Origin of the sequence: Candidatus Paraluminiphilus aquimaris, from assembly GCF_026230195.1 — a bacterium.
GTDB lineage: Bacteria > Pseudomonadota > Gammaproteobacteria > Pseudomonadales > Halieaceae > Luminiphilus > Luminiphilus aquimaris.
Map to the genome: position 1 here is coordinate 461,372 of NZ_CP036501.1, position 57,671 is coordinate 519,042.

Here is a 57,671-nt window from a genome sequence, read left to right on the forward strand (position 1 = left end):
ATAACTTGTGCCTCAGTGAGACCCCAAAGACAGTAACCCGCTGAACCTGAAGTCAAATGGACCTCAGTCGCTGAGGTTGACCCCGTTACAGGAAGCGACAACTCGTCACCCCGACTTTCAGTCGGTGCATCGACGCCCAAGGGGGCAAGCCGAACCGCATAAGTGAAAACGGACTCATCTGACTTTTCTGTGCTCAATACAACCGAGCCATCCGTATCAATGAGATTCGTTACATCAGTAATCACACCGTTTTTGTTCAGCTCAGAAGCGAAAGCTGACAACGCAGGAAACACCGTTTCCCGTTGAAACGTCAAAACCGAATTGTCAGAAGGTGTCCTCAGGAGCGAACCCAATCGCGACTGCCAGTCGACATCCGTATCGGTATCAAAGCTTGCGGGCGTACTACCAAAGCTTGCCTGTAAATCTGACTGGAGCGACCGCTGAAGCCCCCACAGGGCACCCAAGAGTATGAGCGAGAACGGAAGCGCACTCGCAATCGTTGCGGTTTGGAGCGCGGGCAACCCACCATTTATCAGAAGCGTAGCCGAGATTGCGGCAATGATTGCTGTCCAGAAAACACGTTGAACGACAGGCGTTTCATCCGTTCCTCCTGAGGCCATCATATTGAGAACCAAAGCACCGCTGTCCGCCGAGGTAACAAAAAAGATAACGATCATCACGAGGCTTAACAACGAGAGATAAAAAGTACCGGGCAGATAATCTAGGAAGAGAAAGAGGCCCAGCGGCTGGTTGTTGGCCACAGCCTCGCCAAAGGCTGTTTCGCCTGCATGAATTAAATCGATTGCGCTTCCGCCGAATACATCCATCCACAGCACGACAAACAGGGTAGGCGCCAACATGACGCCAATCAGGAACTCGCGAATCGTTCGCCCACGGGAGATGCGCGCAATGAAAATACCGACAAAAGGCGCCCAGCTAATCCACCATCCCCAGTAAAAAATTGTCCAACCCCCCAGCCATTCGGTTTCTTGGTAGGTAAAAAGGTTGGTTGAGGTGGTCATCAAGTTGGCAACGTAGAAGCCAAAGTTCTCCAGTGTTCCACCTAAAATCAGTGCTGTTGGACCCGCCAACAAGACAAAGCACAGCAGCCCAATCGCCAGGAAGGAATTTATCTCTGAGAGGCGCTTAATGCCGGTATCAAGACCCAGTGCTACCGAGACTGCAGCCATCGCCATAATAGCGATAGTGATGGCTAGCTTGATGCCGCCCGACTCCGGAACATCGAAAAGGTAATTAAGGCCGGTACTCAGTTGCTCAACACCCAAACCCAAACTGGTCGAAATACCAAAGGTTGTACAGACGATGGCAAAGACATCGATGGCGGCGCCTATGGGACCATAAATGCGGTCGCCTAAAATGGGGTAAAAAGCAGAGCGCAAGGTGAGCGGCAGACCGCGGCGAAAGGAAAAGTAGGCAAGGACTAGCGCCATCAATGCGTAGACAGACCATGCGTTAAATCCCCAGTGGAGCATCGTGAGATTAATCGCCTGATTCTCTCCGCCCGGCGCCAAACCCTCTCCCACGGGTGGGTTTAAAAAATGCACCACAGGCTCTGATACACCGTAAAACATAAGCCCGATACCAACACCGGCGGCGAATAACATGCTGAGCCATGAGAACAGACTATAGTCAGGGGATGAGTTGTCAGGGCCAAGACGAATGTTGCCGACCCGAGAAAATGCCAGTACCACGGATGTGACGAGAAGAATCGCCATCACTAAGCCGTAGAACCAACTGGCATTTTCTACAATGGCGCCTTGCATGGCCCCAAAGGCGGCGTCACTGGCCTCAGGGAAGGCGAGCACAATACCTACAGTACTCAGCAAAAAAACAATGGAAGGAATGAAAACAGCGCGGTCAATCACAAAGCCGCGATCTAGCAAACTCGACATGAATAAGCTCTTATTAGTATGAATCCAAAGTGTAACAGTATCTGAGCCTATGGACGCCACAGGGCAAATCAAATGAGCAAAAAGTAAATACGTTGTGAACTAATCACAAAAATATTAATAAAATAATTTAAAAACAATAGCTTATGTTCATTAGCTAGCGGGGTAGAGGATTAAAATACTTTGAGCTAGAATCTATCCACCACTCTAATAAATGGAAGTTCTCTATGTTTCGTATGAAGCCATCTGGTAAGCGACCTTTGTCGCTCGCCGTAGCCGCTGCCATCACCCCTGTTTTGGCATCGACAGCGTTAGCGCAAAACCCTCAGTTAGAAGAGGTTGTGGTAACCGCGACAAAGCGTGCTGAAAATCTTCAAGACGTACCGATTTCAGTCAATGCATTGACCGGCGATGCAATGCGTTCACAAAACATCCTGACATTCGACGATTACGTTGAGTTTTTACCCAACGTAGTGAGTGCAGGTATTGGCCCCGGCCAGAAAGAAATTTACATCCGTGGTTCGGCATCCGAGCAATCGTCGATTACCGTTGCACCCGCACAGGGCTCCGCCCCCGGTGTCGCGTTGTACTTCGATGAAATGCCCGTATCGTTCGGCGCACGGAACCTCGACGTTTATGCCGCTGACTTAGAGCGTATCGAAGTGCTGTCTGGCCCACAGGGCACGCTGTTCGGTGCGAGCTCACAGTCAGGTAATATGCGCTTGATCACCAACAAGCCAAACCAAGACGAGTTTGAAGCAAGTCTCGACTTTGGCATGAGCAACACGAAAGGTGGCGCAGCTAGCAACAACGTCGAAGCGATGATTAACCTGCCGCTAACAGACAAGTTGGCCGTACGCTTTGTTGGCTACAGCGACAACCAGGGCGGCTGGATTGACAATCAGCAGGCGACCTTTACCCCTAATGGTGAGGTCATCGATCGAAATAACTCAGCTGGATTCGGTCCTTTCTTCCGAGACTTCCCGCAGACCAATATCCGATCAACAACCAACACGGATATCGTAGCTGACGACTGGAACGAAGCCACTTACAACGGCTATCGTATCTCCGCAGCCTACGACTTTAACGATGACTGGAGTGGCCTGATCACGCGCATGTCGCAGGAGATCGATGTTGAAGGCTCCTTCCTCGTGGACCCAAGCTTAGGCGACTCAACCTCCGAGAAGTATGTACCTGAGAGCAACGTTGACGAGTTCGATATCACAACGTGGACCCTAGAAGGCCGCATCGCCAACCTCGATGTGGTTTATACCGGTGGTTACATTGACCGTGAGGTCGATGCATTGATCGACTACACCCACTACAACAACGGTGGTGGCTACATCACTTACTACCTCTGTAGTGGAAACATCTACTCAGGTGATAAGGCGAATGCGCCTAATAACTGCTTTGACCCAACCAAGCAGTATGCGGATGCATCGACTAATGAGCGAACAACGCACGAATTCCGTGTAAGTAGCGACCCTGACGAGCGTTTACGCTGGATGGCGGGTGTCTACACCAGTGACGTAGACACAACACACATTGGTGAATTCCAGTATTACTCAACCAATGATGCGTTCAGTGATCACATTGTTAACTACTTTGGCTCTGGTGACCCCTTCCAGGTTGGTAACACCACCATCCCAGACACTGCAGGCACCGTTTCAGAGGGTCCAAGAAGCCCACTGACGACCTTCTACAACGACTTCACTCGTACAGAGAGCGAAACGGCCTACTTCGGTGAGGTGCAGTTCGACCTCAATGACCGTTTGACAGCCGCTTTGAGTGCACGTCGCTACAGTCTCAAGTCGCAGCTACAGGGCGCGTCTAACTTCTCATTTGGCTGCCGGTATGGCGCGCCGTTTACTGACCGTGATACGCCCGCAGGTGCTGGCTTTGGCAACGCGGAAGTGACGCCAGACGGCCGTTGTAACTCAAACGCGTTTAGTAACAGCGTAACGGACCGCCTCCTCACTCTCGGTGACTACGCGGCAAACGGTAATGCTGACACCATCTTGCGAGCCACAAGCCCCAACGGTGCGCGTGACATGTTCCGAGGCGGTGGTAGCAACGCAGCGACACTTGCTGCAATCCAAAATGGTAACTTGGACATCAGTGCGATATCGGAAGACGGTTCGACGCGCGAAGAGGACACCATCGTTCGCTTCTCGCTGAACTTCAATCTTACCGACGACGTCATGCTCTACGGTATCTACTCAGAGGGATACCGTCCTGCGACGCAGAACCGTAACGCCGGTCAGCTTGCAGCGAACCAGAGCGGTGTTTACGACGGTTATGTTGTTCCCGCAGTGGCCGTTACCGATACGCTCGAGAACATCGAATTTGGTATGAAGGGTGAGTTCCTCGATCGCACGCTTCGACTGAACGCGAGCTTCTACATGACTGACATCACCGACCTTCAGGTTTCACGTTTTGACCCATCAAACGTTGCCTTCTTGGTCTTCATGGAGAACGTCGGTGACGCAGAGTCAAACGGTGTCGATCTTGACTTCCAGTGGGCGCCCACAAACAACCTGATCATCTCAGGTGCGGCGAGCTTCTTGGATACGAAGATCACTCGACTGAACCCTCAGCTTGAAGGTGTTGCGGTTCCTGTGGGTTCCGAGCTTCCACTTGCACCAAGTTTCGCGGGTAACATCCGTGCTCGCTATGACTTCGAGCTTCCCAACATGGGTGCTAACGGCTACTTCACGGGTGCGGTAACGTACCGCGGTGAGTCGGTAGCGGGCATCGTGGGTAGCGCAGCCTTTATGGATGACACCGGTGTTCTCGCCTACGGTCGAGAGTCTGGTCTTGGCCAACAGGACGAGGGCGGCACATTCGGAACTGTCGCAGACCGTAATGGTGAACTGCCATCGAACTCACGTTTCGTGAATGAGGCAGCTACCATGGTTAACATCGCAGCAGGTGTAGAGAAGGACAACTGGCTTGCAGAGCTCTACGTCCGCAACCTCACAAGTGAAGAAGGCGCCATCGTACAAACAGCGGGTAAGTTCTCGCCCGAGGCGACGGTTAATCGTCCTCGTACGGTAGGCCTACGACTCTCTTATCGCTTCTGATTAGACACCGAAGCGTAGTACCCTCAAAGGGCGGACATTGTCCGCCCTTTTTTATTTCCGAGAGAAAGACGTTACGAACGTGATTGCAGAATCGATACAAAAAGCCCGTGTGGCAATGAGTAAGCGTGCCTTTGGTGAATCAAAGGCTTTACTGGACGAGGTTTTATCCGCTGAACCCGATAACTTCGAGGGGCGGTATACCTTAGCTGTACTGCATCGCGCAGAAGGGCAACCCGCAAACGCCAAAGTCCTTCTTGAAACGCTGGTTGCGGAAAAGCCTGATTTCGGCCGGGGGTTTCAAGAACTCGGCTTATGCGAGTTGGCGCTTAAGAAGGAGCCAGCCGCTATCACCGCCTTCGAGCAAGCGGTTGAGCACGATGGCTCGCTAATAGACAGTTGGAAATTCTTAACAACAGCCTATCGTCGGCAGGGCGATACGCGCGCCGAGCAAGCGGCTATGCAGGTTGATTTTTTGGCGTCGCTGCCTACTGAGCTAAGAACCGTTATTAGTTATCTGGCAGCTAATCGAATGGCGGACGCGGAACGACTTTGTCGTTTCTTCCTGCAGCAAAACAAAACCCATGTCGAAGGTATGCGATTGATGGCCGAGATCGCAACGCGTACCGGAGTGTTCGATGATGCAGAGTTTCTGTTAGAAACGGTCATGGAGCTGGCGCCCGACCACATAGAGGCCGAAATCCAATTGGCTCACGTGCTTTTAAGAAGACAGCGTTTTCATAAAGCGCATAAGCGCGTCACATCAATTTACAACCGAAACAGCAACCCATCACCCCAAGTCAAAGCGCTTTACGCATCGGTATGCTTTGGCGTGGGGGAGAATGAAGAGGCTATTAAGACGTATCAAGACATGATTCGGGTATCGCCTAACGACCCACAGTTGCGCGTATCGCTGGCGCACATCTACAACGCTACGGGCGAGTCCGCCAAAGCGGTAGATCTTTTCAAACAAGCCTATTCGCTTAAATCCGACTTTGGTGATGCCTTTTGGAGTCTGGCTAATACGAAATCGTATCGTTTTACCGAGGCCGAATTGACTGCGATGACGGATCGTGTGGACAGCCCCTCTACTCCACAACTCGACAAAATACAGATGCACTTTGCGCTGGGTAAAGCCCACGAAGATAGTAAGGATTTCGACACCGCGTTTCGCCACTACCAAGAGGGCAATACGCTAAAACGTGAGACATCTACTCACAGTAAAGAGCAACTCGACATTCGAATTTCTTCTCAGCTTGAAGTCTGTAAATCCGACTTGTTCGAGCGCCTTAAAGGCGTAGGGCACGACGCACCCGACCCTATCTTTATCCTGGGATTACCGCGCGCTGGATCAACCCTGCTTGAGCAAATTCTCGCCTCACACTCGAAAGTCGATGGGACCATGGAGCTGCACGACATTCTTGACCTCGCTAAACGTCTACGAGGTCGAGACAAAAGCAGCGATCCGAGCCCTCGCTATCCTCGCATTTTGAGCGAGCTACCGACCGAACGATTTACACAATTTGGTCAACAATTTATCGAGGATACGCGCGCGTATCGCGGCAATGCACCCTTCTTTATCGACAAGATGCCTAATAACTTCTTTCATATTGGTCTTATCAAACTCATCCTGCCAAATGCAAAGGTCATCGACGCGAGACGCCACCCAATGGCGTGCTGTTTTAGTGGCTACAAGCAGTTATTTGGCGAGGGGCAGGAATTCTCTTACGGCCTTGAGGAAATCGGCAATTACTATCGACAGTATGTAGACTTGATGGATCATTGGAACGCCGTATTACCGGGCTTTGTTCTGCAGGTTCAACATGAAGATGTTATCGCTGACCTTGAAGGCCAAGTCCGTCGAATACTCGATTTTTGTGGATTAGAATTCGAGGAAGCCTGTGTTGAATTCCACAAGACAAAACGCACGGTTAGAACCCCAAGTGCCGAGCAGGTTCGGCAGCCGATTAACACCTCAGGCGTCGATCAGTGGTGCAACTTTGAGACGCATTTAGACCCGCTTAAGCGAGCGCTAGGACCTGATATTCTTGACGCCTATGGTGTAACACCGCCTGCATGATTTTTTCAGAAAGCAAAGGGTTCGTTTTTTTTGCGGTGCCCAAAACGGGAACACACTCGGTAAGAGAGCAACTTCGCCCCCTTTTGGCGACTGAAGATTGGGAACAACAGCTACTAACAGGCCGAATGTTGAGCCCCATTAAAGCCCTCGCTGAAATCGGGCACGGCCACATTTCCTATGCACAGTTAACCGCTGCGATGGGGCGAGAAACCGTTGCAACCATGCATCGTTTCGCCTTTGTTCGACATCCTATCGACCGATTTATGTCAGCCTGCGCCTTTTTGGCACGAACCGACCCGAGCTATAACCGTGACCCCGTCAGCTGGGCCCAGAGAGCTTTCTCACAACCCCAATTTCGACGACGCGTCCTTATTCGCCCACAAACTGAGATGCTGACAAATGAAGACGGCGAAATCGCTATGTCGTTTATAGGGCGATTCGAATCGTTGCAAGAGGACTTAAACAAGGTTCTCGGGCGCTTGGGAGAACCCGAGGTACTCCTGAAAAAAAAGAACGTGACGCAAAATCAGAAACCGCACCTTTTAGCGTCATCAGCATTTATCGACGAACTCAAAGATTTCTACGATGAGGACTTTAGGCTGTTGGGTTATAGCCCGGACTAAACTCAGCAACACGTCTTGGTCGCAAAGCGGCGGACAAAATACGTTGGTTAATAATAGGGTTTATCCCCACCTTGTTTGAGGCGGTGACCAACACCCGTGGGTTGGGTAAAAGCTGACTCGCGGTTCGTTCCAATAGCTTTCTAAATTGAGGAAAAGCGGGCTCTGTAAAACCATAAAGCCCCCAAACTTCACGCCAGTCATGCACGAGATCCAGCAGCAGATGGCGATAAGCTAGCATCGTATCCACGTCATTTTCGGGATTAGCCTCGCAGTCCTGAAGCACCTGCTCGACAATTGCGAGCATCTCGCCCGGAGCCATAACCGGGGCCACCGGAAACTGTTCGGTACGCAACAGATGTTGCTCACCGGCGCCTGGCAAGACCGTTATGGGTGGCGTTGTATCCGCACGCCGGACGATCTGCCAAAAGCGCGACGAACCCGCAAGGTCAATTACGAGATGCACGCGCCGCACCTTGCTCGAATTCACAACGCGGTGCCGCCGCCAAGAGTCGAACAGCCAGCTCTCACCCGCCTTCATGTGCACGGCCTCGTCACCACAATAAAAAACAACATCGGGATCAGTGATAATAGGTACATGGATACGTACCCGGCTCACCCAGTGGTAATTGAAGTCTACGTGCTCAGCGACCTTGGCACCGGGCTCTAAACGCATGAGGCGCGACCGCGCCACCACCTCGCCGAAAGAGGAGACAACTTGATTCAGATAGGGAGAGGACGTTAATGCCTTGGTCGCTTTCATCGAGCCATCGAATGCGTGGTTCATTTCTCCATTGACGGAGACAAGTGGCACGGCAGAATTCCCCGGCAGACCTGAGGGGTGTTCTAGCCAAAATGCGTCCGGCAGACTTGCTACCTCGCTGGACAGTGCATTCGCGTCAAAACGCCAGGGTAATTGCAAAAACGGCTGATCAAATTCCATTTGTGAATTACGCCACAAATAGGCCCAATATGACAGATTCCAAATAATTCCAATTGAGTACTTTGGACTCAAAGTATTATGATGCGCGCCCGCTTCATGACCGCAAGAGCACACCAGCATGTCCACGGCAGAACTTCCTGATCACGTACTCGTGGCGCTTCGCCGTATCATACGAGCAACGGACTTGCATTCACGCAAGCTGGGCAAGAAAACAGGGCTTACGACACCTCAACTGGTCATTATTCAAGCCATTGGCAGGCTCAAGGATCCGACAGTGTCGGACATCGCTAAGGCGGTCAGCCTTAGTCTTGCGACGGTGACTACGATACTGAATCGGCTCGAGCGGAACGGCGTAGTGAATCGTGCGCGCTCGTCGGTCGATAGGCGTCGAGTTATCGTGACACTGACCGAGGAAGGTCAAACGCTAAGAGGGTCCGCCCCAAAGCCCCTGCAAGACAGCTTTGTTGCTAAATTCAGTAAGCTCGAGACTTGGGAGCAACACTCGATCGTCGCTTCCCTCGAGCGCGTCGCGGCAATGATGGATGCCGATGACCTCGATGCAGCACCTCTGTTGGCCAGCGGTGATGAGGTCCTTTAACTTACGACAACGATGCCGCTAACGACTTCATCACTATCGAGAAATCGTCGCGGCCAAGGCCTTTTTCTTGGAGGGATCGATAAACATCCCCAGCGCGCTTACCAAACTCAGCATCGATGCCCGATTGCTCAGCAAGCTCATTGGCAAGCCCTAAATCCTTAGCCATCAGATCCACCATAAAACCTGGCTTGTAGTCGTTACCCGCGGGCGCGCCATTCATCACACCGGGCCAGGGGTTGTACACCTGAAGCGACCAGTTGTTCCCCGAGCTCGCTTTCATAATCTCTGATTGGACAGCCGGATCCAAACCGTTTGCAGCACCAATCGCTAACGCCTCGCAGGTGCCGATCATGTGAATAGCCAGCAGCATATTGTTTGCAGCTTTAGCAACCTGACCCGCCCCATCGGGACCTGCGTGGAATATTTTCTCAGGATTACCCATGGCCTTGAGTACGTCTTTGGCTCTGTCGAACGCTCGCACAGTGCCGCCGCACATGAACGCAAGACTGCCCGCTTGAGCGGCCGCAACACCGCCCGAAACCGGTGTATCCATAAAGGCAATATCGGCGGCACGCGCAGCATCATGAAGCTCACGCGCCGTCGCTGCATCAATGGTACTGGCGTCCAGCACGAGCGCCCCGGCCGGTAAGGCTGCGAAAATGCCGTCATCACCGAGCATGACTGACTTGACGTGTTTCCCCGCAGGAAGCATCGAAAAAACAACATCAACACCTGAGGTTGCGCTGGTAGCCGATGCAGCTGCTGTTGCACCCGCGGCGACAACCTCGGCTAAAGCCTGTTCTGACAAATCAAATGCCGTTACCGACCAACCTGCCTTAAGTAGATTTTTGGCCATCGGTCCGCCCATATTACCGAGACCGATAAAAGCTATGCTCGACATAACATCCCCTAGCGCCGTGAATTTAGTAAGTGCTTACTACCATGGGTAGTGCATTTCTGGAGCGCCCTCTGCTTCTTGGAAAAACGTTTCAAGTACAGCATCAGGGACGTCATGAACCGAGTCATATTGCCACTTAGGTTGCCTATCCTTATCAACAAGCAGGGCCCGAACACCCTCAGCAAACTCGGGGTCTCGCATAATATTGGCACCCAGTCTGAGCTCGGTATCAAACACCTCTTTTAAGGAGTAGTGCACTGATTCATTGAGCTGGCGGAAGATCCAGGCCGCAGCAAGCTTAGAGCCATGGGCAAATCCATCTCGTGCTTTTTGCAGCCATGCATTCTCGCCGTCATAGCTCAATAATCGGTCGGATATGGCGCCCAAATTGTCGCCAGCCATCAGCGCATCAATGTCAGACATTAACGGCTCCACAACGCCTACGGGCATTTCAGCTGCAGGTGTCATACCCAAAATAGCGTCAACCACTGCATGGTTGGTATGTGGATCCTCTGTCCACTCAGCGCTTGCGAGTGCGGCCATGACCTCGTGGCGCTGCTCATGGGCGAGGAAAACGTCGCCCAAATTGGCAAACAGCGCATCTGCGGCATTGATGTGAGCTGAAGTCAGCGACAGGAAACGACCGATCATGCCGGGCGTGCGGTTCAAGAAGTAACTACCGCCAACATCGGGGAATAACGCGATTGTAATTTCTGGCATTCCAATGCGGGTCCGCTCGCTCACCACTCGGTGGCTACAACCCGCCATCACGCCCATACCGCCACCCATGACGACACCATGGCCCCAGCAAATTACGGGCTTAGGATAAGTAAACAACACGTAATTCATCTGGTATTCACGGGCAAAAAAGTTCTCTGCGTACGTGCAGGGCCCACCAGGATTCTCAATCGAGGAACGACGCAGCTCATGAACATCGCCACCCGCACAGAAAGCTTTATCACCCTCACCATCGATATAAACCGCGGCAATAGAATCGTCCTCAGCCCATTCCAGCAATTTACCAAGCATGATTTCTATCATCTCGGCATCGAGTGAATTCAGTATGCGAGGTACATTCAGCGTCAAACGACCTACTCGACGATCACCCTCGCCCAGGGTTGAAACTATTACGACATCTTCGCTCATTGGTTTTTCCACTGTGGCGTTCGCTTCTCCAAAAAAGCGTTTACACCCTCTTTTTGATCCTCTGTTGAAAACAACGCGACGAACTCGTCACGCTCCGCGACCAAACCCGCACCAATTGTAATATCTCGCGCTGAATGGATAAGCCTTTTACAGGCGGCAATCGATGTTGGACTTTGATCTGAAGCACGTTTGGCTAAATCGATAGCTGCTGCCAGCGAAGTCCCTGACGCCACCACCTCTTCAACTAGCCCAAGCGTCATCGCTTTTTCGGCTGATACGCGCTCACCGCATAGCATGATACGTTTCGCCCAGCCTTCACCCACGAGCTGCGCAAGTCGTTGCGTGCCGCCAGCGCAGGGGAGTAACCCCACCTTGGCCTCTGGTAAGGCAAGCGCGGCATGCGACTCCGCGATGCGAATATCACAGGCCAAAGCGACCTCGAGACCACCACCCATGGCGTAGCCGTTGATCGCCGCTATTGATACGCCTCGGTAATCCGCAAGTGTCTCAAATGCCGCGCCAAAAGCCTCACCCATGGCACCCGCCGCAATCGGGTCGCCATCGGCAAACTGATTGAGGTCGGCGCCCGCGGAGAAAAACTTAGCTCCCTGGCCGGTGATCACCAAGGCTCGCACCTCAGCCATGCCGTTAAGATTATTAACGACCGCCTCCAAAGCGGGCAAACTCTCGAGGTCCCATGTGTTGGCCGCAGGATTGTTGATCCGCAGTGTGGCAATTCCGTCCTCGATTGAGACGAGCACTTTCTCGCTTGGGCTGATACTCATTGAATTACCTCCAGTGCACCATCTAACAGCGCTTGTCGTGAAATGATGACTCGCATAATTTCATTGGTGCCCTCGAGAATCTGGTGCACTCGCGTGTCTCTGACGTAGCGCTCCATCGGGTATTCCTTGATGTAGCCATACCCCCCAAACAATTGCAGCGCATCGTTACAGATCTTAAAGCCAGCGTCAGTGGCGAACCGCTTAGCCATCGCGCAGTAGGTTGTGGCGCTTGCGTCTTTGTTGTCGAGTTTACTGGCGGCAAGGCGAATCATCTGCCGCGCAGCGACTAGCTCCGTAAGCATATCTGCTACCTGGAATTGAGTATGCTGGAACGCGGCAATCGTCGAGTCGAACTGCTTTCGATCCTGCACGTAGGCCGTCGCATCAACAATTGCCTGCTGAGCCGTACCGACCGAGCAGGTCGCGATATTTATCCGTCCGCCATCAAGCCCTTCCATCGCGATAGAAAACCCTTGACCTTCCTCGCCCAAACGATTGACCGCAGGAACAGCCACATCATCGAAGCTGATTTGGCGGGTAGGCTGAGCATTCCAGCCCATCTTCTGCTCTTTTTTTCCGTAGCTGATACCTTCAAGGTCAGCAGGCACCAAGAATGCAGTGATTCCACGTGCACCTGAGTCACCGGTTCGCGCCATGACCACCAGTACATCTGTGTCGCCTGCGCCAGAGATGAAGACCTTGCTCCCTGAGAGTCTGTAAACATCGCCATCGCGTTTTGCCGAAGTGCTTAACGACGCGGCGTCAGAGCCGGCACCGGGCTCCGTCAAACAATACGATGCAAGTTTCTCGCCAGCCACCAGCTCAGGACACCAGGCATCTACTACTGATGGCTCACAGTACTTACCAATCATCGCTGTCGCCATGTTGTGAATGGTCAAAAACGCCGCTGTCGTGGTACATCCGCGCGCTAACTCTTCAACGATCAGACTGGCATCCAGACGGGACATTCCCAAACCGCCGGCGCGCTCCGGCGTGTACATACCCATAAACCCAAGGTCGCCAGCTGCTTTCAATGCACCTTTGGGAAAAATCGATTGCTCGTCCCATTCGCCCGCATACGGGCGAAACTCGGACTGCGCAAACTCTCTCGCGCTTGCCGCGTAGGCTCTTTGCTCTTCGCTTAACTCAAAATCCATATTTGCTCTCTATGCGCTTAACGAGCGACAGTCTAAACGATGTTTATAAGTGACAGGGATACCCCCTCTAGCTCCCTCGTGAGCGTCAATCGCTCGGTACAATCCGGAGGTGATGCAAGTTGGAAATTTTTCCTATCTTGCCTCAAGAGCTTCACGAGGGAGTTCGCGATTACAGCGCACGGTGTTATTGTCTGCCCAGAACGATATGCACAGTACAACAGACGATTTTTATTCATTAATAATTAAACAAAATGTCTAAACTCGAAGCCACCACAGTCGCGTTTGCCCACGCTATCGATAAGCTGGGAACGGATGATTTTATTCCTACACTTGCCGATACTCTGTGCGAGTTTGTAGGAGCCGATGATTCGACCGTCATTGTTTACGGTTATGAGGAATTACCTTCAATTAGCTTCGCGCGACCGCTCAGAGGTCGGTACGAGAGCACACTGAGCAACTACTTAACAGGACCGTTTCTACTCGACCCGTTTTACAGAGCTGCGGCATACGACGAGCACTTTGGTGTTTTCCGCTTGGCGGATCTTGCGCCGTCTAGCTTCCGAACGTCTGAGTATTACAAAAACTACTACAAGTCCTGTGGTTACGAAGATGAATGCGGACTTCTTATAAAACTGTCGAAAGACAACTTCCTAAATATTTCACTCGGCTTAACCGCAGAAGGCGCCCGATTTAAAAAGAAGCACGCAAAGGCCCTATCCAGTGTCTATGAACTGTCCGCGGCTCTGTGTCGAAAGCACTTTCACGATGTCCTTAAGGCCAATGTCCCCACACTTCGCGAGCGAATGCACCGCTCACTGGCGGCATTTGGTGCAAGTATGCTGACAAAGCGTGAGCGACAAACCGTAGAGCTCGTACTACTTGGCCACAATACGCGTTTGATCGCAGAGAAATTAGGTATCTCAATCGAAACAGTGAAACTGCATCGTAAGCACGCCTACGCAAAGCTTGATATTAGCTCGCAAGCAGAGCTCTTTTTCCTTTTCATGGAGGCGTTATCACACTGGTCAGGAGATCCTGACACCGACCCCCTGATTGCCTATCAGGGAAGTTCCTGAGCGTGACGAATCTCACCCTAGCCGATGGTTTTTCCGCCCTAAACCGGGGTGATTTAGCGACGGCTGGCGAAGCCTGCAAGCAAGCCCTAAGTCATGATCCGCAATTAGTGCCCGCGCATTTTTTGGTTGGCTTAGTAGCCCTTGAAGGGCAACAGCGACGGGTAGCGCACGAAGCGTTTAAGTCGGTAGTAAAACTCGACCGAAACCATGCAGCAGCGTGGGCGCACTTGGCTAAGTTGAATGTGGGAGAGGGTCGAATAGCGGCCGCAGAATCGGCGTTAAAAGAAGTCCGACGCATACAGCCAAACGATCCCGTCGTGATAGAGCTCACAGGCACAGTCCTGAATTCTCTGGGCGAATATGAAGCCGCAGAGCGCTTTTTTGAGCGGGCGCATCAAATGGTGCCAAGCAACTCATCTGCGCTGATGAACTTGGGAAACGTTCGTGTTTTTCTTGGGAAAATTGACGATGCGGTATCGCTGTTTAAACAAGCCATTTCACTAGAGCCCAATAGCGCCCAGTGTCATTGGGGACTTGCCAACTCTGAGCGAGCGAGCAACGACGACCACATCATGCAGATGCAGACATTGATTCAGTCCGGGCGACAGTCAAAGCGCGCCCAGGGCTTTCTTCACTATGCCATCGGCAAAGAAAGTGAGGACTTGGGTGACTGGCCCGCCGCCTTCAAGGCCTTCAGCGAGGGTGCTCGCGCGAGACGCGAAACTGTGGAATTCAGTGAAGCCGATGAAATTGCTATGTTTGACGCTATCAAAGCAACGTATACGGGCGACTGGCTGGCAGCGCGACCACCCGGGGTTGCGGATTCATCGCCGATTTTTGTGCTGGGTCAGCCGAGAACGGGCACAACGCTTATCGAGCGTGTCATCACCAGCCATTCGCAAGTCCTGTCTGCGGGCGAACTGCAACAATTCGGCCTCGCTGTGCGCCGCGCGACTCGACACAACGACCCCAAACGATTCTCACGCGACCTCTTTTTGGCAGCAGCTGAGATCGATCCTGCGAACATCGGTCAAATGTACTTAAAATCAACCGCTAAACAGCGTGCCAAAAAACCCTTCTTTGTCGACAAGCTGCCCGTCAATTATCTCAACCTACCACTGATTCTTGCGGCACTGCCCAACGCGAAGATCGTCCACCTTGTAAGGGGTCCAATGGACGCCTGCTTTGCCAGCTTCAAGCAACTGTTTGCCGATGCCTACCTTCACTCTTACGACCAAGGCGAAATGGCCCGGCATCACGCGCGGTACCGCGATCTTATGGCGCATTTTCACGCAGAGTTTCCTGGGAAAATCATCGATGTGAGTTACGAGGACACCGCCCGAGATCTCGAGCCCAATGCACGGAGATTAATTGCCGCGTTGGGACTCGAGTGGGAAGACGCCTGTCTGCACTTTCACGAAAGTAGCGCAGGTGTCGCCACGGCAAGCTCGGTGCAGGTAAGAGAGCCCGCGCACACACGATCAATTGGTCGCTGGCGTCGATATGAGACAGAGCTCGCACCCATGGCAAATGAGCTTAAGCGCTTAGGGGTTCCCTTAGATTAGTGCCGGAGTATACTTAGGGACGAACTAACTGAAGCGTCAGACTTCTTAACAAAAATAACGAGCAGACTTTGCGTGATGACTGCTCAGCACCACCCGAGGAAACCACTATGTCAAAGGTCTTTGGCACAAAACCCAACACCAAACTCCTGTTACCCTTGGCGGTATCAGCAGCGCTTATTAGTACAGGCCCAGCGGTCGCACAAACACTCGAAGAAGTTATCGTTGTGGCCACCAAGCGAGAGCAAGGCGTCATGGACGTTCCCCTTGCGATTACAGCGCTGTCTGGCAACTTCATTGAAGAGACGAATCTTAACGATGTAAAAGACCTTATTGCTTACACCCCCGGTGTCAGCGGTAACTCACAAGACTCTTACATCGACGCGGTCAGTATCCGTGGCGTACGAACACAGGACTTCGGTGTCGGGGGCGATCCCTCATCAGCCTTTTTTAAGAATGACCTCTACGAAGGCAGAAACGGCTCAGCTGTAACAAGCTTGTTTGACGTCGAGCGAGCGGAGATTCTTCGAGGGCCCCAGGGCTTCTTGTTCGGACGCAACTCCATCGGTGGCGCATTCAGTGTGCACACGCGCAAAGCGGAAATAGGCTCAAATGACGCGTTCATCGACTTTGATTTCGGACAGCGCGAGCACGCCGTATTTGAGGGCGCCGTTAACATCCCGGTGAGCGATAACTTTGCCATGCGTTTAGCCGGTTACAGTTCTCACGAAGAAGGCTTCGCCAAGAACGTATTCTCCGGTAATGACGAAATCGATCACAGTAAGAAGGCCATTCGCTGGTCGACGCGCTACGAGTCGGACGCGCTCTCTATCGACACAGTTGTTGACTGGGAAGACAGAAAGCAGTCAGGTTCGATGTATCGCGCAATCGATAGTGGCGATATCTGGGACGCACTCGACGGCTACATCGTTGACGACACAACGGTGAATGGAAACAACCAGCAAATTGACTCGGATCTTGAAGGTGGCGATGCCGATATCGGCGACCTTCTTACCATCGGAGTATTTGTCGAATACGACCTGGGTTTTGCAACGCTTAACTCGAACACAGGCTACAAGGACCACGACTACTACTACTCCGAGGATTACGACGGCACGTCGCTCAATATAAACAACTTCCAGTTCGAGCAGTCAGGGCAATACTTTCAGCAAGAACTGAGACTCACAAGCACCGGTGATGGTCCTCTCAACTGGTACACCGGTGTCTCGTATTACGACGAAGACCTCGATGCCGAGTTCAACGCAATAGGCTCCGAGGACCTGATGTGCCAGTACTACCTCAACTATTACGCCGAAACTTACGGCTATGAGTTCTACAGTGGGTGCTCTGATTACTACACCGATTTCTATCCCAGCTCTGATGGCAATCTTGTCGAAACCGGTATGCTCAAAGGCAAGTACACCGGTTGGGCGGCGTACGTAAACCTCGACTACCAAGTCACCGATGAGCTCATGGCTTCCGTTGGCGTGCGCTACACCAAGGATGACAAAGACTTTGGCATCTTAGTGCCAGAGCCCGATAGCTACCTCGGTCCTTATTTCACCTATGGCTTTGCCACAGATGAGTACATCGAAGACTCGAAGTCCTGGAGCGACACCACTACACGGTTTGCTCTCACCTGGACGCCTAATGACGACGCAATGTTTTTTGCAAACTACACCCAAGGGTTCAAATCCGGAGGCTTTGGTAGTTTCTGGATTGAAGACGCCCAAGGTGTACCACCTGAAGTCGCTCAAACAGGTATTACCCAAGCAGACGGCTTCCGTCCGGGAACGTTCAAGCCTGAACAAATGGACTCTTACGAGATTGGCTTTAAAACAAGCTATCTCGACGGTGCGGGTAACTTCGACCTAACGGCATTCATGTACGACTACACCGATGCCCAAGTTATCCAATATGTGGATGTTGGCGACACCTTCTCTGCCAGGGTTTTAAACGCCGGTAAGACCGACGGAATGGGCGTTGAGGCATCGACTACCGTAGCGATTAGCGAGTACACGACCCTCTACCTATCAATGGGTTATCTCAATACCGACGTAACAGGTCTTGGAGATCCTGACCTCGACGATGGTGTAAATGAATCGCTGTGCAGCATCGACGTCGATCAAGAAGGCGATGGACGAGGCTGCGAGGGAAGTCGAATCTTTTGGGCTCCCAAATTAACGGGTGCGGCCAAACTCGACATAGACGTGCCGGTTGACCATGGAACAATTGCAACCAGCTTCGAGGTTTCGTACGAAGGCGAGCGCGGCGGTGCATGGGAAGGCAATCGCGAGGGAATCATAGGATCCTACGCGGTAGCCAACCTCCGCGTGGGTTACGAGTCCGACAACAATTGGTACGTTCAGGCCTACGCTGAAAACTTGTTTAACGAGTTTACCTGGGACGGCTACAACGCCAATGGAGGCATCATACCCTCTCACTTCTTCGGTCCAATGCGTCCAAGAACGATCGGCATCCGCACAGGTATTAGCTGGGACTAAAACCCCGCTATCATTCCTATGAATCGGCCAGCAAACCGTCTCGGTGCGCTGGCCGAGACGTATCTGGAGACAGCCATATCGCAATAAATGATGGTGCGAAATCAGGATCGTTTATCGTACCTACCCACGCGCCATTAAAGTAAAAGCGACTGACGCCCTCTGCATCAACATCAAACGCGATGGTGTCCCCTTTGTTCACGTCGGGCCATATTGCTTTGAGAGCTTCGACCCATCTCGACCGGCGATTGTCCTGAAAGCCCAGGTGGTCCCACTCTTTAGTCGTCTGACTGACCAGAAAATTTCCTGAAATGCTGCGGGCGTACGTGAGTTCGAACCTGAACGACGTTCTAGGATCCCGCCAGTCGCCTGACTCCGTGAATAGCGCCGAATCAAAAACCTTGAAAAACGCCACTCTGAGTGTCGATGTCCCCACCTGCTTTAGGGCGGGAAGCGCTTCGTAAGCAACGGCTAACTCTGTGGTTAGCGCTTGTTCACCGACTACATTGTCGGTGGCGAGATCACGAGTCTGTGCAGAAACCACTAAGGTGCCAGCCAACGTGACAAGAAACGTTAAAAAAACCGTGAGAGAACGTCGCGTCATTGCGGCTGAGATTGATACTGACTAAAGCGCACCATCACAGGCAGCATGATCATCCACAATGGCACCAGGAGGATCATAGTATTCACTTCACCCAGTGGCAGTGTAACCGCACCAAACTTTTGCCCGGCGAGGTAATTCAAAGGGGCTATTGCTCCCAGTACGACAGGGCGCCAGCCACTCTTGGCGAGAAATGCCATAGCGCGAGGGAGCGCGGTGGGAAAAACACACCACAAACAGACCATCCACAGTGGGAAGAGTTGATCTCCAAAATTGAAGACACCCAGTAACGTCAGCAGGAAATCGACACCTAAGCCCAACACCAAGCAGGGAAGCACTCGACGCAATTCCAACCGAAGGTCGGAGACGGCCCAGTAATGGAATGCCATCAGGGCCAAGGTCAGTAACAGCCAGTCATCGCGGCCAAGCACGCAACTAAACCACGTTATTTGGAACCAAATAGCGTTAAACCAGGATTTCTCTACAATCGTCATGCTGCTGATACGGCAAAGCCAGCACTTAAGATCTCGTTCGCTAGCTTAGACCGTAAAATTTTGCGGTTTGATCAAGTGCCGTCTCTAACTTAGACACTAACGTGTCCGCCTCTTGGGTCGTTGTGACGAACGGCGGCGACATAATCATAGCGTCGCCGGTTTGGCGCACCATCAAGCCGTGCTCAATCGCACGATCACGACAGTACACGGCAGCAGCAGAATCCGGTGCTAGCCGCTCCCGAGACCCTTTGTCACGCACTAATTCTACGGCAGCAACCAGCCCTTTTGCTCGCACTTGGCCAACAATCGGATGATCCATTAAATTTTGAAGTGCATTGGCAAAGTGTGGCGCGAGTACAGACTGGGACTGCGCGAGAATCTCGGTGTTTTCCAAAACATCCATCGTGGCCAAACCGGCGGCACACGAAGCTGGATGACCTGAATAGGTCAATCCGTGGGCAAATTCACCCCCGTGCCCGAGTAGCACATCTGCCACTTTATCGCTGACCAAGCAGCCGCCGAGCGGCATGTAGCCATTGGTCACGGCTTTCGCAAACGTAATAAGGTCGGGCTTGGTCCCATAGGTCTCGAATCCAAATAACTGCCCTGTGCGGCCAAAACCGCAAATCACCTCGTCAGAGATAAAAAGAATATCGCGCTCATCGAGAATTTTCTGGACCGCGGGCCAATAGGTATCTGGCGGAATAATCACGCCCCCGGCGCCCTGAATCGGCTCGGCGATAAAGGCGGCCACTTTGTCTTCCCCGAGTTCATCGATCTTCTTTGCTAACTCATTGGCCGCCCATAGACCGAATTCGTCAGAACTCATATCACCACCCAACTCAAACCAATGTGGCTGCTCGATATGATGGATGTAATTCAAGCCCTGGGTCTGCTCGTGCATAGCGCTCATGCCACCGAGCGAACCCGCCGCGATTGTGCTGCCGTGATACGCATTTTTGCGACTAATGATTAAGCGCTTCTCAGGCTTTCCCAGCAACTGGAAATAACGATGCACAAACTTAATTTGTGTGTCATTCGCCTCAGAGCCTGAATTGGTAAAGAAGACCTTATTAAAATGTGCTGGCGCCATGCTTGTAAGCCGCGAAGCTAACTCCACCGCAGGCTGATTCGAACACTTAAAGAAATTGTTATAAAAGGGGAGCTCCATCAACTGATCAGCAACCGCCTGTTTGATGCCATCCTGGCTATACCCCAGGCTGCAGCACCACAGGCCGGACATTGCGTCTTGGATTTTATTTCCGTCGGAATCAAAGATGTAAATGTGTTCAGCGCGACTGACAATCCGCCCCCCGTTTTGAGCGTAATCACGGAAGTCTGTAAAAGGATGCAGGTGATGCTGCTGATCGAGTTGTCGTAACTGATTCGTTTCTAAGGTGGCATTCACGGTATCATCTCCAGCTAATGCTTGTATTCTCCACAAGCTTTAACAACGGCGCCGTACCCCGATCGGGTAAGAGCGCCCTTAATTGTAGGAACACCGATTGATGATGGTGAATGAAGAGTACCGAGGCCTTGTCTATCCCTGGGGTCGAAAGAGTCCAGTGAACTTTGGTGAGCCAATGGAAGTAGCGCCAGGGGTGTGGTGGGTTCGGTTCAAGATGCCCGGAGGCCTCGATCACATCAATATCTGGCTACTTGAAGAAGAAGGTGGCTGGACGGTCGTCGACACCTGCATGAAGCTCGATAGCGCCAAAGCGCAGTGGGAACAATTATTTACTGGCTTTATGCAAGGCAAGCCTGTCCTGCGCGTCATTTGCACCCACTTACATCCCGACCACATTGGTCTTGCAGGATGGCTCTGTGAGCGTTTCGACTGCGAGGTATGGATGACCCGCAGTGAATACTTAAATGGCAGCTTGCTTCTGAGCTACACCTCAGACGAGATCCCAAAGACAGCACTGACGTTCTACAAACGGGCTGGTTTCACCGAAGAACTCATGTCGAGCTATCAGGAGCGGTTTGGTACGTTTGGCAAAATGTCCGAGCCATTACCGCACAGCTATCGCCGCATTGTTGATCTGGAAACCATTAACATCGGCGATCACTACTGGCAGGTGGTTATCGGTCAGGGGCATTCCCCTGAACATGCGTGTTTATATTGTCCCGGCCTCAAGCTCATTATCGCAGGTGATCAAATCCTTCCAAGAATAACGCCCAATGTCTCGGTTTTCCCGACCGAACCCGAGGGTAACCCTCTAGAATATTGGCTCTCATCGAACACACGATTACTCGACATCCTGCCCGAGGACTTGCTGGTTCTCCCCGCTCATCAGTCGCCCTTCAAAGGTGCCAGAACACGACTCAACCAGATTATAGACGGGCACCGGCAGTCACTTGCGCAGCTTTACAATCATTTAAGTGAGCCCAAGACAGTCCCCGAATGCTTCACACCGTTATTTAATCGGGTGTTAAAGGAACACGAGGTGCATCTCGCCACCGGGGAGACGGTGGCTCACCTCAATTATCTCGTCCAGCGCGGTAACGTTAATCGCAAGATCAATGCAGAGGGGCTGTACACTTACCACGCTAACCCGAACTCGCAATTTATCCACGCAGATGACGTCGCTGCTTAATCGATTAATCGCAAAATTTGCACGCTCGCTCTACCTTCGGCGCCACAATAAGGCCTGGGAGGGGATCCCGCGTGCAAAGGTCCCCGTCAGTAATCTCTGCGTCGAATTAGACGGCCGGCAGGTCAGTTTACGCATGTATCACGGTAATGCCGACAAACCCATGGTGATCTACACACACGGTGGTGGATGGGTCGTCGGAAGCTTGGACACGCACGATAGATTCTGCAGAGCACTTAGCCAGCAAAGCGGTTGTAGTCTCATCTCGATCGATTACCGTCTAGCGCCGGAATATCAATTCCCCGCAGCACATGATGACAGCTTGGAGGCAAGCCGCTGGGTTATCGATAACCTCACTAACTTGGCCCCGAATAACGGGATGTTTATCCTTGCCGGCGACAGCGCTGGCGGCAACATCGCCATCGCAACAACGCTCGCGTTGACGCATCAATATGGGATGGCCGGTTGTCTCGCAATATACCCCGCGACACAGCACTACATCACTGACCTGCCCTCTTATACAGAGCACGCTAAATCAGGGCTCGTCCCTGCTCGAAATATGCGCTGGTGCTGTGATGCTTATCTTGGAAATATCGCGCCTGCTGACCCTTCATTGGAGCGCATCTTCCCGGGACGCAGGACGTCTTTAAACAACTTCCCCCGGACTTTGATTATCACAGCCGAAAAAGACCCTATCCGTGACGATGGGGCGCGTTTTGCCGTAAGACTCCATCGCGCCGGCTGCAAGGTTATGTACAAACACCTCGAAACCGCCAGCCACGGGTTAGTCTGCTCAGAGGGCGATTCAGGCGATTTTCAACGCGCAGTAAGCCTTGCCAGCCAATGGCTGGCAACACCGCTTATCCTGAAATCGCCTCAAGAAGATTGAGAATTTCTGACTTCTCAAGCTGTCTCGGGCAGAAATAGCCATCGCCCTCATCCATTGCCGCTTCTGCAATGGCATCAAAGGACTCCCGCTTTATACGTGGGTCTGTTGGCGCAATTCCTACATCTGCGATCAACCGCTCTACCTCCGCGATGAAGGCGCGAGCTCGTGTTTCTGGGTGCCCCGAATCTGAAACACCGGTAGCTACCGCAAGCTCAGCTAACCTTTCAACCGCCGTCTCTCCGTACAAGGTGAGCACATGTGGCAGCACCAGTGCGTTGGCGTGTCCGTGTGGGATACCAAAGTTGGCACCTAATTGATGCGCGATCGCATGCACGTTACCCACGTTCACCTGATTGATCGCCACACCCGCGTTATACGCGGCAAGCGCCATGCCTTCTCTTGCGTCCATGTTTCCAGGATCTTCACAGGCCTGCCGGAGCCAACGGAAAACGCCTTGCACAGAAATCCGCCCCATCTCTGTTCGATTTCCCCGCTCCCAAGTGGAAATATAGGCCTCAACCCCATGGGTCAGCGCATCAATGCCTGTTGCGGCCGTAATGGGCTTTGGCAGCCCCACCATAAGACACGCGTCGAGGGCAACGGCGGCAGGGTGAATGGCGCCACCTGAAATAATCTCTTTCTTGTGGGTCGATTGATTGGTAATCACGGCACCCATAGTGGCTTCGCTGCCGGTGCCCGACGTCGTGGGAATGGCAAACAACGGTGCTGCTTCATCGGGTGCCTTTCCAAAGCCCGCCCAAGTCGTCATATCACCGCTGTTGTGCTTGGTAAGTGCAATGACTTTTGCGCAATCGATGGAAGACCCACCTCCAACAGCAATAATGGCCGTAGCACCTGACTCACGCAAAATGCGGGCACCTGCTTCGACATGCCCGTATGTGGGGTCGGGGTCCACCTTGTCGTACCAGCTGAGCGTGACACCATCGCGGTTGAGGCCGGCAACCGCCTCATCAGCAAGCCCTAAATCGCGCAATGCTTTGTCAGTCACAACCATTACAGAGGTGTGTCCCAGCTCAACAATTCGCTCGCACAAGCGCGCGCAACTCGCCTTACCGACGAAGGCCATGTACTGCCCTGAGGGCTCACCAGCAACGACTTTCGCCATGGTATAGATCAAGCGATTTTTTATTTTTCTGAGAAACATTGGTTTAGCCATGAGATGCCCCTAATTTTTGCGGCGAGTGGTCGATTACCGGTATGCTCGCCAGATCTTTTAATTTGTCCCAACAGTAACCCTAGGAATGCATTTGCGCCACTATGTCATATCACTTTATCCATATTGAAGACCCCGAAACCCTCAGTATTCAGCAAGGTGACGATCTACAATGCCGTGCGGACGAGGTTGTCATTGATGTCGCTTATGCCGGCCTCAACCGAGCCGATGTATTACAGCGTATGGGTTTGTATCCACCACCCCCTGACGCCAGCAAAGTAATGGGGCTAGAGGTGTCTGGTTGCATCAAAGTAGCCGGCGAAGAAAGCGGATTTTCTGTCGGCGAGCGTGTCTGCGCACTGGTGCATGGCGGTGGCTATGCCACACAAGCAGTTGCGAAAGCTGTGTGCACGATGCGTACCCCTGAGGGTGTCGATGACCTAACCGCAGCCTGTTTGCCCGAGGCCTTTCTGACCGTCTGGTACAACGTGATCGTTCGGGCGTCGCTAAAGGCGGGCGAAACATTGCTTGTCCACGGCGGTGTGAGTGGTATTGGAAATATTGCTGTGCAACTCGCTAAGTCTATGGGCTGTAAGGTCATTGCCACGGCGGGAACGCCTGAAAAATGTTCAATTTTGGACCGACTTGGTGCCGACATTAGCCTTAACTACAGCGCGTCATCACTCACACAGCAGTGCCAAGAACACGGTGTTATGGGTGAGGTAGATGTGGTGTTGGACATGGTCGGAGGTGACTTTGAACAATTCAACCTTGAGTGTCTCGCGGTTGATGGCCGCATTGCATGCATTGGTCTAATGCGCGGAGGCCAAGCAACAATCGATCTCACGCAGCTGCTCATGAAACGCGCGACCCTCACAGGGAGTACGCTCCGTAGGCTCACGCCATCCGAGAAAGCTCGCTGTTTCGAAGAAGTTGAGGCGCATATGATGCCCCTCGTCGCCGCAGGCGCTATGACTCCCCTCGTTGACCGCGTTTATGATCTGCCTGACGCCCTAGATGCCCAGACCTACATGGCCTCGGGCGGTCATGCGGGTAAGCTCCTATTAAAATGCGCTTCATAAAGCGGCGCTAGGACGTGCTCGAGCGGTCACTCAATCTGGAAAAAATTAGCCCCGATGCCGCACCCGTAGCAACATGCGCCATGAGGCCACCTACTGTTCGGCCAGAGGCAACCAGAACACCGCTTAGCCCCATTGCTGTATCGAGACCCATGTAAACGAGGAGCAAAGACAGCGCGCCTGCAATGGCAAACAAGGCATGCCCCGTAGCCGGATTACTAACCCTGGGCTCGTCTGCGTTGTACGCAAAATGATTTATCAGTAAGAAAACGACGGTGTGCAGCAGTACGTAAATGAGGAGGTAGGTACTGGCAAGCCCAAGCCACTCGGTCGCAAACATTTGAAATCGATCGCCTATCGTGACCTCGATGCCAAAACCCACTAGCGTCGCGGCGCTCACCGATGAATTAATCAATACGCTGAGCGTGTAGCCCACTGTCGCCGCAAATACAGCGTTGATAAGCAACCGCATTATCTTAACCCTCACAACTCCACATGGCTGGCCATGTTGCGCTATAGTCGACGCACAATCCAGTGCAGGTTAACCGGTATGCTTCTTCGCTTAATCAAAACGTTTGTTTGTATTCTTTCTTCAGCGCTTCTTACTCATGTCGCTCACGCCGATATCGAGATTCAGACGATTGCCGAGGGCTTCGATACGCCTTGGTCGCTTGCCGAACTCCCCAACAACCAAGGCTTTCTGGTTACCGAACGGCCAGGGGGCCTGCACCACGTCTCTAGAGAAGGCGAAATACAATCAATCAGCGGCGTTCCGAACGTTTTTGCAAAACGACAAGGTGGCTTGTTTGATGTGGTCTTACACCCCAACTTCGAGGCGAATAACGTCATCTTTTTGGCTTACGCTGCGGGTTCCGAAGATAGCAACCGAACAACCGTAGCAAAGGCAACACTTATGGGTTCGGAGCTGACAGATCTCAGCGTCATCTTTGAGGTTACACCCAACAAAAAAGGCGGCGGTCACTTCGGGGGTCGCATGGCGTTTCTTGATGATGGAACGTTACTGCTCTCCGTTGGCGAAGGCTACACCCTCAGGGAAGATGCCCAGAAAAAAGAAAGTCAGCTAGGCAAGTTACTTCGCATGACTGAGACGGGGGAAGCTCCCGCAGACAACCCCTTCACAGATGCCCCCTTCGTTTATAGCTACGGCCACAGGAACCCACAGGGCTTAATAGTTGACGCGCCGACTCAAACCATCTGGATGACGGAGCACGGGCCCAAAGGGGGAGACGAGCTCAATCAAATCACCGCCGGCAAAAACTATGGGTGGCCCGCTATTACCTACGGTGTCGATTACTCAGGCGCCATTATCTCGCCCTTCACGGAGGCTCCGGGTATGGAGCAGCCTGTGACTTACTGGGTGCCCAGCATTGCAACATCAGGACTCGCTCTTTACACCAGCGATGCGATGCCTGAGCTGAAAGGGAAGTTGCTAGTGGGTGGCTTGAAGTCCAAAAACGTGGTCGCAGTTGATGTATCCGGGGATGAGGCGCTTGTCAGTGAGCCGTTTCCAGGGTTTGAAGGTAGAATTCGTGACGTGCGAATGCTCAACGATGGGTCCATTGCCGTCATCGATGAAGAAGCGGGAAAAGTGGTCCGCATTAGTGCCGGGGCGGATTAGTACTCCCCCATTTTTAGCTCGGAGCGCGCTCCAACTTCTTGGCCTTCTCGTCAACTTGAAGGCGGCCCACCGTTGCCCAGCGTCGTCTAACGCCAGGCGCGGGTGACAGATAGAATAAGTCGCCATTTCGACCCGTGAGCGTCAGTGGCACGCCACAGCGCTGAGCCACTTTGGCATTGGCCTCCATGTGTCTCGGCTCACCGTGAACGGGGATACACACCTGCGGCTTGATAACTTCGTAGAGGTCGGCCAATTCATCTTCACAAGGGTGTCCCGACGCATGCAAGGTAGCACTCACCTTATCTGCATGAATAACACTTACACCCCGATCTTCCAGTCCAGCTATTAGTCTCGCAACCGCTTCTTCATTACCGGGTATGGTCTTTGATGAGAAGATAACGGTGTCGCCCTCACCCAGTGACATATGGGGGTGGGTATCCATCATTAATCGATGCAACGCAGCTCCAATTTCACCCTGCGTTCCCGTTGCAACCGCCAGCACCTCCCCCTCGGGTAGGTACCCTAAATGCTCGGCCTCGATGATGGGCACTTTGGGCTCGAACACACCGGCGTTTTTAGCCGAGCGGACCATAATGTCCAGCGATCGTCCCATGAGCCCCACTCGACGATCAGACGCGTGTGCCGCTCGGAAAATACTTTGCACACGCGCGACATTGCTGGCAAAACAGGCAACCACCACACGCCCCTTAAGCGACGTGATCAATTTCACCAGCGCATCACCCACTTCACCCTCTGTCGGTGAACGGCCCGGCTTCGTGGCATTCGTTGAGTCGCATATGACGGCATCGATTCCCTTGTCACCGATCGCCTTCCACTGACTTGGCGACCAACCTTGGCCAATGACAGGGCGCGTATCAATTTTCCAGTCAGCGGTATGAAGAATTCGGCAGTCATCCGTCTCTAGAAGCAGTGCACAGGTCTCAGGCGTCGAATGCGTAATAGGCAGCCAAGTGACGCGAAATGACCCGATGGTATGCGTCTCTCCCGGGAGAACCTCAATAAGCGGCTCAGGCGGCGGAGCTCGCCGCCAAGCCGCTTTCTTGCGAAGCACCGCAGCAGCAAAGGGCGTCGCATAAACAGGGCACTTTAGCTCCTGCCACAAATACGGAACGGCGCCGAAGTGGTCCTCGTGAGCATGTGTGATGATAAGACCGTCTAATGATTCGCGTTGACCTGCAATGAAGCTCGGGTCGGGCATTTGAATCGCAGGCCTCCCCTGTGAGTCAGCCAACGCCTGCTCAAAGGTGATCCCGCAGTCGACCATTAAATATCGGTCACCGTGGGAGAAGAGATTCATGTTCATACCAATCTCGCCACAACCACCGAGCGGTAAAAAAGCTGTCTTAGAGGCTGGGCGTGTCAAAGTACGTCGGTATCTGGCATGGGATTACCAACTATAGCCAACGCGGAGGTTATATGACTGGTCCACCGACTCTTTTCCCACGGCGGCCGCACCATCGTAATCGATAGAAAACTCCGCAGCCGCTTCTAACCCAAAGAAGAGAGGAAAACCAAAACCCACGGTTGTATCCAAGATGACACTGTTATCGTCACTAATGTTCAAAATGCCAACATGGGTGAGGTACAACCGTGAGTCCCCTCCTAACACCATACTCTCGCCGGTAAAGTTCCAGTTCGCACCGTAATACTCAGTGTCATCTGCATTATAAAAATCGGTGTCTACTCGAACGAAGCCCAGTTCGCCATCGAGCTTCCCCCACGAACCGTTAAACAATTTACGTCCGTAATAAGGGCCGATATAGCTTCGCAACCTTATATCAGTAAACTCATCGGCCTCGATTGATGCGTTTACACCAAAGTAGTGTGTCGTCCAGTCCTCTAGGTAATAATCGTATTTGCCGATGATCTGCCAGTTATCTGCAGAGGGCGTACTTACCCGATCAAAGGTCCCGTCACCCGATGCGGAAGGCACCGTAACAATCGCCGTATCTCGCTCAATGTTTGCTCTGAGCGTGATTCGGTCGCGCGTGCTGTCGAGCTGCGTATTGATTGCCACGTCTAACTGATCCGCATCGGTGTTACCCCGCGCGACGGTCAAAGCGACAGACGCCAGCCCCTGCCAGGCATAGCCCTGTCCCATTTCCCAAGGCTCGGGATTGAGTTTGTCGACGTCGGATAACTTGACAATCTCGCCGTCAGAAAGCGCGAGCAAGCCACTTGTTACAATAAATGGTGCTGCCTCGACTCTACGTCCGTCCTTTAGCAAGAGCGTTGCGATACTGAGGTCCTCTGCAGATGCCTCAATATCCTTGATCAGCGTAGCGTCGATAGCGAGCTCTCGATTGAAGCTGGTATCCAATGTGACCGCATCACTTCGATAGCTGACAATCTTACCCACGATCACCGAGCCATCAAAAAGTAAAACCCGTGACTGATTAAGGGCATGGACCTGCCCTGACCAAGTTGATGTCAGAAGCAGGATCATCAATAAAAAAAGCAATAGCGACCAATCAGCAGATCGATCACGGTTCCAAGGTATAATAGGCATGTAGCAGATCTTCGTTGAGCGCATCGGTAAGCTGCATTAACCGAGCCTCCCACAGGGAAAACAGGGCACAGCATGCAAGATACGGATAATGATAACAGTTGCGATTTATTTGTCATCGGTGCGGGCTCAGGTGGCGTCCGTGCAGCGCGCGTCTCAGCCAGTCTTGGTGCCAAAGTCATTATTGCCGAAGGGCTTTATCTGGGGGGGACTTGCGTCAACGTAGGCTGTGTTCCCAAAAAACTTTACGTTTACGGCAGCGAATTTGGCAAGGCCTTCAAAGACGCCCAGGGATTCGGTTGGTCCGTTGACGGCGTCGCGTTTGACTGGCCTACACTGCGCGATAATAAAACGCGGGAAATCAGCCGACTTAACAGCATCTATGATCGACTGCTCGATGGCTCGGGTGCCCAGGTGATCAACGGTATGGCCAAACTGATTGACGCACACACCGTTGAAGTCAACGGAATGCAGTACCACGCAAAAAAAATTCTTCTGGCGACAGGGTCGTGGCCCACAAAACCTGATTTTCCCGGTAACGAGCTGGCGATAACCTCAAATGAGATCTTTGATCTCGAGGTCTTCCCAAAACGCCTGCTTGTCATCGGCGGTGGTTACATTGCCACCGAATTTGCCTGTATTTTTAATGGTCTCGGATCACAGGTGGTGCAGCTTTACCGCGGTGACCTCTTCATGCGGGGCTTCGATGAAGATATTCGCAAATTTGCTGCGGATGAAATTAGAAAGACCGGCGTTGATCTTCGATTCAATAATAATATTGTCGCATTAGCCCGCACCGAGAACGGCCTTGAAGCACAGCTCTCCGACGGCTCGAGCATCACCACCGACGCCGTGCTGTGTGCCACAGGTCGCCACCCCAATCTTGAGGGCCTTGGCTTGGCGTCAACTGCTGTAAAACTTGATGCACGTGGCTATGTCAGTGCAGGCGATAACTTTCAAACAGACGAGCCATCGATCTTTGCGCTCGGTGATATGACCGGCGGCCCACAATTAACACCGGTTGCTATTGAGCAAGCCATGGCTTTTGCACACACCCAGTTTGGGAACGCATCTAAATCGATGGATTACGCATTCATTCCAACCGCGGTTTTTTGCCAGCCTAACATTGGCACAGTGGGCTTAACCGAGGAAGAAACGAACGCTCAGGGGTTAGAAGTTGACGTGTACCTGTCTGATTTTAAGCCGATGAAACATACGCTTAGTGGGCGTGACGAAAGAACGCTGATGAAGATGATTGTCGATAAGTCGTCAAATCGGGTCATTGGGTTGCACATGGTCGGCCCTGACGCAGGTGAGATCTGCCAGGGAATGGCCGTGGCGATGAAGGCGGGAGCAACTAAAGCTGATTTTGACAGCACCGTTGGCATACACCCCACTGCCGCTGAGGAATTTGTGACTATGAGAACACCCCGCGAATGATGGATTTGCTGTGGTGGGAAATTGCGATTCTTATCGTTGCGGGGTTTGGTGCTGGGCTTGTTAATGTCATGGCGGGTGGCGGGTCTATTCTGACTGTACCTGTCATGATGTTCTTGGGCATGCCCGGGCCCATAGCGAATGGCACAAACCGGATTACCATCGTGGCGCATAACGCATCAGCGATCGCGACCTATTTACGGCACGGCGTACCCCACGCAAAGCTTTGCGCATCATTAACCGCCGTAGCCATACCGCCAGCGCTGCTCGGTGCCTGGTTCAGCACGCGACTCAATAACGAGCAGTTTGAGGGTTTACTCGCCTTCGTAATGGTGGCCGTACTGTTATTAATGCAAGCGCCACAGGGCAAAAAGTCTGCCTCAGCAGAGGATCAGCCTCAAAATCTAGTCCTTGGTCACGTTCTGATGGCCGCTGCTGGGTTTTGGGGAGGCTTTATTCAAATCGGTATGGGCTTCGTCGTCTTACCGATCATGCACCGCGTCATGGGCCTCAGTCTTGTGAACACCAATATTCTCAAGGTATTTATTATTTTCACCTACACGCTACTGGCTATTTTTGTCTTTGCGGCAACCAGTGAAGTTCTCTGGGTGGTAGGGGCTATAGCTGCTATTGGAAATGTAGCGGGGGGAATCGTAGGTGCTCGGCTCACACTCAGCCACGGCGAAGTGCTCATCAGAAGAGTTCTCACCGCGGCCATTATTGCCATGATCATAAAACTACTCTTTTTCCCTTAGTTTTCTCGCTGGGGCTTGGCGCGAGCCATAAGTAACCACAGGCTCACAGAGCAGCGGGCAAGGGCTCGTCTTGCATACCCGCTACGAGATTTGCCAGCGCTAGCTCAAACATGGCTCTACGTGTCCGCTCGGTCGCACTTCCTACGTGGGGCAACAAAACGCAGCCGGGAAGCGAGCGAAAAACGCTATCAAGAGGCAGAGGCTCCTCGGCATAGACATCGAGGCCGGCCCGTAAACGACCTGTGGCTAACGCCTCTACGAGCGCCACCTCATCGACGATACCGCCGCGCGCTGTGTTAATGAGCATGGCCTGGTCTTTCATTAGTCCAAGTCGTTCTCGACTGATCATTCCACGGGTATCATCCGTAAGGGCGGTGTGAAGTGACACAATGTCAGCATTTGATAACAGCGTTTCGAGGTCGGTGAACTCCACACCGGCCACCTCGCGAGGCGTGCGGTTCCACGCTAAAACATGGCAACCGAAGCCTTTCAGTCTCTTTGCTACCGCCTGTCCAATTGGCCCCATGCCTATTAGCCCAACCGTGGAGCCACTTAGATCTGTTCCAAGTAACAAATTAGGCTTCCACCCATCACTCCAGGCGCCGGCGCGGACTAGCGCATCGCCCTCTGCCATTCGACGTCCAACGGCCAGCATCAATCCGACCGCTAAATCTGCCGTACTATCAGTCAGCACGCCGGGCGTATGACCTAAAGCTATCCCCTGACGCTTCGCGAAGTCGATATCGATATGATCAACGCCGACAGAGACTGTCGAAATAACTTTCAAATTTTGAGCCCCGGTGAGCACCTCTTCACCGAGCGGGCAGGTGAGTGTTGTCAAAACACCCTGCACCTCAGCCAACCATGAGGCCAGCGTGTCTTGGGGAATCGGCACATCGCTTTCCCAAACGCGGCATTCAAACATCTCATCCAAAAGCACTTTCGCAGCCTCTGGTATAGGAAACGTTACTGCTACTTTCATGTCAGCTAAGCTCCAGGCGCTTGAAATCCCGCGCCGCGGTAAACGACCAAAAAACTAAAAACAGCACCATCAGTCCGCTTCCCAGCCAGGCCATACCAAAACCTTGCGAAGAGAGAAGCCCAGCTGCAAACAGGGGACCGACAATCCGCCCCACTGATGACGCAGAGGCCGTCATTCCCATCATCCGACCGCGATGATTTGACTGCACAATCTCTGACGCAATGGCGTTAAGTAAGGGGAGACAAACCGTGGACCCCGAGAACGCAAACAAAATCATAGCTGGCATCCATAAAGTCGTCTCCCCAAGCGCAACGACAAACAAAGACGCGGCATACACTATAGCGCCAACACGAAGCACATTAAGGTGTCCAAACACACGGCTCAAAGTCGCCAGCAACCCACCCTGAAGTGTAATCATCGATACACCCACAACGCCGAAAAAATAACCCACATTAGAAGGGCCCCATTGATAAGCATCGGCCACCCAGAGTGGAAACAAATAAATGATCGAGCTTACGGAGCAGGTATGTGTGACGTACTGCATGAGCAGCAACTTATTTTTCCTAGGAGCAAGCACCGACACCGATGTGTTCGGAAGCGCTTGGTCGCCTTTACCGCCCTCCGACCTCACTATTTGGGGCGGTAGGAGCCAAAAAGCAAAAATGGCCGCGATTAGCGACATAACGGCAGCGGTATAAAAGGGTAAAGCAAAGCTCTCAGAGTCACCGGTTAGCAAGCCACCCAATACAGGCCCTGCTATTAACCCCAAGCCAAACGCCGTACCCACCAAACCCATCGCCTTTGCACGGCGCTCAGGCGGACTAAGGTCTGCCATCAGCGCCGTAGCCACTGGCAGGCTTCCCGCTGCCAGGCCTGATAGTGCGCGGCCCACATATACTTGCATCAACGTGTCGGATAACGCGGTTACGACGTAGGCGCCTGAACTCGCAAGTAGTGCGAGAACCAGTGCAAATCGTCGTCCAGCTGTATCTGACAAGCGCCCCCACATCGGCGCAATGATCGCAGCGCCTATGGCGTAAGTAATCATAATAAATGCGATGTCGGCGGCGTCACCACCTAGCGATGGCGCCATAAACGGTAGCAGCGGTATTACCAAACCAAAACCCACTAGATCAATGACAATGACCAGAAAAACCAGCCAAATAAGTGGACTGTGGCGCGATGCATCATTAGATGGCATTCGATGCGGACTCCCTAACAGCTTCGCGATCATAGACAGTCGGTTTAGCATGGCGAAGCCAATTAGAAGGGACCACGCATACCTGTCTCTGACGTCAATTGGGTGATATGACCTCCACTGAGGTAATTACACTGAAAAGCCGCCTTGAAACACCGGTTATTACCACCGGAATCAGCTTGCCCTGGATGAGGCCTCACAGAATCAGTGGTGCCTGCATTGTAAGGCAAAGCCTCACATTGGCAATTGCGCCGAAATCATACAAAGCCTCAGGTCTTTTTTGCTGTAAAAAGGCATATTGTGTTTCGAACCAATTACCTTACTATCCAGTGTGGTTAGACGCTCTTGGAGTAAGGGTTACAGTAAATCGAAAGTGGTTTTTGTCAGCGTTCATCGCCGCCTTCTTGGTGGTGGGTTCCGTTGCGCATGGAGCGACTCACGACTTCACACCCGACACTGAGCAAGAATTTGTCGAGTGCCAAGCCTGTCACCTACCGTTTAGTGAAACCGAGCAAACCGAGTTTGCTTACACTTACGCCGAGCAAACCACACGCTTTGAATCACTGACACTTGAGGAGCTGCCTCGAGAGGTTCGCCAATACAGGAGTCGCGCCCCACCTAAGCAATAAATCATCGAGTAATTGTTCTGATTTATTAACTTAGGAGTAACTCCAATGAAGCGTTTTTCCACGCTCGCAGTGGCCGTTGCCATTGCTCCACTTGCTTATGCGCAAGAAAATAGTATCGAAGAAATTGTTATCACCTCTTCGCTCGTACACGCCAGCTCAACAGCCACGGCATTTACCGTGTCTGGCGAGCAGATTGGACAAGCGGGCTCGCAATCTCTCGGTGAGCACCTTAGCGATCTGCCAGGTGTCTCATCTAACAACTTCGGTCCAGCGGTGGGTCAACCCGTAATTCGCGGAATGTCCGGAAACCGAGTCAAGGTTTTACAAAATGGCTTAGTGATTCGAGATGTTTCCGGCATCGGGCCTGACCACGCAAACGATCTTGACTTAAATAACGTACAGCAAATTGAAGTGGTGCGCGGCGCATCAGCACTTCTTTATAGCAACGGTGCGAGTGGCGGCATTATTAACGTCGTCGATAACACGATTGCGCGAAGTGATGTCGAGGAGCCAACTGCTTATATCTCGGGTGAGTCGCAATCTGTGAATGATGGACAGGGCTTTAGTGCTGGCGCGCGCGGTAACGTAGCGGGTTTCAACCTAAGCTACGACTACAGCGAGTTCGATGCTGACAGCTATGATGTCCCTCGCGGGGCAATCCTCCATGACGAGGAGCATGAAGACGAGCACGAAGGCGAGCACGAAGGCGAGCACGAAGATCATGATGAAGATATGACCACGCTTGCCAACTCGGACTATGAAACCGAGTCACAACGCATTGGTATATCGCGAACCGGCGATTGGGGCTACGTTGGTGCCTCCTATCAAGAGCTGAGCTCCACTTATGGGATCCCCTTTCATGGCGAGCACGCTGAACACGAAGGCGAAGATCATGACGACGATCACGAGGGCGAAGACCACGATGAGGATCACGATGAAGAAGGCCATGGCGATGAGCACGAGGAGCATGGGGAAGAGCGCATTGTCTCTCGCACAGACTCGGAGATTTTATCGCTAGAAGGCCGATTAAACATCAATAGCGACCTGCTAAATAGCGTGCGATTCAGTGTTCGTGACACCGACTACCTCCTTGCCGAGGCACACGCGGAGGAAGAACATGAGGGCGAAGAGCACGAAGGTGAGGAACATGATGATCATGGGCACTCTGAAGAACCTACTTTTTTCAGTAACGAGTCAACGGAAGTTCAACTCGTTTTTGAGTTAGGGACGGATGAAGCACCCCGTCGGGTCGTCGTCAATCGCGTCTCCGAGAAGCTCGCCGTAAAAGGTGAAGAAGCCTTCATGGAGCCCGTGAAATCCACCGAAACGACTATCGGCTTCTTTGCTGGCTTAGAGGCAGGTGGCTTTGATATCGATATGGGTGTCCGCTGGGACGATATCGAGCGTGAAGGCAAGATTCGTGAAATGCATCACGAGGAAGACCATGACGAGGATCACGACGAGGACCATGACGAAGACCATGATGGACACGGTGAAGAAGGGTTTGAATTAGAGCCTTTCACCTACCGGGACTCATCCTTCAGCGGTGCACTTTCTCTGAGTCGACCCATTACCGATTCTCTCGAATTTTCATTCAATCTAGGTCTGGTCAATCGCACACCGTCTGCCATGGAGCTGTTTATGAATGGCGAGCACCTTGCAGTAGCGCGATACGAAGTGGGTGATGCCAATCTCGACAGAGAGCGTGCGAACAATATAGACATTGGCCTCGTCTATTCTTCAGATGAGTGGTTTGCGAACGCTTCCCTTTATCGAAACCGTGTAGATAACTATGTTTATCTGCGGGACGAAATGGAAGACGATCACGAGGAAGAACATGAGGAGGAGCATGACGAAGACCACGATTCCGACCATGATGAGCATGATCATGAGGGCTTGATGATGTCTTCATATACTCAGCAAGACGCCACCTTCAGCGGCTATGAAATCGAGCTTGGCCGGCGCTTTACCCTCGCTGGTGGCGACCTCGAAATTCGGTTGCAGCGTGACGCTGTTAACGCCGAATTTGCGCGTGGTGGTGACGTGCCCAGGATCACGCCAGCAAGAAATGTTTTGGCATTTGATTACACTCGCGGCATGACCACTGCCTTACTGGAAATCCAAGACGTGAATCGTCAAACTGCCATCAGTGACTTCGAAACACCCACGAAGGGGTTTACCTTGGTTAACGCTCGCTTATCACACAGCGTAGAGCTGGGCGATCGAGCCGTACTCACGATCGGAGCCTACGGTCGAAACCTTACGGATGAAGTCGCGCGTAACCACACATCGTTCGTAAAAAATGAAGTTCCGCTTGCCGGCAGAAATATCGGTATCAGAGCGAGGTTGTCGTTCTAAATAAGTCCTACAGGGCGACCTACAAAAAAGGGCTACTGGTTTCAGTAGCCCTTTTTCTTTGCGTCTCATCATTATGAATGGGAAATTATCCGTGCTTTTGACGCTCAAGCATTGCACCCATTTGCTTCCAAACCGCGTTCACGGCCTTTAGAGGGCGAACCATAACCTTAAACTCGATAATCTGATCGTTCTCAAACGTAATCATATCGACCCCATTTACAAATATGCCGTCGACCATGACCGTGAACTCAAGAATCGCATGGTTATCCTGAACAACCTCTCGCACATACTGAAAGTCCTCGGATAAGGCCTTGTTAGCGGCCCGGAGGTACGCATAGGTAATGTCTCTTCCTTCCTGCGGCGTATGGACGACAGGCGATACAAAAACACAGTCCGGGTGTAAGAGATCAAAGAGCGCGTCCATATCGCCCTCTTCCATAACATGATGCCAACGTGCCAGCGCTTCCATGAACTACCCCTTTTCCCTTATTTTCAATTTAATAGGCCGCCCTAGATTTGAGACTGCGCCGTCTCGAAGTCTCGCTCCGCCGTTTTTCTTGCTTCGTAGGCCGCTTGTCCGCGCAGCCGATTCGACGATTTGACGCGGAGATCTCTGCGCCGCTTCTGTGCAGCGGCGAGCTGTTCAGAGAAGAAAGCCGGTTGATATTCTCCGGTAAGCAGCGATTCAATCAAAGCAATATCGATACCGAGTCGATAGGCAATTCGACTGGGCCGTATTCGATTCGCATGAAACTCGGCAACGAGACGAATCTGTTTTGCCTCCGTAAGCCGACACTCGCGGGAATAACCCAGAGGCGGATTCGGTGCTCGCTTTTGTTGTTCACGTGACATTTCCACGGACGCTTCCTGTGATATCGCTTAACCAGTGGGAGTATTGCAGACTGAGCATAATCGCCGAACAAAATTTAACAAGATTCTGCGACAATTATGGTCTCGCATAATAATTCTAAGCCAGAGGTTACAACAATGTCGCCGTTACAGGCCAAACCAGCCATCATTGCTCATCGTGGAGCATGCGGATATTTGCCTGAGCACACCCTTCAGGGAGTTGAACTCGCGCATCAACAAGGCGCGCATTTTATTGAGCAAGATGTGGTGCTCACTGGTGACGGCATCCCCATCGTGCTCCACGATATAACACTCGAGCTCACCACCAACGTTGCGGTGCTCTTCCCAGAACGTCAGCAGCACGATGGCAAGTTCTACTGTCATGACTTTACGCTGAAGGAGATCCAGTCAATGACGGCGCATGAGCGGACAGACAGTGAGGGAAGACGTGTTTTCCCGAGTAGGCATGCAGGACCTTACGATGGGTTTAAGGTGCCTACGCTGGCAGAGGAGTTAAGCCTAATCGATAGCTTGAATGCCAAAGGTAATCATCAGGCAGGCGTCTACATCGAACTAAAGCAACCGGAACATCACGAACGCCTCGGCGCTGATCTTTTTAAGGCTGTTTACGACGTGCTTGAAAGGTTTGATCGACTCAATGACCCACAGAGCACCGTGATTCAGTGTTTTGACCCAGAAACCCTTAAGCGATTCAAAAGCGACGAGCGATTTTCCAGCACACTCATTCAACTTATTTGCGAAGGAATGCCCGCTGATTTGCGGGGCGATTTCGATCGTATGCAAACCGCTCAAGGTATTGGCGAGATTCGCCAGTACGCCGACGGAATAGGCCCGCATATTCCTCTGCTATTTGATAAGAACGGCGGACCGAGCAAAATGGTCACGGCGGCTAAAAACTTAGGTCTTTTTTTGCACCCATTTACACTTCGTGCAGATTCAGCAAGCCTAGACGGTGTAAACTTCACCGAACTACATAAGAAACTTTTTGTCGACCTACAGGTTGATGGCGCATTCACAGACTTCTCAGATAAAACGCGTGATTTAATACGACAGCTGGAGATCTAAAAACCGTGCCAAAAGACACCACCCGTGTGCATCGCAGAACAAAAATTGTCGCAACTGTCGGTCCAGGCAGTGACAGTGAGGACATGATCAGCCGGCTCATCGCCGCCGGTGTGGATGTCTTTCGATTAAACTTTAGCCACGGTCTTGCTGACAACCATCAGCGGGTTGCGAGTCGTATACGTAAGCAAGCTAGACACCACAACCGATATGTTGGCGTATTAGCGGACCTCCAAGGCCCGAAAATCCGCATTGCCGGGTTCCGTGAGGGCTTTGTTAGGCTCACCGCTGGAGATTCTTTCGATCTTTGCCTCGATAGGGGCTCCGACGAAGGCGATAGCTCTTGTGTGGGCATTGAGTATAAGGACCTGCCTAACAGCGTCGAAGTCGACGACATTCTGCTTTTGGACGATGGGAAGATGCGTCTTCGCGTTGATAGCGTGAGCGCGACAACCATCAGTTGCACGGTGGTCATCGGCGGAAAACTTAGTTCACGAAAAGGCGTTAATAAGCTAGGGGGAGGCATTGCCGCCCCTGCACTCACCGAGAAAGACAAGAATGATATCAAGAGCATGGAGAGCATCCAGCCTGACTTCGTAGCCGTCTCTTTCGTGGCCTCCGTTGGTGACATTGAGGAGGCGAGGAGCCTTCTAAACGAAGTAGGGGTTAACGCCGGTATCATCGCAAAGATCGAACGCGCAGAGGTGGTTGCGGAAAGCGGCTTACTCGACGACATCATCGACGCCTGCGAGGGTGTAATGGTTGCGCGCGGCGATTTGGGTATTGAGGTTGGTGATGCGCAGCTAATCGGCATTCAGAAAGACCTCATTTCGCGTACGCGTAAACGAGACCGAATGGTCATCACAGCCACGCAAATGATGGAGTCGATGATTGAAAATTCGATGCCAACTCGTGCAGAGGTATTCGATGTCGCAAACGCGGTGCTCGACGGGACAGACGCAGTCATGCTTTCCGCAGAGACAGCCGTGGGGTCGTATCCAGTAGAGGTTGTTCGGTCTATGGCAAGCGCGGCACTGGGTGCCGAGCGCCACCCTGTTGCCCGCACGTCTCGGTACCGCCAGGATCGGGAATTTCGTTCGCCGCAAGAGACCATTGCGCTGTCAGCCATGTACGGGGCCAATCACTTCCCCGGTGTCGCGGGCATCGCTTCTCACACAGAAACCGGTAGCACCGCGATGCTGATGTCACGATTGAGCTCAGGATTACCCATCTTTGCCTTAAGCCGAAATCCGGAAACGCTTCAGCGCCTTGCGCTATGCCGAGGCGTCATACCGCTTTATTTCGATGTCAGTGCCTTTGACAGCCGAGACGTTGAAGCTCGCACAATGGAATTCCTCAACGATGCGGGATTCATATCAAAGGGCGATTTTATACTCATGACAAACGGGACGCGTGTTGGGCAAGCCGGCGGAACCGACTCCATTAAGCTCCTTTCTGTTGGCTGAATTGTCACCGACATGAAATGTTCATTAGACTGTCGCGGGCGATGCGCCTATAGTGGGGCACGTTCGGGTGTGTCGACGTTGCGATAGCGGCTCAATCCACCTCGACGAACAAGCGTATTTGCGCAAAACATTTTTTAAGTAATAGGTAAAATAGTATGTCTACAGTTACAGGTACCGTTAAGTGGTTCAATGAAACCAAAGGATTCGGTTTTATTGAGCAAGAAGGCGGACCCGACGTGTTCGTTCATTTCAGTGCTATTCAAGGTGATGGCTTCAAGACTCTCGCCGATGGCCAGAAAGTTGAGTTCACCGTCACAGCTGGCCAAAAAGGACCACAAGCTGAGAACGTTGTTCCCGTCTAGAATTCTCTTCCCGTAAAAAAAAAGCCGCCCAAGGGCGGCTTTTTCACATCTACGATAAAAGGTTTAGCCGAGCTCTTTAGCGATCTCGTTGAGGCGCTTTTCCTCGCTGTTAATGTACTTCAGCCACTGCTGCGCGAATGATTTTGCTCGCTTGTCTTTAGCTGCCTCGCGGAACGCTTTTCGTGCCGCATTAAACTCACCCAGATTAAAATAAGCCATGCCGAGCGCGAGTCGTGCTTGATCTGCACGCTTAACACCACCGCGTTTTAGGCCTTTGTTAAGGGCATCAACGGCCGCTTTATTCTTATCCACGTCGAGGTAAACACTGCCAAGACGCGCATACAGCTCGCCTTTTTCAGATTTTTCGGCAGCAAGCTCGAGCATTGGAAGGCTCTTCGTTACTTCCTGCGCCTGACGCCACGCGACACCGGCGAGCTCGTAATTCTTCGAGTCGTCCTCGACAATCTCGTCCTTAAAGCCCTTTTCCAGCGTCTTCGCCGCAGGATAAGGTACTTCCGCGTTCAAGTAGAGCTGCGAGAGTAAAACCAAGTCCTGGCTTTTATCGAGGAGATTCTGCTCATAAGTCGCTTCAAGGATAGCAAGCTGGCGGCCCTCATCTTTTTGCTCACCGTAAAGGTGAGAGGCCTGCACCCAATATTGCTTCTTTGGGTAGTACATGATGAGAATTTCTAGGATATCGAGTGCTTCGGCAAAGTTATCGCGATCAAAATGAATAAAACGCGCCAAGTTATACCACTGCTCCTTCGGGAGCTTACCGGCAGCCTCTTCACGATCAATAGCAATTTGAATATTCTCTAAGCTCTTGTCGTAATCCTTCAGCTGGAAATAACCATTCGCTAAGAGTACGTAAGCGTTTGTATTAGGAATCTCTGTAACGGCCATCCACTGATTCAGTGTATCGATACCCTTTTGCCAGTCTTCCTGAAGAAAATAGAGCTGCGCGATGGTGAAAAGGGTACCCACCTCTAACGCAATCGGAATCTGGGGCCGCTGATCAATGACTTTACGATAATAGTTCAGCGCGCCTTTGTAATCTTCAACCGCATAACGCAAGAACGCATACGTGTTGTAGACGTTGGCAAGCTCGTAGGCGTTTAGCTTCCGCTTCTTACTGGTCGCATCGAGCATCTCATTAAGAACCGCCTCTGCTGAAACGTAATCCTTGTTCTCAGCAAACGTCTGAGCTTCTGCGAGCTTCTCGTAAATGTTATTTCTCAGCGCAGGTGTCTTGCGTGTCTCTTGCTTCTTCTTGCCACTGCTGTCTTGCGCCGCGACGTCTGAAACAGCCGTTATGACGCCCGCGCGATCGAGAACAACCGATGCGCCGAGGACCACTGTGGCCATACACGTAGCCGAAAGTAGGCGCTTAATACCTGAGGTTACTCCGGTCATTATCGACGTCCTCCCTCGAGCTCATAAGTAAATTTGTTCTGCACACCCGCCACTTCAATGGCTTGACCATCAACAACCCGCGGCTTGTACTTAAACTTCATCGCCGCCTTGATGGACGCGCGCTCAAAAATCCCCTTGGGCGAGCAGTCAGTTTCACTTTCCACATAGGGATCGCGAATAGCACCAGTCGTTGTCACGGTGTAGGTCACAATGCAAAAGCCGGTAATACCTCGCGTCTGTGCTCGTCGAGGATAGATGGGCGCAACTTTAACGATAGGCAAGTATTCACCGTCGCCGGAAGACAGACCTGATGCATTAATACTCACGTTCATAGCCACAGTAGGGGCCATGTTGGCGGCGTTCATATCAACGTCCATATCGAAGTCTAGCGGCTCCATATCGGGCGGCGGCTCGTCGGGGTCCTCTACTTTTTCCGGTAAGACCTCTTTCAAATTAGTCTCGATAACTTTGTCAGGAACCACGATGTCCGCAATTTTTCGAGTCTTGACGTCCTCTTGCTCAAACTGAGTGTCAATGAGGCTCTGCATTAAATAAAACAGTCCTAAAGCGATGGGGACCGCTGCGACTGCTCCAATAATTGATCGTAATGTCGCTGGCATTTTACTACTCGTCTATCGTAGAAAGGCATGGAGGAGCGGTGAAGGTTGATCGCAATGAATCAAATAGTTCCTCAACGACATACCCTGGACTGTCGTAGTCGGCCTGAATCACGATATTCGCTCGGGGCGTCTCATCCTTCGCCGCTTTAGCTAAAAAGCTAGCACGCTCAAGTTTAATTTGGTTTTTGTTGTAGTGGATTTTACCTTGGTCATCCACTGCAAAAATAATCGTTCCATTAGGACAGGCCTCAGTTGTCGCCGCCCCTGGCTTATCGATCTCTACACCGGGCTCTTTAACGAACGAAGACGTCACAATGAAGAAGATCAGCATGATGAACACAACATCAAGCATCGGTGTTAAATCAATTTGGCTTTCATCCTGCTGTGATGCCGCAGATGCGCCCGCCTGGTCTCGTAAACTCATAACTTAACCCTTGTCGGTGGCCCAACTAACGTTGTATTGACCCGCCTCTCTCGCCGCGTCGGCAACATCAGCAACAATCCCTGTGGTCGCGCCTTTCGCAACCTTAATGGTTACGGGTGCTTCCGGATCCTCAGCAAGCAATCGCTGAATATTCGCGCGAACCGCTCTCACATCAACACGACGGTTTTCCATCCAAAGCTGATTATCAGATGCAATTTCGACAACGATACTTACCGAGTCATTAGGATCTTGGGGTTGATTGTCATCCGGACGATTAATTTCCAGTCCTGCTTCCTTCAAAAAGGAAGCCACCACGATGAAGAAGATGAGCATGATAAACACGACGTCCAGCATGGGCGTCAAATCAATCTCCGCACCTTCTTCCTCGCGTTGTTTAGCTATTTTTCTCACTTCGAATTCCTCGGTTAGTCAATCAGTGGTCAGAAGTCAGTTGATCTTCCAACAACTGCTGCTCACGCAACGCCATGCGCTGAAGCTGCGTATTCGCAAACAAGCCAGAAAGCGCCGCTACCATTCCCGCCATGGTGGGAATGGTGGACCGCTCTACGCCACCGGCCATTGACTTGGCATCACCACCACCGGTTACCGCCATGACATTAAAGACCTCGATCATGCCGGTCACCGTGCCTAGCAGACCCAATAAAGGGCACAGAGCAACGCACGTAGCAATGAGGCTCATATTATCGTTGATGTAGCTTCTACTCTCAGACAGGAGCTTCACGCGAATTTGCTTCGCGTTCCATGACTTGCGCTCCGCTCGACCTTCCCAAACATCAACCGTCATCAAACGGTCAGCCTTCCAGCCACCTCCGAGAAAGTAGATAAAGCGCTCAATAATCAGAGTCCACATGAAGAAGACAAGGGTGGCAATGATCCATAGGACATTGCCGCCTTTATCCATGAACGCCAAGATGGTGTCGAACAATTCCATCGCCTTCTACTCCGTACTTAGCTAGTCGCTTAGTTACCCGCCGCCTCAGCGCGCTCAGCGACAATGCCTGTCGCCTGCTCGTTGAGAATGTGGATGATCTTCTGCGCTCGGCCGTTTACTACGGTGTGAAGCAGTACAGTAGGAATCGCCACCAATAGACCCAGTACCGTAGTGATCAAGGCGCTAGAAATACCACCAGCCATTGCCTTGGGGTCACCCGCACCGAAGATCGTAATCGCCTGGAAGGTAATGATCATACCCGTCACCGTACCCAATAGACCCATCAGCGGCGCTACGGCAGCGATGATCTTAAGTAGCGTGAGGCCAGCTTCCAGTTTTGGTGTCTCACGAAGCACCGCTTCCGCCATCTTGAGCTCAAGCGTCTCCGTGTCGATGTTTGGATTCTCTTGGCTTACCAAAAGAACGCGACCCAATGGGTTGTTCGTCTTCGCTTCGCCTGATTTGAGCTGGCTGTTAACGGCGGCACCCATCATGGTCAGCATGATGACCCGAGCAATGGCCAGCAAGAAAGCAAATACACCCACTGCAGTGATCGCGTAGCCGACATAACCACCTTGGTGCCAGCGCTCTTCCAATGTCGGCGTATCAATAATCGCCGCTAGGAACGAACCACCTGTAGGACCTGTTGGGTCAATACCAAACTGACTGAGACCACCTGTCGCATCGGCAAGCGACGCGGCGTTAGCGACGGCGTTGCCACTCGGCTGCCTAGGCAACTCAGCGAGCTTTTCATTGCCGTAGGTCAAGTAGTTTCCATCAACGTCGATAATGTTGAACGCACCAACACGAACCACTTCTCGCTGAGCGATTTCACCGGAGGGCGTCGCAACCTCTGCCGTGAAGCGCGACACAACACCTTGCTGGGTGATTTCGTTGAGCATTTCATACCAAACCTTCTCAATTTCCTCGATTTGGGGAAGCTGATCAGAGCCAGTCATTTTTGCGATTAGCCCCTGAAGAAAGCCTTCTCGACTCGGGTACTCAGAACTAACCAGTGAGACCTCGATGTTAGACGCTAAATCGCCCGAAGCCGCGGTGAGGTGGCCAAAGAGCTCCGACAGTGATCCCAGACGCTCTTTCAACTTCTCCTGTTTAGCGGCGATGAGGAGTTCGTTATCTTCGAACTTCTTTTCGAGCCGTGCCGAACGACGCTCTTCAGCAGCGCGCTCGCGCTCAGCGCGATTGAGCTCAGACTGCTGATTTGCCTTGTCTTGAGCAAAACGTTGCTCCCGCGCACGGTTTTCACCGGCGGCACGCGATCGGCCTTGCTTAACGAGGTCGAGGAGCTCGCTCATGTTCTCAGCGGCGACTTCCTGAGGCGTGGGGCCTGCAGGCACTTCTGGTGCCGCTGGATCTTGCGCCACGGCCACACCGGCAAACATACCCGCAACGACGAAGGTTGTTGCTTTCAAAAACTTAGCATTCATCTTAGTTAGCCTCCGGTGCCGCGATAGGCATATTCAAGAGTTCAATAGTCGCCTGTTTCTTGGCGATGCGGACCGCTTTGCGAACGGCCGCTGAGTAGTCGGCAGACGAAAGCGTCTCCCAACTGCGATTAGTGTTATTCCATGCACGTGTCTCAGCACCATCGGTGGTCTGTGCAACGAGCGCAACGCGGCCGATTCGAAGAACGTCGACCTCTCGGGCGGCTCCATCAACCTCAATCGTGTCAGAGTAAGACTCAATGCCCCGTCCGTATTGCAGCTCAATAGAATAAAGCTCAAGGACCTGCCGGAACGCCTCCGCTGACGTCACATCAGAGCGATCGAGGTTAGCGCGCACGGCTTCGATGTTTCCCTTACGGGTATCAAGGTCAAATGGCATATCCAAGTCGATGAACTGGCCTAAGCCATCGAGCATCCGTGTCACCAGTGGTGGGATCTGTCGCTGAATAATCGCAGCGTCCGAAATCGACTGATCAATATCAGCGATTCTTCGCTCTTGGTTGGCTATTTGACGGTCAAGGCGCGCGTTGTAGACCTTGAGGCCCTCAACTTGCTTCATAACCGTTTTGTAATCTGACAATAGATCGCGCGTTTCATCCGCGAGGCGATCTATTTTGCCTTGTGAAGATCGCGCTGCTGACGTGCGATCCTTACCAACCTGCATGATCGCTTCGAGTGAATCAGCATTAGCTACTGCTGCGCCACCCAAGAAACTGGCGGCGATGGTCGCAGCGCCTAAAAAAGTTTTAAGCCGAGTGATAGTCATGGGATTTGTGTTTCCTCACGCAAAAGTGTTCGTGGTCCACAAGTGAACCGTTTGTCGTCGGTACGGTAATTGTTCGGCCGCAGATCTATTTATAGGTGCTATCGACCTGCCGACGCGTGACAGGAACTCTATAACCAAGATAGATACAGTGCAATGTTTCAGGTAGCGGAAATCCGCCAAAAACGAGAAATATTAGACCCTTTGGGTATTTTCGAGCTCGATAACGCTAAAGTCATGACTGTTTCGAAGTCCACCCTCCGTAAAGGTGTTCGTCACTTCTCGCCAAGATGCGAATTCGGTTAGGTCGAAATAGGCATCACCCGACACATTACCGTGGACACGCGTCAAAAATGCGCGACTCGCAAACGGCATCGCCTGACGGTAGACCTCAGCGCCACCTATTACCATCACACTGTCCGCACCATCGATTAGCGCCTGGCCTTCTGCGATATCAATCGCCTCTACCATGGAATGAGCGACTGTCACGCCATCCACTCGCCACGCTTCGTCTCGCGTAAGGATGATATTTAGCCGACCCGGTAATGGCCGACCGATTGATTCAAAAGTCTTTCTTCCCATGATGATAGGGCGTCCAAGTGTTGTCCGCTTGAAGTGCTGTAAATCATCTGGGAGCTGCCAAGGCAGGGTATTACCGCGACCAATAACGCCGTTATCGGCAACGGCGACCACTATCGCAACAGGGAGACTGTCATCGACTCGCATGATCAGATGGCGACCGGGGCCGAAATGTTGGGTTCGGGGTCATAGCCCCTAAGCGCGAAGTCCTCAAAGCTATAGTCGTAGATGCTGTTAGGCTTTCGCATAATCTCGAGCGTTGGTCTGCTCTTAGGCTGCCGTGAGAGCTGTGTTTCTACTTGCTCTGCATGGTTGCTATATAAGTGGCAGTCACCCATCGTCACGACCACTTCACCCGGCTCCAGCTCTACCTGCTGACACAGCATATGAACCAATAAAGACACCGACGCGATATTAAAAGGGAGGCCTAAGAAGGCATCACTGGAGCGGATGTAAAGCATCGCAGATAACTTGCCGTTCGCGACATAGAACTGATAAAGCAAGTGACACGGCGGAAGCGCCATACGGCCAGCCTCAACGTTTTCTTGAGGGGACATCGTCTCGTCAGGAAGGTATTCCACATTCCACGCATGAAACAGGATGCGCCGACTCTCAGGGCGGTGGCGCAGGCAATCGATGACGTAATCGATTTGGTTAATGCTGCCACCGTCTCGTGTTGGCCAATTAACCCATTGCGCACCGTAAAGCGGACCTAGCTCACCGGCTTCAGTAGCCCATTCGTCCCAGATTGATACGCCGTTTTCACGGAGCCATTGGGTATTGGTGTCACCATTAAGAAACCAGATAAGTTCGTTGACGACACTCTTAAAGTGCACTTTTTTCGTCGTCAGAATCGGAAAGCCTTCAGCTAGGTCAAAGCGAAGCTGACGACCAAAAACTGACCTAGTGCCCGTGCCCGTGCGATCTCCTCGGTCAACGCCGTTGTCACGAATATCTTTGAGCAAATTTAAATACTGTTGCATTTTACGTCCTACGACCTGGCATCGCGCCTATAAGCCCATATGATAATCGCCGCACCTACAATAATCATGGGTAGCGATAATAATTGCCCTCGGGTGATCCAACCAAGTGCGTCAAATCCTATGTGAGCATCGGGCTCACGGAAGAGTTCTGCAGCTGAGCGAAGCACCCCATAGCCCAGCAAAAAGCAACCTGCCGCCGACCATCGAGGCCTGGGTCTTTGGGTGAACCAAAATAACAGCCCGAAGAGCAGCATGCCCTCCATGGCAAATTGATAAAGCTGGGATGGATGGCGCGCCAACCCACTCGGATCGTTGGGGAAAACCATTGCCCATGGCACGTCAGCGGGGCGCCCCCACAACTCCTGATTAATAAAGTTCCCCAGTCGACCTAAAGCAAGACCGACGGGCGCAAGTGGTGCAATGAAATCAACCAACGCCCCGAACTCAATTTTGTGATGTCGGCATAAGAACCACATCGCTACAACGACGCCTAGGAACCCACCATGGAAGGACATGCCGCCCTCCCAAATACGAACGATTCTGAGGGGGTCGTCCACAAGCGAACCCGACCCATAAAAAAGCGCATAGCCGATGCGCCCACCGGCAATAATGCCAAGCGCTGCGTAAAAAATCAGGTCGTCAATTTGGTCTACTTTGATCGGGGAACCCGCTAGCTGCGCTCGGTGCCTTCCGAGCCACCAAGCGAAGATCAGCCCACCGACGTAGGTTAGCCCGTACCAATAGATTGAGACGGGACCCACGGAGAGTGCAATCGGGTCGATATTGGGATACTGGATCATTATCTACCTTAAACTTTCCCTGGCTTTTTGGCGCTATCGCTTTCGCCGGCGGCGCCGCGAATTGGATTTTTGTTTTGCTGTCGGGCCGGGCAGGGTGAGCCCAGATAATTCGGACAACGCTGAACGATAGACCTGCTGCTTGAAATCGACGACCGACGAAATCGGATACCAGTAACTCACCCACTCCCAGTCTTTAAACTCTGGGGTCTCATCGCAATCGAGTCGAACAGCGTCATCCGGCGCATCAAGCCTCAACAAAAACCACTTCTGCTTCTGTCCAATACAAATGGGCGTTTCATGCTTACGAATATATTTAGAGGGCAATCGATATCTCAACCACCCATTGGTAACGCCCAACAGGGTGACGTGCTCTGGAAGCAGCCCTATTTCTTCTTGCAACTCACGGTACATTGCCTGCTCGGGACTCTCGCCCGAGTTGATTCCGCCCTGAGGAAACTGCCACGAATCTCGGCCCTTTACCCGCTTACCCCATAGCACTTGCCCACTATGGTTAGTCACGACGATACCGACATTGGGTCGAAAGCCCGCCTCATCAATTACCCGATCTTTTTCTGATGTACTCACAGAAGTCCTTTTCGATGCATTTCTCAACCGACAAAACACATATGTACTAAACTCTCCCATGCGTAGTGTCCCACATCGTAGGCCGCCGCGCTTACACGTCATTTATTTAGCGTCACGTTAAACCAAGGAACTTACATGGGGCTTGCGCTCTTCGATCTCGACAACACACTCATCGCTGGCGACTCGGACCATCTGTGGGGTGACTTTTTAGTCAGCCAAGGGCGCGTTGATGCCATCGAGCATAAAGCGCTGAATGCGCATTTTTATGATCAGTATAAAAATGGTGAGCTCAATATCGACGAGTATCTAACCTTCGCTTTGGGCCCAATGACCGGGATGACAAAAGAGACGCTCGCACCCCTTCAGCGACAATTCGTCCGGGATCATATCGAGCCTATTTTACTGGACGCTGCGTTTGCGCTTTTAGAGCAGCATCGAGCGCTCGGCGATACGCTCGTCATCATTACGGCGACTAACACCCTCGTCACTCAGCCCATTGCAGACCGCCTGGGTGTGGAGCATTTAATAGGCTGTGAAGCCGAGATCATAGAGGGGTATTACACGGGGAAGCCTACGGGCGTGCCGTCGTTTGCAAAAGGCAAAGTGGCGCGCATGCAAACGTGGTGTGAAGAAAACAAAAAGTCTATGGAAAATGCGGTCTTTTACAGCGACTCTCACAACGACCTTCCGCTCCTTAGGGCCGTAGATCGGGCTGTTGCTGTAGACCCAGACGACCGGCTCCGCGAGGAAGCCGTGCGCAAGGGCTGGGACGTTATTTCGTTGCGAGGCTAATCTTCTTCATCGCAAAGCTGCTCATACTCTTCGGCAGACATCAATGCATCGAGCTCACTGATATCTTGGGGTTGTAGCTTAAAGAACCAACCGTCATTGAACGCGTCTGAATTGACTGTCTCGGGTGCATCCTCGAGCCCTTCGTTTGTCGCAACAACCTCACCGGTCAAAGGCGCATAGATATCCGACGCGGCTTTTACTGACTCAACCACGCCAGCCTGATCACCAGCCGCTATCGAGTCACCTACCTCTGGCGTTTCGACATACACGACATCACCCAGCGCGTCTTGAGCGTGCTCGGTAATACCAACGGTTACCGTTCCGTCTTCTTCACGACGAACCCACTCGTGGGTCTTTGCGTAATAAAGTTCAGGTGGATTCTGGCTCATGAACGCTTTCCTCGATATCAATTAAACAAACAATCGTCATATTGTAGTCCGACACGCGGGGAATTAGCAGGCTCAGGATTACCAATCCGTAGGGGTTTTCCGAAATTTCGGTACTCTTTTTAAAAGCGGGTTTTAAAAGCGGGTTTTAAAATGCAGAGCTTAACGTCGAGGTGTAACGACAGGGTCTAACAGCAGGGTTTGAAGGCGGGGTGTATTAGTGAGATGGAACACCTACCCCGTGTAGCAAATCTCGCTTTCTCGCGAGCCTTTTTGCACTTAACCCTCTCCCACCGCCTGCTTAATAAACCAGCGCTTTGCTAAGGGCATGGCATCCACCGCAGTCAACCCGGCATTACGCAGCATGGTCGCCGCGGGGTGGCGACTGCCAAACCCCCATTTAAAGGCTTGCATGGCAGCCATCATGGCTAGATTATCCCCTTTACGCTGACGCTCGTAACGCTTCAAAACAGTGGGGCTCCACCATTCTGTATTACGCTTGTGTGCCAGCAGCACCTCAGCAGCAAGCGCCTTTGCATCTGACAAGCCCAGGTTTATTCCCTGACCTGCAAGAGGGTGTATGGCATGCGCGGCATCTCCAACCAATACGAAACGGTCACGCAAATAATCAATCGCATGACATTGCACAAGAGGGAAAAGCTGGCGCTCACTTACGTCAATCACCTGCGGGCCTCTACCGCCTAAAGCCAGATTTAACCCCTTCAAAAAGGCGCCGTCATCGGCCTCTATCCAGGATTCGGCCTCCTGATCATCAAGCGACCAAACTATGGAGCACAGGTCTGTCTCCGACAGGGGGAGAAGCGCGAGTGGGCCGGTCGGCAAGAACGCCTGCCAGCATGCTGATGCGTGTCCCGGTGCCACGCGCACAGTAGCCACAATCGCTTTTTGACCATAAGACCACTGACGGGTGCGAATGCCTGCCAGTTCACGACTCACTGATCGCCCGCCATCGGCGCCAATGACCAATTGCGCACGAATGTTTGTCCCAGCACGAGTGACCACAGTCGCTTGGTGATCATCGAAATCTAATTGCGCCAACCACGTGTCCCACTCGATTGTGATATTGGCGGTTTGATTGGCCAGATTAACGAGCGCATCAGTGGTTATCGGGGCCTCAACGATGTAACCCAGTGCATCGAGTGAAAGCGATTTAGCATCGAACTCTACAAGCCCGGTCCCCTCAGAGTCCCACACCACCATATCGGTATACGGTCCGACACGACCACCCTCCCAAATCGCTTGCCAAGCCCCCAGTTCAGACAGGAACTTAGTTGATGCCGGTGTCAGCGCGGTGACTCGAGGTGCCCAGTCCGATAAAGCGCGTTGGGTTGGAGGGGGGCGATGTGATGGCTGAGCGTCAAGCACCACAATATTGAGCTTGGTCGGTGCGAGCGCCAAGGCTGCAGAAAGTCCTATGACACCTGCGCCAACAATGACGATATCGACTTGATAATCAGCCACCCTTAGCGCCTACCCATTCCAAATTCTGCGACGTTACGTTTGATAGGCCCAGTCAAATCCAAGGTCGACAACGCAAGGCTCGCTAGACCATCCACAAAAGGCGAGGGTGAATCGAGCATCTCAGCCAGCTGTGAAGTGGCGCCCATAGTTTGCTCGTGATCTTTCCGACTCATGTCGGTAAAAACACTAAGGCGCTCAACTGACGAGAACGGCGCGTCCTGCCCAGCTTCAGTGGCAATGACCGTTGCCAGCCGCTCCACATCTCGAAGCGATAGATTAAAGCCCTGTCCGGCAACCGGGTGAAGCGTGTGTGCAGCGTTACCAAATAGAACACAGCGGGCCCGAACGAGCTCACGCGCCGCAATTTTTCCAAGTGGCCACCCTGTTCGCCGGCCAACGCGCAAAATCTTTCCTGCTCTCCAGCCAAATTCCGCCTGCAATGCGCCAATAAAATCGTCGTCACTCAGCTTCAGTAAAGCCGCTTGCTTCACTTTGTGCGCACACCAAATGACGTTGTAGCGCGCGCGCGATGAAGACCCGTTGGGAATAGGGAGTAAGGCCAGAGGCCCCTCAGACGTGAAGCGCTCATAAGCGACACCACAATCAGCACCGTCAGTCTCACAATTGACCGCAATCGCGAACTGCGATGGCGAGTGGCGTATCGCCCCAATTCCGATCGATTCACGCAAAGCCGACTGAGCACCATCGGCAATAACCACGAGATCGGCGTCGATGACCTCCTCATTGTTGAGGGTCAGTTTGGGATTTTCTTGTGTGGCACAAAAATCGACCACCTCCCGGCCCTCAAGGAGCGCTACCCCTTCTGCCTCACACCGAGCCACCAACACCTGTTGTAACAACACATTTTCAACAACCCAGCCCATGGGCTCCCTTGCATCCTGAGCGTCTCGCAGCATTGCGCTGCCGAAGCGGGCAGCACGCGAGACATGGATATCCTCTATTGGCTTGGCCTCATTCGATACAGCCTCCCAAAGCATCCAATGATCAAGTAGTGCTTTAGATCCTCGGCTTATAGCGGTCGCACGGGTATCAAGCGATTCCTCTGGCGCCTCCGGCAAAGCGCGCTCGATAAGCGTTACTGACAATCGATCCCTGCAGGTTGTCGCAACAACGCAACCGAGGAGCAGACCCGCAAGACCCCCTCCAACGATCACTACGTGTGCTTTATCCGTCATTAAGCAGCGGCCATCAGCATTTCGATTTCATCCGCGTCTTTCGGTACGCCAGAAGTAAGGACATGGCATCCTTTTTCAGTGACAACAACGTCGTCCTCAATACGGACACCAATACCGCGCCACTTCTCATCGACGTTCATATTATCGGCAGCGACGTAGATGCCCGGCTCGATGGTTAGCACCATGCCTGGCTCAAGGGGCCGCCATTTCCCGTCAATCCGATACTCACCCACATCATGCACATCTAGACCTAGCCAGTGCCCGGCTCTGTGCATGTAGAAATCCGTATAAGCGCCATCCTTTATTAGCGCATCAACATCGCCCGACAATAACCCCAGCTCTACAAGCCCCTCTGTGATGACTTTGACTGTCACGTCGTGAGGATGATTCCATTTTTTTCCGGGCTTGGTTGCCGCTATGGCCGCGAGTTGCGACTTTAAAACGACGTCATAAATTGCTCGCTGCTCTTTGGTAAAACGCCCGCCTACCGGAAAAGTACGCGTGATATCAGCCGCATAGCCCTCGTACTCACAGCCAGCGTCTATCAGAACCAGATCACCCGCGGACATTTTGCAATTATTTTCCGTGTAATGAAGGCAGCAAGCGTTCTTCCCGCTTCCAACAATTGAGTTATAAGCCGGAAACCGCGCCCCATGTTCTGCGAAGGTATGTTGAATAGCCGACTCTAGGTGGTACTCGTAACGTCCGGGGGTGGATTCGCGCATTGCGCGGCTATGGGCTTCGGAACTAATGTCTGCCGCACGCTGCATCACGCGTATTTCTGCGTCTGACTTAATCAGCCTATGCTCGTGGAGTAGGAAAGACAGATCTGAGATATCACCAGGCGGCTTTGCACCGGTTCGGACCTTGGCTCGGATACTGTTGACCCAACCCAGTACTTGTCGATCGAACGCATCATCATGCCCCATTGAGAAGTAGATTGTGGAGCGCCCCTCGATCAAACCCGGGACGATGTCATCAACGTCGCTAATCGGGAAGGCGTCATTCATGCCGAGGTTTTTCACTACGCCCTCTGGGCCCTGACGATAGCCGTCCCACAGCTCGCGCTCGGGGTCCCTGTCTCGACAGAACATGATTACCTGGCCCTGCCGACGGCCGGGTATAAGAACCAAAATGCCATCGGGTTCTTGAAAGCCCGTTAGATAAAAGAAATCGCTGTTCTGACGAAACGGATATTCCGTATCTCTGCTGCGGGTGACTTCTCGCGCTGCAGGGATAATGGCCACACTATTAGGCGCCATTTCAGACATCAGTCGCTTTCGCCGTGCTGCAAACTCAGACTTACTAATCTTCACGCTTCTAACTCCTTTGAATTCATGGCGTCTTGCACAAGACTGATCGCGGCGAGTCGCGCGTAGTCTACCAACTCCTCAAGCTGACGCTCTGCGTCTTCAGACTCCGCTTGGTCGGTATCGACCTGTGCTATCGCCGCAAAGTCTTTCAATACCTCTGCCACCTCGGGCTGAATCGTAGCCCCTATCGCCTTTCTTGCGGTCATGCCCTCGGTAAAACCAGAGATAAATCCAGTGACCCAATTAGAAAATGATCGCAACCGCTGTTCTATTGGGTCATCGTCATCGGGCATCACCATGCGAAACGCGTAATCGGTATCCACGATAGCCGACAACGTCGCCAGATTGAGCCTTGAGACCATCTCGACCAATTCACCCTGCAACTGCACGCCGGCCGCCTTCTCCACCGAAACCAGCGTTTGCTCTAAATGATGTTTATCGTCGGGACTAAAGCCCGCCCCCATCAATCCGACGAGCACACCGTGCAATTCAGAGGGGTTAAGCGTCAATCCCGCATTGAAAAGCAGGTCTGCAACTTCATCCCACTCCGGCATTTCCTCAAACGCACCCAATAAATCCAGCATGATATTTTTACTCTCGAGAGACCCTCAATGTGAGGGCGACATTTTGCATGAGATTGACCCGTTTGGGTCGCTTACCTATAGTGAAGCCCAATAGCGCAGAGGGTGCAATCGAAGTGTCAGAGAAGCTTGTAAAATCGCTCGAAACTAAGGTCGACAACCTTATTGATTTGAGCACAGAGCTCAAGCTAGAGAATCAGGCGCTAAAAAAACGACTGTCCGACCTGCAACATGACAAGCGAGATCTTCTCGAGCGGCACAGGCAAGCGGGCGATTTAATTGATCAGTCGATTAACCGATTAAAGACTTTAGAGAATAATTCGTAATGCGCCAGCATACCGTTAGCATCGATATCCTCGACAAAAGCTACCAAGTTGCCTGTGAGCCGGAGCAAGAGGCCGAACTCAAACAAGCCGCCAACGATCTTGACGACCAAATGCGCGCTATCCGCTCTACGGGTAAAGTCATTGGTCTGGAGCGCGTGGCCATCATGGCAGCACTGAATCTGAGTCATCAGGTGCTCGTAATGAAGTCTGGCGGGCAACCCGAAGACCCCTTGGAAGAACAGCTAAAAACCATCACTAGCCGAATTGATGAAGCGCTTTTTCAGTTGAGACAATTCGAAATTTCTTAATTCCGTCATCTCGCATCGGCTATACTTACCTGTGACCTGGTGTATTTGCTAGACCGTCAGTCCTCGAGCCGATAATGCACCACCCGGAGATTTCCACTTCTGGCTGTTGTGCAAGCCCGGCGCGACCGGGACGCCTGATGCCGAATGGGGATCACCACCTTGAACCGCTACGGTTCAAGGGCGACACCGTCGGCGGTACTCTGGGTCACACCTAATTCCTAATCGGCTCACGCTATGTCATCAGTGAAGGATAACCTGCGCCGAGCAGCGCTTGAGCGTCGCGCGGCTCTTACACAAGCGGAGCAGGCGCAAAAGAGCGAAATGGCGGTGGCACACCTGCTAGAGATGCCCGTTTTTCAGGAATCAGAAATAGTCGCGATCTATCTTCCTCTTAAAAATGAACTCTCGCTTACTCGCCTTTTAAAGACGGCCTTTGATCGCCCATATAGATTTGTAGCCCCAAGAACATTGCCCGACGCCCAGATGCGCTTTCATGACGTCACGTGTGACAGTATTTTAGAGCGGGGCTTTGGCAAGATCGAGCAACCGCTGGAGACCGAGCCGCAGGTGAAGCTGAGCGATATCGACTTATTTTTAGTGCCTTTAGCTGCCTGTGATCTCCGTGGAAATCGTCTCGGCTTTGGCGGTGGTTTTTACGATCGCGCTCTGGTGCATCAGAGGGGCTTCAAGCTGGGAGTTGGCTACTCAGTGCAACGGGTTACAAAAATTGAAACCGAGCCCCACGATGTCAGACTTGACGGTTTCATCAGCGAAGACGGCATCGCGTACTTCTAACGACCGATGTGACGGGTTCCCACTGGGTCAGTGCGCTTGCGCTCTGACTTATTGGGACGATGCTTGGGCGGCACGGCCCTCGACCATTGATGTATTACTTTGTGCCGTTATGGCACTCGCAGCAATGAGTAGCGCTAGACCCAAAGTCAGGGCGCTAAACAAGCCCGGTTTTCGCTTCCCCACGGTTTCCCCATCTTTTCGAACGTTGGTTCTTGTTTCGTTTTTGTTCTGAGTAACAGGGCCCAGTCCCCATCAGCTGATGATCATAATGGTAATTTGTCACATTTCAAGTGCGCTATTGAAGGTAGGCGCGATACGCGGGGTTGTCCGACTCCTCCCAATAACGAAAGCCGACCCTATCGAGCGTTTCGAGCAGCGCGGCCGAGTAGGCGGCACTTCCGGTAAAACCCACCAGGATCCGTCCATAAGCGGCTCCATGATTACGGTAATGGAACATCGAAATATTAAAACCGTCACCCAAGGCATCGAGGAACTTCATCAATGCACCGGGACGTTCAGGAAACTCGACGCGGAAAACGCGTTCGTCTGATCCAGAGCCGGGCTGCGAGCCACCGATCATGTACCTTACATGGAGTTTGGCCATTTCATTGTCCGTCAAATCAAGGGCTTGGTAACCGCTCTGGGACAACTTTTGAGTCAACTCCGCAACATCATTACTCGAAGGCGTTACCGTTAATCCAACAAATACATTGGCAGAACTATTGTCTGTACCCCGATAGTTGAACTCTGTGATATTGCGCTTACCTATCGCGCCACAAAACGCGCGAAACGCACCGGGCATTTCGGGAATCTTGACGCTCAAAATAGCCTCGCGCCGCTCACCGAGGTCTGTCCGCTCAGAGATATATCGCAGCCTATCGAAATTCGTATTAGCGCCGCTCAAAACAGCGATCACGGATTTGCCTTGCAGCTTATTTTCACTCAGGTAGGACTTCATGCCTGCTATGGCAAGCGCGCCGGCCGGCTCTGCAATGGCGCGTGTATCATCGAAAATATCTTTGACCGCAGCGCACATCTCATCGGTCGTAGCCGTAATAATCTCATCCACATACTGGCTAATGACACGGTGAGTTTCTTCACCAACACGCGCAACCGCGCAACCATCGGCGAAGAGGCCCACCTCATCAAGGGTCACCCGACTACCGTTCTTTCGTGCTGCAAGCGCACAGGCCGCGTCTGCGGGCTCAACGCCTATGACTTTGACGTCTGGCCAAACGTGCTTGAGGTATACCGCCATACCCGACAGCAAGCCACCACCACCGCAGGGGATGAAAACATAGTCGGCGGGCGCCACCGCTTGTCGCGCGACCTCAACACCCACTGTTCCTTGACCCGCGATTACACAAGGGTCATCGAAAGGGTGAAGGTAAGTAGCGCCGCGCTTCTCCACAAGGGTATTCGCGTATTCCGAGGC

At 52.4% G+C, this 57,671-nt stretch carries 56 protein-coding genes and 1 other RNA gene (2 of these 57 running past the window's edge); 23 read left to right on the forward strand and 34 right to left on the reverse strand.

Annotated features, from left to right (window positions below; genetic code table 11):
- On the reverse strand, positions 1-1,913 hold the 5' portion of the coding sequence (locus E0F26_RS01995; RefSeq protein ID WP_279242375.1) for a BCCT family transporter. It extends 43 nt beyond the left edge of the window; only the first 1,913 of its 1,956 coding nucleotides appear in the window; the start codon lies at positions 1,911-1,913; its stop codon lies beyond the left edge, outside the window.
- Between the two features lie 224 nt (positions 1,914-2,137).
- On the opposite strand from E0F26_RS01995, the gene E0F26_RS02000 reads away from it, so the two are divergent.
- Genes E0F26_RS02000 through E0F26_RS02010 form a run of 3 tightly spaced genes read left to right on the forward strand, consistent with a single transcriptional unit; the run spans position 2,138 to position 7,693 of the window.
- On the forward strand, positions 2,138-4,993 hold the full coding sequence (locus E0F26_RS02000) for a TonB-dependent receptor (protein ID WP_279242376.1): 2,856 nt from the start codon (positions 2,138-2,140) through the stop codon (positions 4,991-4,993).
- Positions 4,994-5,030: 37 nt separating this feature from the next.
- Entirely contained in the window at positions 5,031-7,070 is a 2,040-nt protein-coding gene (locus E0F26_RS02005) for a tetratricopeptide repeat-containing sulfotransferase family protein (RefSeq protein WP_279242377.1), read from the forward strand.
- Positions 7,067-7,693, forward strand: coding sequence for a sulfotransferase family 2 domain-containing protein (locus tag E0F26_RS02010; protein WP_279242378.1), 627 nt, complete (start codon positions 7,067-7,069; stop codon positions 7,691-7,693). The genes E0F26_RS02005 and E0F26_RS02010 overlap by 4 nt, the downstream gene beginning before the upstream one ends.
- On the opposite strand, the gene E0F26_RS02015 is transcribed toward E0F26_RS02010, so the two are convergent.
- A complete protein-coding gene (locus E0F26_RS02015; RefSeq protein ID WP_279242379.1) occupies positions 7,665-8,633 on the reverse strand; it encodes an aspartyl/asparaginyl beta-hydroxylase domain-containing protein in 969 nt (322 codons plus the stop codon). The two genes, E0F26_RS02010 and E0F26_RS02015, sit on opposite strands and share 29 nt — an antisense overlap.
- Before the next feature lie 118 nt (positions 8,634-8,751).
- Between E0F26_RS02015 and E0F26_RS02020 the strand changes: the two genes are divergently transcribed.
- Complete coding sequence (locus E0F26_RS02020) at positions 8,752-9,231, forward strand: MarR family winged helix-turn-helix transcriptional regulator (protein WP_279242380.1); 480 nt, start codon at positions 8,752-8,754, stop codon at positions 9,229-9,231.
- Position 9,232: 1 nt separating this feature from the next.
- Here E0F26_RS02020 and mmsB read toward each other — a convergent pair whose 3' ends face one another.
- Genes mmsB through E0F26_RS02040 form a run of 4 tightly spaced genes read right to left on the reverse strand, consistent with a single transcriptional unit; the run spans position 9,233 to position 13,217 of the window.
- Positions 9,233-10,132 (reverse strand): 3-hydroxyisobutyrate dehydrogenase, encoded by a 900-nt coding sequence (mmsB, locus tag E0F26_RS02025; protein WP_279242381.1) that lies wholly within the window; start codon positions 10,130-10,132, stop codon positions 9,233-9,235.
- A 36-nt stretch (positions 10,133-10,168) separates the two neighbouring features.
- The gene (locus E0F26_RS02030) at positions 10,169-11,275 is read right to left on the reverse strand and encodes an enoyl-CoA hydratase/isomerase family protein (protein WP_279242382.1); all 1,107 of its coding nucleotides are present in this window, start codon (positions 11,273-11,275) and stop codon (positions 10,169-10,171) included.
- Positions 11,272-12,060 (reverse strand): enoyl-CoA hydratase, encoded by a 789-nt coding sequence (locus tag E0F26_RS02035; protein WP_279242383.1) that lies wholly within the window; start codon positions 12,058-12,060, stop codon positions 11,272-11,274. Before E0F26_RS02035 ends, E0F26_RS02030 begins: the two co-directional genes overlap by 4 nt.
- Complete coding sequence (locus E0F26_RS02040; protein ID WP_279242384.1) at positions 12,057-13,217, reverse strand: acyl-CoA dehydrogenase family protein; 1,161 nt, start codon at positions 13,215-13,217, stop codon at positions 12,057-12,059. Before E0F26_RS02040 ends, E0F26_RS02035 begins: the two co-directional genes overlap by 4 nt.
- Positions 13,218-13,468: 251 nt before the next feature.
- On the opposite strand from E0F26_RS02040, the gene E0F26_RS02045 reads away from it, so the two are divergent.
- From E0F26_RS02045 to E0F26_RS02055, 3 genes are all read left to right on the forward strand, one after another.
- Positions 13,469-14,293 (forward strand): helix-turn-helix domain-containing protein, encoded by an 825-nt coding sequence (locus E0F26_RS02045; RefSeq protein ID WP_279242385.1) that lies wholly within the window; start codon positions 13,469-13,471, stop codon positions 14,291-14,293.
- A 2-nt stretch (positions 14,294-14,295) separates the two neighbouring features.
- Complete coding sequence (locus E0F26_RS02050; protein WP_279242386.1) at positions 14,296-15,858, forward strand: tetratricopeptide repeat-containing sulfotransferase family protein; 1,563 nt, start codon at positions 14,296-14,298, stop codon at positions 15,856-15,858.
- A 107-nt stretch (positions 15,859-15,965) separates the two neighbouring features.
- A complete protein-coding gene (locus tag E0F26_RS02055; protein WP_279242387.1) occupies positions 15,966-18,359 on the forward strand; it encodes a TonB-dependent receptor in 2,394 nt (797 codons plus the stop codon).
- Between the two features lie 16 nt (positions 18,360-18,375).
- Here the strand turns inward: E0F26_RS02055 and E0F26_RS02060 are convergent, their stop codons facing one another.
- From E0F26_RS02060 to E0F26_RS02070, 3 genes are read right to left on the reverse strand one after another with little or no spacing between them, the layout of a single operon-like run.
- Positions 18,376-18,960 (reverse strand): chalcone isomerase family protein, encoded by a 585-nt coding sequence (locus tag E0F26_RS02060; RefSeq protein WP_279242388.1) that lies wholly within the window; start codon positions 18,958-18,960, stop codon positions 18,376-18,378.
- Entirely contained in the window at positions 18,957-19,451 is a 495-nt protein-coding gene (locus E0F26_RS02065; RefSeq protein WP_279242389.1) for a DUF2878 domain-containing protein, read from the reverse strand. The genes E0F26_RS02060 and E0F26_RS02065 overlap by 4 nt, the downstream gene beginning before the upstream one ends.
- A gap of 40 nt (positions 19,452-19,491) precedes the next feature.
- Positions 19,492-20,859, reverse strand: a complete 1,368-nt coding sequence (locus tag E0F26_RS02070) for an aminotransferase (RefSeq protein ID WP_279242390.1) — start codon at positions 20,857-20,859, stop codon at positions 19,492-19,494.
- 100 nt (positions 20,860-20,959) lie between these two features.
- Between E0F26_RS02070 and E0F26_RS02075 the strand changes: the two genes are divergently transcribed.
- Together E0F26_RS02075 and E0F26_RS02080 are read left to right on the forward strand one after the other, a co-directional pair.
- Positions 20,960-22,048 (forward strand): MBL fold metallo-hydrolase, encoded by a 1,089-nt coding sequence (locus E0F26_RS02075; protein WP_279242391.1) that lies wholly within the window; start codon positions 20,960-20,962, stop codon positions 22,046-22,048.
- Between the two features lie 133 nt (positions 22,049-22,181).
- Positions 22,182-22,934: an alpha/beta hydrolase gene (locus tag E0F26_RS02080; protein WP_279242392.1), complete on the forward strand. Its 753-nt coding sequence runs from the start codon at positions 22,182-22,184 to the stop codon at positions 22,932-22,934.
- Here E0F26_RS02080 and E0F26_RS02085 read toward each other — a convergent pair.
- Positions 22,906-24,111 (reverse strand): iron-containing alcohol dehydrogenase, encoded by a 1,206-nt coding sequence (locus E0F26_RS02085; protein ID WP_279242393.1) that lies wholly within the window; start codon positions 24,109-24,111, stop codon positions 22,906-22,908. The two genes, E0F26_RS02080 and E0F26_RS02085, sit on opposite strands and share 29 nt — an antisense overlap.
- 101 nt (positions 24,112-24,212) lie before the next feature.
- On the opposite strand from E0F26_RS02085, the gene E0F26_RS02090 reads away from it, so the two are divergent.
- Entirely contained in the window at positions 24,213-25,190 is a 978-nt protein-coding gene (locus tag E0F26_RS02090; protein WP_279242394.1) for an NAD(P)H-quinone oxidoreductase, read from the forward strand.
- Positions 25,191-25,197: 7 nt separating this feature from the next.
- On the opposite strand, the gene E0F26_RS02095 is transcribed toward E0F26_RS02090, so the two are convergent.
- Entirely contained in the window at positions 25,198-25,659 is a 462-nt protein-coding gene (locus tag E0F26_RS02095; protein WP_279242395.1) for a hypothetical protein, read from the reverse strand.
- A gap of 78 nt (positions 25,660-25,737) precedes the next feature.
- On the opposite strand from E0F26_RS02095, the gene E0F26_RS02100 reads away from it, so the two are divergent.
- A complete protein-coding gene (locus E0F26_RS02100) occupies positions 25,738-26,826 on the forward strand; it encodes a PQQ-dependent sugar dehydrogenase (RefSeq protein WP_279242396.1) in 1,089 nt (362 codons plus the stop codon).
- A 13-nt stretch (positions 26,827-26,839) separates the two neighbouring features.
- On the opposite strand, the gene E0F26_RS02105 is transcribed toward E0F26_RS02100, so the two are convergent.
- Positions 26,840-28,150: a ribonuclease J gene (locus E0F26_RS02105; RefSeq protein WP_279242397.1), complete on the reverse strand. Its 1,311-nt coding sequence runs from the start codon at positions 28,148-28,150 to the stop codon at positions 26,840-26,842.
- Positions 28,151-28,234: 84 nt separating this feature from the next.
- Positions 28,235-29,356, reverse strand: a complete 1,122-nt coding sequence (locus tag E0F26_RS02110) for a DUF481 domain-containing protein (protein WP_279242398.1) — start codon at positions 29,354-29,356, stop codon at positions 28,235-28,237.
- A gap of 72 nt (positions 29,357-29,428) precedes the next feature.
- On the opposite strand from E0F26_RS02110, the gene gorA reads away from it, so the two are divergent.
- Positions 29,429-30,793, forward strand: coding sequence for a glutathione-disulfide reductase (gorA, locus tag E0F26_RS02115; RefSeq protein WP_279242399.1), 1,365 nt, complete (start codon positions 29,429-29,431; stop codon positions 30,791-30,793).
- Complete coding sequence (locus E0F26_RS02120; protein WP_279242400.1) at positions 30,790-31,545, forward strand: sulfite exporter TauE/SafE family protein; 756 nt, start codon at positions 30,790-30,792, stop codon at positions 31,543-31,545. Before gorA ends, E0F26_RS02120 begins: the two co-directional genes overlap by 4 nt.
- A 43-nt stretch (positions 31,546-31,588) precedes the next feature.
- Here the strand turns inward: E0F26_RS02120 and E0F26_RS02125 are convergent, their stop codons facing one another.
- Positions 31,589-32,527, reverse strand: a complete 939-nt coding sequence (locus tag E0F26_RS02125; protein WP_279242401.1) for a 2-hydroxyacid dehydrogenase — start codon at positions 32,525-32,527, stop codon at positions 31,589-31,591.
- A gap of 1 nt (position 32,528) precedes the next feature.
- Positions 32,529-33,779, reverse strand: a complete 1,251-nt coding sequence (locus E0F26_RS02130; protein WP_279242402.1) for an MFS transporter — start codon at positions 33,777-33,779, stop codon at positions 32,529-32,531.
- Positions 33,780-34,105: 326 nt separating this feature from the next.
- Here E0F26_RS02130 and E0F26_RS02135 point away from each other — a divergent pair, with 326 nt between their 5' ends.
- Positions 34,106-34,354 carry a hypothetical protein gene (locus tag E0F26_RS02135; protein ID WP_279242403.1) on the forward strand — a complete coding sequence of 83 codons (249 nt, stop codon included), beginning with the start codon at positions 34,106-34,108 and terminating at the stop codon, positions 34,352-34,354.
- A 45-nt stretch (positions 34,355-34,399) separates the two neighbouring features.
- Positions 34,400-36,712: a TonB-dependent receptor gene (locus tag E0F26_RS02140; protein ID WP_279242404.1), complete on the forward strand. Its 2,313-nt coding sequence runs from the start codon at positions 34,400-34,402 to the stop codon at positions 36,710-36,712.
- Positions 36,713-36,797: 85 nt separating this feature from the next.
- On the opposite strand, the gene E0F26_RS02145 is transcribed toward E0F26_RS02140, so the two are convergent.
- Positions 36,798-37,181, reverse strand: coding sequence for a nuclear transport factor 2 family protein (locus E0F26_RS02145; RefSeq protein ID WP_279242405.1), 384 nt, complete (start codon positions 37,179-37,181; stop codon positions 36,798-36,800).
- A 41-nt stretch (positions 37,182-37,222) separates the two neighbouring features.
- The gene (locus tag E0F26_RS02150; protein ID WP_279243244.1) at positions 37,223-37,564 is read right to left on the reverse strand and encodes a hypothetical protein; all 342 of its coding nucleotides are present in this window, start codon (positions 37,562-37,564) and stop codon (positions 37,223-37,225) included.
- 135 nt (positions 37,565-37,699) lie between these two features.
- Here E0F26_RS02150 and E0F26_RS02155 point away from each other — a divergent pair, with 135 nt between their 5' ends.
- The 3 genes from E0F26_RS02155 (at position 37,700) to E0F26_RS02165 (ending at position 40,472) form a co-directional block, all read left to right on the forward strand.
- Positions 37,700-38,647 carry a glycerophosphodiester phosphodiesterase family protein gene (locus E0F26_RS02155; RefSeq protein WP_279242406.1) on the forward strand — a complete coding sequence of 316 codons (948 nt, stop codon included), beginning with the start codon at positions 37,700-37,702 and terminating at the stop codon, positions 38,645-38,647.
- 5 nt (positions 38,648-38,652) lie between these two features.
- Positions 38,653-40,110, forward strand: a complete 1,458-nt coding sequence (gene pyk / locus E0F26_RS02160) for a pyruvate kinase (RefSeq protein ID WP_279242407.1) — start codon at positions 38,653-38,655, stop codon at positions 40,108-40,110.
- Positions 40,111-40,265: 155 nt separating this feature from the next.
- On the forward strand, positions 40,266-40,472 hold the full coding sequence (locus tag E0F26_RS02165; RefSeq protein ID WP_009471942.1) for a cold-shock protein: 207 nt from the start codon (positions 40,266-40,268) through the stop codon (positions 40,470-40,472).
- 63 nt (positions 40,473-40,535) lie between these two features.
- Here the strand turns inward: E0F26_RS02165 and E0F26_RS02170 are convergent, their stop codons facing one another.
- The 11 genes from E0F26_RS02170 to E0F26_RS02220 form a co-directional block, all read right to left on the reverse strand.
- Positions 40,536-41,885: a tetratricopeptide repeat protein gene (locus tag E0F26_RS02170; RefSeq protein ID WP_279242408.1), complete on the reverse strand. Its 1,350-nt coding sequence runs from the start codon at positions 41,883-41,885 to the stop codon at positions 40,536-40,538.
- On the reverse strand, positions 41,885-42,505 hold the full coding sequence (locus E0F26_RS02175) for an energy transducer TonB (RefSeq protein ID WP_279242409.1): 621 nt from the start codon (positions 42,503-42,505) through the stop codon (positions 41,885-41,887). The genes E0F26_RS02170 and E0F26_RS02175 overlap by 1 nt, the downstream gene beginning before the upstream one ends.
- Positions 42,506-42,509: 4 nt before the next feature.
- Positions 42,510-42,929 carry an ExbD/TolR family protein gene (locus E0F26_RS02180; RefSeq protein ID WP_279242410.1) on the reverse strand — a complete coding sequence of 140 codons (420 nt, stop codon included), beginning with the start codon at positions 42,927-42,929 and terminating at the stop codon, positions 42,510-42,512.
- A gap of 3 nt (positions 42,930-42,932) precedes the next feature.
- Positions 42,933-43,340, reverse strand: coding sequence for an ExbD/TolR family protein (locus E0F26_RS02185; RefSeq protein WP_009471946.1), 408 nt, complete (start codon positions 43,338-43,340; stop codon positions 42,933-42,935).
- Between the two features lie 22 nt (positions 43,341-43,362).
- A complete protein-coding gene (locus E0F26_RS02190) occupies positions 43,363-43,881 on the reverse strand; it encodes a MotA/TolQ/ExbB proton channel family protein (protein WP_279242411.1) in 519 nt (172 codons plus the stop codon).
- A gap of 29 nt (positions 43,882-43,910) precedes the next feature.
- A complete protein-coding gene (locus E0F26_RS02195) occupies positions 43,911-45,329 on the reverse strand; it encodes a MotA/TolQ/ExbB proton channel family protein (RefSeq protein ID WP_279242412.1) in 1,419 nt (472 codons plus the stop codon).
- A gap of 1 nt (position 45,330) precedes the next feature.
- On the reverse strand, positions 45,331-46,113 hold the full coding sequence (locus E0F26_RS02200) for a DUF3450 domain-containing protein (protein ID WP_279242413.1): 783 nt from the start codon (positions 46,111-46,113) through the stop codon (positions 45,331-45,333).
- Between the two features lie 192 nt (positions 46,114-46,305).
- Entirely contained in the window at positions 46,306-46,836 is a 531-nt protein-coding gene (locus E0F26_RS02205) for a dihydrofolate reductase (RefSeq protein ID WP_279242414.1), read from the reverse strand.
- A 2-nt stretch (positions 46,837-46,838) separates the two neighbouring features.
- The gene (locus E0F26_RS02210) at positions 46,839-47,672 is read right to left on the reverse strand and encodes a thymidylate synthase (protein WP_279242415.1); all 834 of its coding nucleotides are present in this window, start codon (positions 47,670-47,672) and stop codon (positions 46,839-46,841) included.
- Between the two features lie 8 nt (positions 47,673-47,680).
- Positions 47,681-48,472: a prolipoprotein diacylglyceryl transferase gene (gene lgt / locus E0F26_RS02215; protein ID WP_279242416.1), complete on the reverse strand. Its 792-nt coding sequence runs from the start codon at positions 48,470-48,472 to the stop codon at positions 47,681-47,683.
- Positions 48,473-48,505: 33 nt separating this feature from the next.
- Positions 48,506-49,057, reverse strand: coding sequence for an RNA pyrophosphohydrolase (locus E0F26_RS02220; protein WP_279242417.1), 552 nt, complete (start codon positions 49,055-49,057; stop codon positions 48,506-48,508).
- Between the two features lie 135 nt (positions 49,058-49,192).
- On the opposite strand from E0F26_RS02220, the gene E0F26_RS02225 reads away from it, so the two are divergent.
- The gene (locus E0F26_RS02225; RefSeq protein WP_279242418.1) at positions 49,193-49,849 is read left to right on the forward strand and encodes a histidinol-phosphatase; all 657 of its coding nucleotides are present in this window, start codon (positions 49,193-49,195) and stop codon (positions 49,847-49,849) included.
- Here the strand turns inward: E0F26_RS02225 and gcvH are convergent.
- The 5 genes from gcvH to E0F26_RS02250 all read right to left on the reverse strand — a co-directional run bounded on the left by gcvH (position 49,846) and on the right by E0F26_RS02250 (position 54,810).
- Positions 49,846-50,238 (reverse strand): glycine cleavage system protein GcvH, encoded by a 393-nt coding sequence (gene gcvH / locus E0F26_RS02230; RefSeq protein ID WP_279242419.1) that lies wholly within the window; start codon positions 50,236-50,238, stop codon positions 49,846-49,848. The genes E0F26_RS02225 and gcvH overlap by 4 nt on opposite strands.
- Before the next feature lie 276 nt (positions 50,239-50,514).
- Positions 50,515-51,717 (reverse strand): UbiH/UbiF/VisC/COQ6 family ubiquinone biosynthesis hydroxylase, encoded by a 1,203-nt coding sequence (locus E0F26_RS02235; protein WP_279242420.1) that lies wholly within the window; start codon positions 51,715-51,717, stop codon positions 50,515-50,517.
- 2 nt (positions 51,718-51,719) lie between these two features.
- Complete coding sequence (locus tag E0F26_RS02240; protein WP_279242421.1) at positions 51,720-52,913, reverse strand: FAD-dependent monooxygenase; 1,194 nt, start codon at positions 52,911-52,913, stop codon at positions 51,720-51,722.
- On the reverse strand, positions 52,913-54,229 hold the full coding sequence (gene pepP, locus E0F26_RS02245; protein WP_279242422.1) for a Xaa-Pro aminopeptidase: 1,317 nt from the start codon (positions 54,227-54,229) through the stop codon (positions 52,913-52,915). Before pepP ends, E0F26_RS02240 begins: the two co-directional genes overlap by 1 nt.
- Positions 54,226-54,810 carry a UPF0149 family protein gene (locus E0F26_RS02250; RefSeq protein WP_279242423.1) on the reverse strand — a complete coding sequence of 195 codons (585 nt, stop codon included), beginning with the start codon at positions 54,808-54,810 and terminating at the stop codon, positions 54,226-54,228. Before E0F26_RS02250 ends, pepP begins: the two co-directional genes overlap by 4 nt.
- A gap of 47 nt (positions 54,811-54,857) precedes the next feature.
- Between E0F26_RS02250 and E0F26_RS02255 the strand changes: the two genes are divergently transcribed.
- The 4 genes from E0F26_RS02255 to E0F26_RS02270 all read left to right on the forward strand — a co-directional run bounded on the left by E0F26_RS02255 (position 54,858) and on the right by E0F26_RS02270 (position 56,236).
- Positions 54,858-55,133, forward strand: coding sequence for a hypothetical protein (locus E0F26_RS02255; RefSeq protein ID WP_279242424.1), 276 nt, complete (start codon positions 54,858-54,860; stop codon positions 55,131-55,133).
- The gene (locus tag E0F26_RS02260; protein WP_279242425.1) at positions 55,133-55,441 is read left to right on the forward strand and encodes a cell division protein ZapA; all 309 of its coding nucleotides are present in this window, start codon (positions 55,133-55,135) and stop codon (positions 55,439-55,441) included. The genes E0F26_RS02255 and E0F26_RS02260 overlap by 1 nt, the downstream gene beginning before the upstream one ends.
- 30 nt (positions 55,442-55,471) lie before the next feature.
- Positions 55,472-55,652, forward strand: a non-coding RNA gene (gene ssrS, locus E0F26_RS02265) — 6S RNA.
- Between the two features lie 23 nt (positions 55,653-55,675).
- Complete coding sequence (locus E0F26_RS02270) at positions 55,676-56,236, forward strand: 5-formyltetrahydrofolate cyclo-ligase (protein WP_279242426.1); 561 nt, start codon at positions 55,676-55,678, stop codon at positions 56,234-56,236.
- Between the two features lie 295 nt (positions 56,237-56,531).
- On the opposite strand, the gene ilvA is transcribed toward E0F26_RS02270, so the two are convergent.
- A protein-coding gene (gene ilvA, locus E0F26_RS02275) for a threonine ammonia-lyase, biosynthetic (protein ID WP_279242427.1) crosses the window boundary here: on the reverse strand, positions 56,532-57,671 show its 3' portion. Its footprint extends 378 nt past the window's final position; 1,140 of the gene's 1,518 nt are visible here — the last part of the coding sequence; the start codon falls outside the window, past its right edge; it ends in the stop codon at positions 56,532-56,534.

Coding starts and splice junctions, on each gene's coding strand:
- E0F26_RS02000 (WP_279242376.1), top strand. CDS start 2,138: ATGTTTCGTATGAAGCCATCTGGTAAGCGACCTTTGTCGCTCGCCGTA.
- E0F26_RS02010 (WP_279242378.1), top strand. CDS start 7,067: ATGATTTTTTCAGAAAGCAAAGGGTTCGTTTTTTTTGCGGTGCCCAAA.
- E0F26_RS02015 (WP_279242379.1), bottom strand. CDS start 8,633: ATGGAATTTGATCAGCCGTTTTTGCAATTACCCTGGCGTTTTGACGCG.
- E0F26_RS02020 (WP_279242380.1), top strand. CDS start 8,752: ATGTCCACGGCAGAACTTCCTGATCACGTACTCGTGGCGCTTCGCCGT.
- mmsB (WP_279242381.1), bottom strand. CDS start 10,132: ATGTCGAGCATAGCTTTTATCGGTCTCGGTAATATGGGCGGACCGATG.
- E0F26_RS02030 (WP_279242382.1), bottom strand. CDS start 11,275: ATGAGCGAAGATGTCGTAATAGTTTCAACCCTGGGCGAGGGTGATCGT.
- E0F26_RS02035 (WP_279242383.1), bottom strand. CDS start 12,060: ATGAGTATCAGCCCAAGCGAGAAAGTGCTCGTCTCAATCGAGGACGGA.
- E0F26_RS02040 (WP_279242384.1), bottom strand. CDS start 13,217: ATGGATTTTGAGTTAAGCGAAGAGCAAAGAGCCTACGCGGCAAGCGCG.
- E0F26_RS02045 (WP_279242385.1), top strand. CDS start 13,469: ATGTCTAAACTCGAAGCCACCACAGTCGCGTTTGCCCACGCTATCGAT.
- E0F26_RS02055 (WP_279242387.1), top strand. CDS start 15,966: ATGTCAAAGGTCTTTGGCACAAAACCCAACACCAAACTCCTGTTACCC.
- E0F26_RS02060 (WP_279242388.1), bottom strand. CDS start 18,960: ATGACGCGACGTTCTCTCACGGTTTTTTTAACGTTTCTTGTCACGTTG.
- E0F26_RS02065 (WP_279242389.1), bottom strand. CDS start 19,451: ATGACGATTGTAGAGAAATCCTGGTTTAACGCTATTTGGTTCCAAATA.
- E0F26_RS02075 (WP_279242391.1), top strand. CDS start 20,960: ATGATGGTGAATGAAGAGTACCGAGGCCTTGTCTATCCCTGGGGTCGA.
- E0F26_RS02080 (WP_279242392.1), top strand. CDS start 22,182: ATGTATCACGGTAATGCCGACAAACCCATGGTGATCTACACACACGGT.
- E0F26_RS02085 (WP_279242393.1), bottom strand. CDS start 24,111: ATGGCTAAACCAATGTTTCTCAGAAAAATAAAAAATCGCTTGATCTAT.
- E0F26_RS02090 (WP_279242394.1), top strand. CDS start 24,213: ATGTCATATCACTTTATCCATATTGAAGACCCCGAAACCCTCAGTATT.
- E0F26_RS02095 (WP_279242395.1), bottom strand. CDS start 25,659: ATGCGGTTGCTTATCAACGCTGTATTTGCGGCGACAGTGGGCTACACG.
- E0F26_RS02100 (WP_279242396.1), top strand. CDS start 25,738: ATGCTTCTTCGCTTAATCAAAACGTTTGTTTGTATTCTTTCTTCAGCG.
- E0F26_RS02105 (WP_279242397.1), bottom strand. CDS start 28,150: ATGAACATGAATCTCTTCTCCCACGGTGACCGATATTTAATGGTCGAC.
- E0F26_RS02110 (WP_279242398.1), bottom strand. CDS start 29,356: ATGCCTATTATACCTTGGAACCGTGATCGATCTGCTGATTGGTCGCTA.
- gorA (WP_279242399.1), top strand. CDS start 29,429: ATGCAAGATACGGATAATGATAACAGTTGCGATTTATTTGTCATCGGT.
- E0F26_RS02120 (WP_279242400.1), top strand. CDS start 30,790: ATGATGGATTTGCTGTGGTGGGAAATTGCGATTCTTATCGTTGCGGGG.
- E0F26_RS02125 (WP_279242401.1), bottom strand. CDS start 32,527: ATGAAAGTAGCAGTAACGTTTCCTATACCAGAGGCTGCGAAAGTGCTT.
- E0F26_RS02130 (WP_279242402.1), bottom strand. CDS start 33,779: ATGCTAAACCGACTGTCTATGATCGCGAAGCTGTTAGGGAGTCCGCAT.
- E0F26_RS02140 (WP_279242404.1), top strand. CDS start 34,400: ATGAAGCGTTTTTCCACGCTCGCAGTGGCCGTTGCCATTGCTCCACTT.
- E0F26_RS02145 (WP_279242405.1), bottom strand. CDS start 37,181: ATGGAAGCGCTGGCACGTTGGCATCATGTTATGGAAGAGGGCGATATG.
- E0F26_RS02150 (WP_279243244.1), bottom strand. CDS start 37,564: ATGTCACGTGAACAACAAAAGCGAGCACCGAATCCGCCTCTGGGTTAT.
- E0F26_RS02155 (WP_279242406.1), top strand. CDS start 37,700: ATGTCGCCGTTACAGGCCAAACCAGCCATCATTGCTCATCGTGGAGCA.
- E0F26_RS02165 (WP_009471942.1), top strand. CDS start 40,266: ATGTCTACAGTTACAGGTACCGTTAAGTGGTTCAATGAAACCAAAGGA.
- E0F26_RS02170 (WP_279242408.1), bottom strand. CDS start 41,885: ATGACCGGAGTAACCTCAGGTATTAAGCGCCTACTTTCGGCTACGTGT.
- E0F26_RS02175 (WP_279242409.1), bottom strand. CDS start 42,505: ATGCCAGCGACATTACGATCAATTATTGGAGCAGTCGCAGCGGTCCCC.
- E0F26_RS02180 (WP_279242410.1), bottom strand. CDS start 42,929: ATGAGTTTACGAGACCAGGCGGGCGCATCTGCGGCATCACAGCAGGAT.
- E0F26_RS02190 (WP_279242411.1), bottom strand. CDS start 43,881: ATGGAATTGTTCGACACCATCTTGGCGTTCATGGATAAAGGCGGCAAT.
- E0F26_RS02195 (WP_279242412.1), bottom strand. CDS start 45,329: ATGAATGCTAAGTTTTTGAAAGCAACAACCTTCGTCGTTGCGGGTATG.
- E0F26_RS02200 (WP_279242413.1), bottom strand. CDS start 46,113: ATGACTATCACTCGGCTTAAAACTTTTTTAGGCGCTGCGACCATCGCC.
- E0F26_RS02205 (WP_279242414.1), bottom strand. CDS start 46,836: ATGCGAGTCGATGACAGTCTCCCTGTTGCGATAGTGGTCGCCGTTGCC.
- E0F26_RS02210 (WP_279242415.1), bottom strand. CDS start 47,672: ATGCAACAGTATTTAAATTTGCTCAAAGATATTCGTGACAACGGCGTT.
- lgt (WP_279242416.1), bottom strand. CDS start 48,472: ATGATCCAGTATCCCAATATCGACCCGATTGCACTCTCCGTGGGTCCC.
- E0F26_RS02225 (WP_279242418.1), top strand. CDS start 49,193: ATGGGGCTTGCGCTCTTCGATCTCGACAACACACTCATCGCTGGCGAC.
- gcvH (WP_279242419.1), bottom strand. CDS start 50,238: ATGAGCCAGAATCCACCTGAACTTTATTACGCAAAGACCCACGAGTGG.
- E0F26_RS02240 (WP_279242421.1), bottom strand. CDS start 52,913: ATGACGGATAAAGCACACGTAGTGATCGTTGGAGGGGGTCTTGCGGGT.
- E0F26_RS02250 (WP_279242423.1), bottom strand. CDS start 54,810: ATGCTGGATTTATTGGGTGCGTTTGAGGAAATGCCGGAGTGGGATGAA.
- E0F26_RS02255 (WP_279242424.1), top strand. CDS start 54,858: ATGAGATTGACCCGTTTGGGTCGCTTACCTATAGTGAAGCCCAATAGC.
- E0F26_RS02260 (WP_279242425.1), top strand. CDS start 55,133: ATGCGCCAGCATACCGTTAGCATCGATATCCTCGACAAAAGCTACCAA.
- E0F26_RS02270 (WP_279242426.1), top strand. CDS start 55,676: ATGTCATCAGTGAAGGATAACCTGCGCCGAGCAGCGCTTGAGCGTCGC.